Below are 56031 nucleotides of genomic sequence, written 5' to 3'. Positions count from 1 at the left end.
CGCCGAGGGAGACGCCCTGCGTTTGCTGCGCGCGAAAATCCAGATGGTCTTCCAGGATCCGGTTTCGTCGCTCTCACCTCGCATGACGGTGGAGAACATCTTGAGCGAGCCGCTGGAAATCCATCAGCGTGGCAATTCCGCGTCCCGGCTCGCCACGGTCAAGAGCCTGATGCAGGCAATCGGGCTCGATCCGCGCTTCATCAAGCGTTATCCCCACAGTTTCTCCGGCGGGCAGCGTCAGCGTATAGGCATCGCGCGCGCGTTGGCGCTGGGGCCTGAGCTCCTGATCTGCGACGAGCCGGTTTCGGCGCTCGATGTCTCTGTTCAGGCGCAAATCCTGAACCTTCTGAAGGACCTGCAGAAGGAACTGGGTCTGACCTACCTGTTCATCTCCCACAATCTGGCGGTGGTGGACTACATGGCGGACCGTATCGCGGTGATGTGCGGCGGGCGTATCGTCGAGCTTGCGCCGCGCGAAATCCTGCTCAGGAAACCGATCCACCCCTACACGCGCTCACTGCTCGCGGCCGTCCCTTTCCCCGATCTCGACCGGCCGATGGATTTCAAGACGCTGAAGCTCGGCGGCGCTTCCGACACCAGCGCATGGGGACCGCAATTCCGCGATGAGGGCGAAGAGGATATGTTGTCGCCGCTCGATCTTGGCGGCGGCCATCTCGTGCTGGCCCGACGTTCCGCCGATGTCAGCGAGTTGCGCCATTGATCAGCCGTCGCACCCTCCTTGGCCTCATGGCTTCGGCACTCGTGCCGGGCACGTCGCGCGCTGGTGATCTGGAGCCGGATTTTCTTCAGCCGCAGCTGGCGGCCAAGGCGCTGCCGGCACTCGCCGAACGCTTGCCCAAGAGCCCGCGCGCGGTGAATCTCGCTGCGATGGGCCGGCAGCCCGGCCAGTATGGCGGCACGCTGCGGACGATCATCGGCAGCCAGAAAGATATCCGGATGATGACGATCTACGGATATTCCCGGCTGGTCGGCTATGACGAAAAACTTAACCTGCAAGCCGACATTCTCGAAAGTTTCGACGTCGCGGACGATCGCGTCTTCACCTTCAAGATACGCGAAGGACACAAATGGTCCGACGGCAGCCTGCTTACGCCGGAGGATTTCCGCTATTGCTGGGAAGATGTCTGGCTGAACGATGAGCTTACGCAGGGCGGGCTCGCCCCGGCCCTGATGGCGGATGACAAACCGCCACGCTTCGAGATCGTCGATCCGTTGACGGTGCGCTACAGTTGGGATGCGCCCAATCCCGACTTCCTGCCCAAGCTCGCTGCCGCTGCGCCGCTATCGCTTGTTCTGCCGGCCGCCTATCTCAAGCAGTTCCACAAGAAATACCAGGATCCATTCCGGCTGGCCGGCCTGATGAAGGAGAACCGGGCCAAGAAATGGACGCTCCTGCATATCCGAATGTCGCGGCAGTATCGCCCGGAGAACCCTGATCTGCCGACGCTCGATCCCTGGCAGAACCGGACCAAACCGCCGGCCGAGCAGTTCATCTTCGAACGCAACCCGTTCTTCCATCGAATAGACGAGAATGGCCGGCAACTGCCCTATGTTGACCAGTTTGTCCTGAATGTCAGCTCGTCGGCGATCATTTCCGCCAAGACCGGTGCGGGCGAGAGCGACCTGCAAGGCATGGGAATTGATTTCAGCGACTACGCCTTCCTGAAAGACGCAGAGAAGCGCTACCCGGTGAAGATGCATCTGTGGAAACGCACACAGGGTTCGCGGCTGGCGCTGCTGCCCAATCTGAATTGTGCCGACCAGGTGTGGCGTGGCCTTCTTCGTGACGTGCGCGTGCGCCGCGCCCTTTCGCTCGCCGTGGACAGGCGCGAGATCAATTTGGCCGTGTTCTACGGATTGGCGCAGGAAAGTGCCGATACGGTGCTGCCGGAGAGCCCGCTCTACCGGCCGGAATTCGCGAAAGCCTGGGTCGCCCACGATCCCGACCAGGCCAATGCCCTGCTCGACGAGGCTGGTCTTCAGGCACGTGACGATGACGGCCTGCGGATGCTTCCCGACGGACGCTCTGCGCAGGTCATCGTGGAAACGGCCGGTGAAAGCACGCTGGAAACCGATGCGCTCGAACTAATCACCGATCACTGGCGCAAGATCGGCATCGCCTTGTTCATCCGGACTTCGCAGCGCGATATCTTCCGCAGCCGCGCGCTTGGCGGCCAGATCATGATGTCGATGTGGTCAGGCATCGACAATGGCGTGGCGACCGCCGACATGAACCCCTACCAGCTGGCCCCCACCATCGACGACCAGCTGCAATGGCCGCTCTGGGGGGCTCACTATCTGTCTCATGGCAAGATGGGTGAGGCGCCCGATCTGCCTGAAGTGGTCGAGTTGATGGCGTTGCTCAAGCGCTGGAACGCATCCACCGCAACCAAGGAGCGTGCCGAAATCTGGAATTCGATGCTGTCGATCTACACCGATCAGGTGTTTTCGATCGGCACCGTGAACGCAACGCATCAGCCGGTTCTGGTGTCCTCGCGGCTGCGTAATCTGCCTGACAAGGCACTCTACGGCTACGACCCGACCTCCTATTTCGGTGTCTACATGCCGGATACATTCTGGCTTGGAGGCTCCTGAGCGTGCTTCGATATCTTGTGTGGCGCATCGCCGTCATGGTTCCAACGCTGCTGGTCATATCGGCGCTGGTGTTCACCATCATCGAACTCCCGCCGGGTGACTATTTCGACAGCTATGTCGCCGAGCTTCGGGCCCAGGGCGAAGCGGTGGATTCCGATCGCATCGAGATGATGCGCAAGGAATATGGTTTCGACCAGCCGCCGGTCATTCGCTACTTCTACTGGGTCGGCGGGATGCTGCACGGCGATTTCGGCTATTCCTTCGAGTATGAGTTGCCGGTTCGCGACGTCGTTGGTGACCGAATGTGGCTGACCGTGCTGGTTTCCTTCGTCACGATCATGTTCACCTGGCTTATCGCCTTTCCGATCGGCATGTACTCCGCCACGCATCAATACAGCTGGGGCGACTATGGCCTGACTTTCATGGGCCTTCTCGGCCTTGCGATTCCGAATTTCATGCTGGCGCTGATCCTGATGTATTTCGCCAACATCTGGTTCGGCACGTCCATCGGCCATCTCATGGACCAGCAATATCTCGGCGAGGCGATGAGCTGGGCCAAGGCGAAGTCGATCCTCGCCCATCTCTGGATCCCGGTCCTGATCATCGGCACCGGGGGCACGGCAAGCATGATCCGGCGGCTGCGCGCCAATCTGCTCGATGAGCTGCACAAGCAATATGTCGTGACGGCGCGTGCCAAAGGCCTTCATCCGTTCAAGGCGCTGGTCAAATATCCGATGCGCATGGCGCTCAATTTCTTCATTTCCGATATCGGCTCCATCCTGCCGGCCATCATCTCCGGCGCCGAAATCACGGCGATCGTGCTGTCTTTGGAAACGACCGGGCCGATGCTGATCAAGGCGCTGCAAAGTCAGGATATGTATCTGGCAGGGTCGTTCCTGATGTTCCTCGCCTTCCTGACGGTTATCGGCGTGCTGATTTCAGACCTTGCGCTGGCGCTGCTTGATCCACGAATTCGTTTGCAGGGCGGCAGCACCAAATGAAGCAGGATTCGCCGCTGCCCGCTCCGGGTGCTCCACTGCAACACTACATTTCCAGCGCGCCCTTTGACCTGCAGTCGGTCGAGGCGATGACGCCGGAGCAGTCGAAGGTCTTTCAGGCGTCGCAGTTGCGGCTGATGTGGTGGAAATTCCGCAAGCACCGGCTTGCGCTTATATCCGGCATATTCCTGGCAGTGCTGTATTTCGGGATACTGATCTGCGAGTTCCTGGCGCCCTACAATCTGCACACGCGCAACATGGACTACATCTATTCGCCGCCGCAGCAGGTCCACCTGTTCCACAATGGCGAGTTTGTCGGGCCGTTCGTCTATGGCCGCCAGATGACGCTGGATATGGACACGCTCAAGCGGAACTACATCGAGAACCACGACGATGTTCAGCAACTCCATTTCTTCTGCAAGGGCGACAGTTACCAGTTCTGGGGCCTGATCGAAGGTGACAGGCATTTCGTCTGCCCTGCCGAAAACGGCCAGCTCTTTCTGGCCGGCACGGACAGGCTGGGGCGCGACGTGCTCTCGCGCATGATCTATGGCGCACGCATTTCACTGACAATCGGCCTCGTCGGCATCAGTTTCAGCTTCCTGCTCGGCATCGTCATCGGTGGACTGGCCGGCTATCATGGCGGTGTCTTCGACCTGATCGTTCAACGAATAATCGAAGTTCTGCAATCGATTCCCAGCATTCCGCTGTGGCTGGCCCTGGCGGCGATCATGCCGATAACCTGGAGTCCGATCCTGATCTATTTCGGCATCACCGTCATCCTCGGGCTGCTCGACTGGACCGGACTGGCGCGGGCCGTGCGCTCAAAGCTTCTGGCCTTGCGCGAGGAGGATTACGTCCTGGCCGCGCAGTTGATGGGCGCCGGGAGCAGCCGCATCATCCGCCGGCATCTCATTCCCGGCTTCATGTCGCACCTGATCGCGACGGCGACGCTCTCCATACCCGGCATGATCCTGGGCGAGACGGCGCTGAGCTTCCTCGGGCTCGGCCTGAGGGCGCCGATAACCAGCTGGGGCATCCTGCTCACCGAGGCGCGCAGCGTCAGCGTGATCGCGTTCTATCCATGGCTGCTTTTGCCGATGCTGCCCGTCATCCTCGTCATCATGGCGTTCAACTTCCTCGGCGACGGCTTGCGGGACGCCGCGGACCCCTACAAGTGAGATCGCTATTCCGCAGCGCGGCCTGCCGACGACTCCACCCGGCATGACGCTTGTCAGCGGCCGGTTGCATTATTGCAAGGTTCGTCGTTCGCCTCTATATGCGGCAAGCCTCGATCGGGGCCGCTGGTTCAGGACATACAATCGCATATGAGTCGCCTCGACAATTTCATCAGCAGGATGACCGCACAGCGCGACATTCTCAATCAAATCTGCCCCGAGGTGGCGAAGATGGAGGGGCTTGTACTCGAGCTCGGGCTCGGCAATGGCCGGACGTTCCACCATCTGCGCGAGCTTCTGCCCGGGCGCCGCATCGTGGTGTTCGACCGCGAAGTTGGCGCACACGCCAGCTCAATTCCCGAAGCTGAAAACCTCGTGCTCGGCGAAATACGCGAGACGGCCCGCAAGTTCATTGGCATCGACGCCGCTCTTGTTCATGCCGACATCGGCACCGGCTATGACGATCGCGATGCAGTGACTTCTACCTGGCTTCCCGATCTGATCGCGCGCATGCTTCGCGTCGGCGGCTTCGCGGTCAGTGGCACGCCGCTCGATCACCCGCTGCTGCTGCGCCTCCCGCCGCCGACTTCGGAGCCCGCCGATCGTTATTTCCTCTGCAGGCGGGTCTGAGGCGGAGACGGCCCAAATCTTCAGGGGCCCAAAGCGCGTCGCGTGAAAACAGATTCACACGACGCGCTTTAGGTCATTGTTTGATGCATGTCGTTATCGCAAAACCGAGGTCACTTTTGCGCGACATGCATTAAGCCTTCCCTTCAGGGGATCGTATAGACTGCGATCTCCCGCTCGATGCCGCGCAGCGAGACCTCATGAGGCACGGGCGTCAGCGCATTCCTGTGCAACAGATCGGCGGTGAGATTGTCGTCGACCACCGCACGCGTGGCGAAGATCGCCTGTGCGTCGGCAAGGTTCTGGACCCGCGAAGCAATGTTGACCGTCTGGCCAAAATAGTCCTGCCGCTCATTCATGGACACGGCGATGCAGGGGCCGGCGTGAACTCCGATCTTGAGCAGCAGATCCTCGCGGCCGCTTTTCTCATTGAGGTCACGCATGGCATCGCGCATCCTGAGGGCCGCGGCAATCGCTCGATCAGGCGTCGCGAAGGTCGCCATGACCGCATCGCCGATCGTCTTCACCACCGCGCCAGCCTCCGCCGCGACGATCTCGTGCAGAACCTGGAAATGCTCGCGTACGAGATCGAAGGCTGAAAGATCGCCCACCCGCTCGTAAAGCTCGGTCGATCCGCGCAGGTCGGTGAACAGGAAGGTCAGGCTGGTGATCTTCAGGCGCTGGTCGATATCGAGCGTATCGGTGCGATAGAGATCGCGGAATGTCTGGTTGGTGAGCAGGCGTTTGGCGGTCACGAAGGGCCGGCGCTTGCCGATGAAATCATGCAATGCCGGGCCGGCGATGAAGACCGCAGGCAGCACGCGGGTGTCGGTCCTGTTTTCCAGCGAAATGCGCAACGGGCCGGGTTGCATCTCCAGCGTCTGGCTCTGGACATGGTCGCGGTCGAAGACCAGAGAGAGGCTTCGGCGCTCTGTTGCCGGTTCGCCCTTTACGTCGATGAATTGCGCCGAATGGGTGACCGGCTCGAAGACGATGATGAATTGGGACGGAAGCTGTATGTGCAGAACCGCCTTTTCACCGGGCGCAAGCTCGATATCCTCCAGCGAGAACGCTTCCATCTGTTTCGCCAAATCCTCATCCGGCAGATCGGCGCCGGACGCCCAGTAGATCTGGCGGTAATATTCCACCAACGGCAGTTCGTGTGGATTGTGGGCGGCAATCCTGCGCACGCGGGGACTGACTGTGAATGTCACCTCCACCATCTCGTCGAGGGTCGGCGAATAGCCCTGGGAGCACAGCGCGCAGGTGTATTCGTCCTTCTGCATCGTTTTCAGCGTGGCGTTGGTGTCGAGCACGCCGCCACAGCCGGGGCACAGAACATTCCAGGAAATGTCGAAGATGCCCACCCGCGCCGCATGGAGAAAGGCACTGATGGCACGTTCCTCGTCGAGGCCATTCTTGCTGGCGAAGGCGAGCGCGTTGATGCGACAAAGTTCACGGTCCTTGCCCTCCGCGACGGTTCGCCGGATCGCGTCGATTGCCTGCGGATCGACATCGGTCGATTGCCGCAGAAGCGAGAACAGGTCCTGAGCTTCGGTCATCGTGCAGGCTCCGGAAAATGCCCCGCCCGAGGCGGGTTGACCGGACCGCTCCTTGGTCCGACTTCGCCACTTTACGCCGAAACGGGCCGTACGGCCATGCGAATGGACAAGCCTGGTGACAGGTCAATTTCCGTTCCACCGATTTTCACCGGCCGCAAGCGGCACTATGATGGATCATTGGGCATTCATTTTGGGGCGTTCTCCCATGCCAACATCCGATAACCCGCCATTTCCGGCGGCCCTGCGCCTGTTCTCCGCTGGGGTCATCATCGTCCTGGTCGTCGGCGCCGGCCTGTTTTTCGCGCCTGAGCTGGTCAAGCCGCGCTGGCCCTGGCCAGTCACCCCGTTCAGTGCCCGCTTCCTCGGCGGCTTCTACACCGCCGAAATGGCAGTGATGGCGGCGCTCTTGTTCTGGAATCGCTGGTCGCCCGGCAGGCTCGTGCTGGTCATGGCCTTCATCTTCACCGTCATCGTGTCGGCGGTTTCGTTGATCAATCTCGGCTATTTCAACTTCGGGCGCAAAGCGGCCTGGCTCTGGTTCCTGGTCTATCTTGCCTCGGCAGCGATATCGGGGCTGTTCCTGTGGCGGGCGAGGGAACGTCCGTCAGCGAAAGGCGTGACCCTGAGCCCCGCATGGCGCGGCTACATGGTGGCGGAAACGACGCTCCTTGGGCTCTATGGCATCGGCATGTTGCTGTTTCCTCTGATGGTCAGCAGCACCTGGCCGTGGCCGGTCGATCCCTTCCACGCCCAGGTCTACAGCGCCATCTTCCTCGCCGGCGCTGGCGGCGCATATCTCGTCTGGAAAGGCGCGCCGCGCGAGGAACTGCTGGTGCTCGGCCTAGCGCAGTTCCTGGTTGGCCTGCTTGCCATCCTAGGTCTCATCATCACCGACGCCGCGGTGCACAAGATCGGCTGGACGGCGGCCGGGACATTGTGCTGGCTCGCCCTTTTCGGCTGGATCGGCATCAGCGGCGCCTTCAAACTCTACGCCGCCTCGCGGTATTTCGGCGTGCAATCGGCATAGGTTGCAGAGATAACTGGATTTTCAGGCGAGGTCCGGTGCATCGTGCCGGCCGATTGCGTTAGAGCGTCTCACCGTTTCGAGAAAACGGCGAACTGCTCTATCTCTTTGTTCTGCCGCAATTCCGGGCGGAAAACCGCTCACACTTTTCCTGGAATTGCTCTAGCCAGGGACGCCATGACCAGCACGACCTCTTCCAAGAAAATCCAGCCGCAGCTCCGCGCCGTCCGGCCAAGCGATGCGGAGGCGCTTTGCGCCATCTTCAACATGCCGGGCTTCCGCTGGGGCACGCTCAGGATGCCTTTCGAGATGGTGGAGCAGGTGGAGCGGCGCATCGCCAAGTCCGGCCAGGAAACCACCTGGATCGTTGCCGAACTGGACGGCAAGGTCGTCGGACATGGCAGCCTGGTCGTGCAAAGTTCGCCGCGCCGTTCGCACATAGGCGAGATTAATATCGGCCTTGACGATGGCTTTGTCGGCAAAGGCATCGGCTCCGCCATCCTGGGCGCGCTGCTTGACGTGGCCGACAACTGGCGCGCCCTGAAGCGGGTCGAATTGAGCGTCTATGCCGACAACGAACCGGCCATCCGCCTCTACACCAGCCACGGCTTCGAGGTCGAAGGCCGGCATGTGAAGGCCGGTTTTACCGACGGGCAGTACCACGACCTCCTGACCATGGCCCGGCTGCGGTTCTGATGACCGCCGCCTTTGATCCAGCCCCCACGCCTCCGGCGGAAATTCTGGCCGTGCTGTCGCTGCTCTGCCCGGAAGTCGTGCGTGACATCGAACAGAACTGGAATGCACCGGTTTCCGAATACGCGCGCCATCTGTGGCGGCCGGTGGCAAGGCCTGCATCGGGGCCGGCGATCGCTGCCCGCTCAATCCTGCGCGACGTCCTGCATCAGCGCCTTGGTGTGATGATGCAGCCCGAAGAGGTCGGCAAGACCCTCGACGAATTCGAGCACAGACCGGTGATCCAGTCCGGCCTGCACTGCCTGCTTCTGATGGACCGGATCACCTTCGATGCTCTCCTGCTTGCCTGGCTCGGCGCGGTCGAAAACGGGCTGTCGGCCTTCATCGGCTTCATGGGGGCGACGATGACCATGGAGACCGTCGGCCGGGAGGGGCCGGGATGGCTCGATGTCGGCGACAACAAGGTCAATTTGTTTGGCATGGGGCGCCACAAACTGTGCCGCAAAAGCGTCTGCGCGGCCGGCCCTGTCACCCTAAACACGCGCGCGCTCGAAGCGGTAGGCGATGAAACAGATGCCAGAAGCTGGCTGGGCACACTGCTCGCCAGCCAGGACAAGGTGTTTGCAACCGCTGCGGATGCGCTGACAGAACTCAACGGGGATCTGGTCGCTAGTTGGGATCGTTCCGGCATGGCCCGGCCGGTTTTCATCGACGATCGGCTCGCCGCGTCTGCCGTGGCGCGGCATCTGGACCATGACGGCAGTCTTCTTTCCAGGCTGCTCCTTGAGTCTGCTAGTCGCCAGCGTCTCGACCATGCCTTGCAAGAGGCCGCATCGGGCCCATTTGGCCGATTCCTGCCCAATGCCACGGCCTATTTCTGGGGCATACGCGAGCAGCGCGTGCGCAAGCTCGTCCTCGAGAACGGGCAGTTGATCGAGCCTGACAGGCCGCACGGTCTTTCCATCCCGTTCGAGCGGCTGCATCTCAGGCAGGCGCTGCTGGATGGCGTGCTGTTGCCGGACTTGTTCCTGGCGTTCCTCATCCTTGCCATATTGCCGCGCGTGCGGGTTGTGGGCGGGCTGAGACAGATTGGCTATGTCGCGCTTTTCCACTCGATCCTGCTGGCTGCGCTGGATGAAAACGTGCCGGAAGAGCGCGATCTGGCTGCGGAGCTGCAGGTTCGGGAAAATGCCTGGGGCATGCGGGTCATCGATGATAAGATCTCGGTCCGCGACCAGCTTGCCGGCCTGCCGGAAGGGGCGCTGTTCCCGGAGCTGCTCCGGCAATACCGATTGCGGACATTTGCCGAGACGACCGAGGACCTGAAACTGGTTCGCGAAAACGCCCGATGGCGCAAGATCGGCCGGGCCTTCGGCGTCTGATCCGGCCGCTACCGGGGTCATTGCACGACACCGGCCTTGCGGAGCCCTTCGACCATGAGGTCGAAATCGGCAGGGTTCTTGTAAGGCAAGACTTTGCGACGGTATTCCAGCGAATAGTCGGGATTGACGCGAAGCACCTCCTGCCATGCTGCGCGAGCCTCCTCCAAACGGCCCAGATGGCCATAGCAGGCGGCGAGGAGCGCGCGCGAGACGTCGGTGATAGCGTTGCGAGCCAGCCGTTGCAGCAAGAGGTCAACGGCCTCGTCGAACCTTCCCAGTTGAAACAACGCCAAGGCCTGGAAGTGCAGAAGCACATCCGGAAAGTATGGGTTCAGGACCTTTGCCCTGGCGAAACTCCCGAGGGCCTCCTCGGGCCTGCCCGAATAGTAGAGCGCCTCGCCACGGCTGACATGCGCTTCGGCGAAGTTCGGATTAAGCACCAGCGCGCGCTCGACTTCCTCGATGGCCCCGTCGTGCCGTCGTGTGTACAACAGGACCGTCGCCAGCGCCCAGTGCGCCCAGGGATCGCTGTCATCCAGCGTTACCGCCCGCGTTGCGGCCTCTTCGGCCCGCGCCATCGATTCCGGCGGCGACGCACTCCACCTGTTGAGGTAATCGATGCCGTGCGTGAGGGCGAGAAAAGCGTAGGCGGAGGCAAAGCTCGGGTCCAGTTCGGTGGCACGTTGCAATAGTTCGCGGGATGCGAGGTTCGTGTCCTTCGTCAGCCGGTGCCACAGCTCGCGGCCGCGCAGGAAACAGTCATACGCCTCCGCGTTGCGTGGTTGCTCGGGCGCCAGCCGCTGACGGTCACCCTCCGTCAGATTGAGCGCCAGCGCGCCGACGATCTGCTGCGTCACGTCGTCCTGCACGGCGAATATGTCGGTCAGGTCGCGATCGAACCGCTCCGCCCAGAGATGGCCGCCCGAAATTGCATCGATGAGCTGCGCAGTGATGCGCACCCTGTTGCCCGACTTGCGGACGCTGCCCTCAAGCACATGCCGCACGCCGAGCTTCACGCCGACCTCCTGCACATTGACGTTCTGGCCCTTGAAGGTGAACGACGAATTGCGGGCGATGACGAAGAGCTGCGACAGTTTGGACAGCGCCGTAATGATGTCCTCGGAGATGCCGTCGGCGAAGTAGTCCTGTTCGGCGTCACCACTCATGTTGGCGAACGGCAGGACGGCGATCGACAGCTTCGGCGGCGCTGCCGCGGCCGGCCGGCCGCCTACGGTTTCGGGCGTCGCGGCCGCCTTGGTCCCGGCGCCGACCTGCAGCGAATAGACCCTGATCGGCTCGGCGATGTTCTTGAGCTGCGTGCTGCCGAGATCGCTGACCGAGAGGTCGAGCCTGGCCTTGACCTGGCGATAGGCATCCTCGGACAGGCAGATCGCGCCGGGTGACGCGACGCCCTCCAGGCGCGAGGCGATGTTGACGCCGTCGCCCATCAGGTCGCCGTCGCTTTCTTCGACCACATCCCCCAGATGGATGCCGATCCTGAACTCGATGCGGCGGTCCTGCGGCACGCCGGCATTGCGCTCGAGCATGCCGTTCTGAATCTCAACGGCGCAGCGCACGGCATCCACCACGCTGCGGAACTCAACCAGCGCCCCATCCCCGGTGCGCTTGATCACTCGCCCGTTGTGCACTGTGATGGTGGGATCGATCAGGTCGCTGCGCAGTGCCCGCAACCTCGCCAAAGTACGATCTTCGTCCGCGCTCGCGAGCCGGCTGTATCCGACCACATCTGCGGCCAGGATTGCGGCCAGCTTGCGGTTCTCATTCATGCGTCCGCCTCCTCATCTCCACGATAGCAGGAAGACGGGGGAGGAGGAAATTTTCGCAAATGACGGGCGCGCAGCCGCCCGTATCGGCAGCGCTTTGCCGCCGAGCCCATACGGTTGCCCCTTTGCACTACCGCTTGCCGGATGACGGCCATCGGTTCATCCTTGTGAATACCCTGGCCGTGACGAGCGTGGCGGGATCACGCGTCACGGCTCAGGGTCGAAGAGATGGAGCGCATGATGTCGTCCGAAAATCGCTTTACACTTTTCGGCATCATGCTCTGGTGAGGTGTCCATGGACTGCTCGGGCTGCGGTTTCGAGATTGAGGGCGGTTACGCCTTCTGTCCGAAGTGTGGCCGGCGCCAGCCCGTGTCATGCGCCAGTTGCGGCTATGTCTGCGCACCTGATTTCGAGTTCTGTCCGAAATGTGGGGCAAGCGTCGGCGCGACCGCAAAAGCCGCGGAGCGGCCTGCTCCGACACCAAGCCGGACCACTGCGCAGCCCTCTCGAACTCCGTCGCGGAACATCGAAAGCGATGAAGGGCCGCATCCCGTCTCCGACGCCGATCGACGGACGGTAACGGTCCTGTTCGCCGATCTCTGCGGCTTCACGACACTCAGCGAGCAGCTCGACCCTGAGGTCATGCAAGCGCTGCAGAACGAACTGTTCAAGGAATTGACGGCGGCCGTGCAGAACTTTGGTGGTTTCGTCGACAAATTCATCGGCGATGCCCTGCTTGCCTTGTTCGGTGCGCCGGTCGCGCATGAGGACGATCCGGAACGTGCGCTTCGCGCCGCTCTCGACATGATCGCCCGGACGGCGCGGCTCGGTGAACGCGCCCCCCACTCCGGCACGCCTCTGTTGCTGCACATCGGCATAAACACGGGTCCGGTGGTTACCGGCGGATTGGGGATCGGCACCGCCAAATCCTATTCAGTGACCGGCGACACAGTGAACACGGCGCAACGCCTGCAATCGCTGGCCGCGCCGGGTGAGGTGCTGGTAGGCGAGCTCACGCACAGGCTGACCCGGCATGCCTTCTCTTACGAGTCGCTGGGCGATGTCGTCTTCCGCGGCAAGGCCGGCAGTGTGCTCGTCCATCGACTGGATGCACCGCTTGCGGCGCCGCGTGCAGCGCGTGGGCTCGAGGTGCTCGGCCTCAGTGCGCCGATAGTAGGCCGTGATGCGGAGCTCAACAGGATGCTGGCGAGCCTTGACCAGGCGTGCGGCGGCTCGGCCCAGCTTGTCCGCCTCGTCGGAGAAGCCGGTATCGGGAAATCGCGACTGGTGAAGGAGTTCGTTGCCCGCGTGGGCGACGAGGATCGATTTCGCAATGTCGCCGTGCGGCAGGCCACGTGCTCACCGCTGGGCGAACAATCATTTGGCGCCCTGGGCGCAGTGGTGCGCAGCGCTGCCGGGATGATGCAAAACGACAGTGGTGACGAGATGCGGGGCAAGCTCGCAGCCTTGCTTGGCGATCTCGGCTTGCAGGGCGAGGAGGCGAAGCGGCTGATGCCTTTGCTCTACCATGTGCTTGGCCTTGGCGACCCCGATGCCACCTTGCAGCATGTCGAGCCCGAGCAGCTGCGGCGGCAAATCCTCTATGCGGTTCGCACCATCATCGAACGGCGGCTTGCGTTGTCGCCGCTGTTGATTGTCGTCGAAGACCTGCACTGGGCCGACGCCGTTTCGCTCGAAGCACTGCGTTTCGTGATGGACAGGCTGGAACGCACGCGGCTGATGTTGCTGGTCACGCATCGTCCGGCGCCCGACAACGACCAGCTCGATTCAAGTCGGGTCAGTCACACCGCGCTCAGGCTTTCGCCGCTCAACAGGGATGACGGACGCAGCCTGGTGGCGGCGCTTTTCGGCGAGAGCTGGGTAAACTCCGCAGGAGGCCTTCTCGACCAGATCCTCGAGCGCGCGGGCGGCAACCCGCTTTTTATCGAGGAGATCGTTCGCGGCCTTATCGATCGCGGCGTGTTGACGCGCGAAGGCCAGCAATGGCGGACCGCAGCAGGCGAAGTCGCAACCGGCATCCCCGCGACTATCCAGGCAATGTTGCTTGCCCGCGTCGACCGGCTGCCGCAAGAGGTGCGCCGGCTGGCCCAGGAAGCCGCGGTAATCGGACCGCGCTTCGATGCCACGCTTCTGAAAGCCGCGACAGCCGACCCCGGCCGGCTGGAAGCCGGCTGCGAGCTGCTTTGCGATGCGGAAATCATAGAGGAAGTTGCCGGATCAGGCTCTGTCTCGTCGCAAAGCTACCGCTTTACGCAAACATTGCTGCAGGATGTGATCTACCAGAACCTGCTCCTGCAACGTCGGACCGACATCCACGGCCGGGTCGGTGCTGCCCTGGAGCAACTGTGCGGCGACAAGCCGGAACGGTTCGAGGATCTGGCCGCGCTCGGCCATCATTTCGCACAGAGCGCCGAGCGGGAGAGGGGGGCGCATTATCTGCAGGCGGCGGGGGATCGCGCTCGCACGATCTACGCCAATGACGACGCCCTTCGTTTCTACGAGCGAGCACTGACCGCGATGGGCGCGAGCGGGCAAACACCGCTCAAACTGGCAATTGCAGAGCGCATTGCCGATTTGAGCGGGGCGGCAGGCCGCCGCGAGATCGCGCACCGCCACTACGAGGCGGTGTTGCAGGCCTACCAGGAGTCAGCCGATCGTGTCGCGTCGGCGCGCGTTTTGCGCAAGATCGGTCGGCTGCTCTGGGACGTGGGCAAGCGGGACAACGCGGAATCCCGCTATGCCGAAGCGGCAGCGCTCCTCGATGGAGCGGATGCCCCGATCGAGCAGGCGCATCTCTGGCAAGAACGTGGCCGACAGGCGTTCCGCAGCGGAGATCACGCGCTCGCGGCAAAATGGGCGGACGCGGCGCTGGATTGCGTACGCAGTCTGATAACGGAACATGTCTCCGATGATGCCACCCTCGTGACCGCCGAGGCACTTAATACCAAGGCAGTTGCGCTGGCTCGCCTTGGGCGAAACCGTGAAGCCGTTAGCCAGGTTGAACGTAGTATTGAACTGGCCGAAGCCGCCGGTCTGCTGGGTGCGGCCTGCCGCGGCTACACCAATCTCGGCGTGCTTTACACGACCATCGATCCGGCGAAGGCGATGGAGGTCTGTCGGCGCGGTCTGGAAGTGGCGCGCCATATTGGTGATCTGGGTTTTCAGGCGCGCCTTCTCGCCAATCTGGCGGTCGCTTGTTGTACTTTCACGGATCGCTGTCCAACGGAGGGCGTGCCTGCCGCCGAGAAGGCCATCGAGATCGACCGGGCGCTCGACCAGCGCGAGCACCTGCCGGTGCCGTTGATCGTGCTTGGGCAGATCCACCAGTGCAACGGCCATCCGGAACTGGCGGTCGGCTTGTTCCACCAAGCACTGGACGTAGCCCGCGAAACGGGCGAGCCCCAATTGCTGTTTCCGTGCTATGATGGTCTTGCAACGCTTAATCTCGACCTCGACAATCTGGCCGAGGCCGAACGCTATTTTTCCCTGGCGCAGGGCATATGCGCCCAGCACGGGCTCGACCCGGAAGCGCTTGTGGTGCTGCCTTTTCTCGACTAACCGGGCGGGAGGTTGGAAATGTCCGCGCGTAGTGACTTGTTACCGCTTCAACCAGGCGACGTTGCGCCGAACCTGATCCTCGATGCCATTACCCAGGAAGGCAAGATCGCGCTTGACGACTTTCGCGGGCAAAAACCAGTGCTGGTCGGCCTGTTTAGAGGTCTGCATTGTGCGTTTTGCCGGCGCCATATCGCCGCCCAGGCGCGGCTTGATCCGGAGCTGCGTGAAAAGGGCGTGCAGAGCCTGACGGTGGTCAACACGCCGATCGAACGGGCGCGTCTCTATTTCCGCTACCATCCGATGCCGAACCTGCTTGCAGCCTCCGACCCTGAACGCGCTTCACATCGTGCCTTTGGACTGCCCAATCTCGAATTCACCCAAGACGAGACGAACTGGCCGTACAAGGTCTCGATGGCATCGGTAATGGATATGCGGGTCGACATACCAGGCGAGTTGCCCGGTCCTATGAATCCTATGGCGGCCGGCGAAATCCTCGACAAGAAGGACCATTACGAAATGACCGACGCCGACCAGCAGATGATGGCAACGGGACACGGGCAATTGGTCGGTCAGTTCCTATTGGACCGGCAGGGGATCGTCCGCTGGAGCTTCACCGAGGTTCCAGGGGGTGGGCGATACATGTTTGGGGCGCCAAACCCGAAGGAGCTGATGTCAGCCGTGTCCCAGGTCGCCCAATAATGAGCTGACACGCTCAACGTTCATCGAGCACGGCCTCGACGGCGGCAACGAAGTCGTTGAGCGAGCGGTCCCCGCGTATCTCGATGCGCGGCAGGTCGATGGGATCGCCATCGAGGTCCGCCGGCCCGTGTTTGCGGCTGAAGCCTACTCGATAGCCGCACTCCCTGGCCAGCCGGCCAAGCCGCCGGTCGGTGACAGAGAAGGGTGCCGCGAATGCCGTGGTTGGCCGACCGGTCCAGCGTTCGATGAACAGACGAGAGCGCAGGAGCTCGGCGGCCAGGTCAGAAGTCGACAGACCATCGATCGCGCGATGCGTCGCCATATGGCTACCGAAGAACGCACCTTCGGCGGAGAGGCGTCGTACCGTCCCGGCGCCCATGAGCTGCGCCGGCGGGCCGATATCGGCGTCCCATTGGGCAGTTTCACCCACCAGGTCCGTCACCAGGAACACTTCCGCAGTCAGGTCGTTGGCGCGCAAGATCGGCCAGGCATGGTCGGCAAAGTTCTGGAAGCCGTCATCGAAGGTGATGACAACCGGGCGGCCTATGAAAGGCTGGCGATTGGCGATCGACACTTCCAGCTGCCCGGACCCGATCGCGTGAAAGCCGTTGGCGCGCAGCCATGCCATCTGGCTGGCGAATGCGGCGGGCGCGAGCCGAAAACGGGCGAGCGCGGCCGGAGCTTCATCGGCGACGCCGTGATACATGAGAACAGGGATGCGCTGGCGCCGCTCACTGCGCGCGACGTCGCGCCGCATGGCCCGCGCCCCGCCCCAGACGACATTTCGCGCGACCCCGATTTCGAGGGGCGCGCGGATCGGCACATGATCGACCGTCGGTTCGGTCGCCACATCGTCCGGTGAGAGGCGGCGGAAGCGGTCTATGCGATAGAGCTCGGTCTGGATCGATTGTTCCAGCACGAGGCCTTCGGTCACGGCCAGCGTCTCGGAGATCGCTTGTGCTCCGAATGTGTTCCAGTCGAAGCCCGTCTTTTCGACATTGTCACGCAGAACGAATGCGTGTGCGCTGATGAAACTGCCGCCGGGCGCCAACGCCTCGGCGAATTTCTTGGCGATGCGCCGCAACTCGGCGAGGTCATCGAGGTAGTAGAGCACTTCCGAACAGACGATCAGATCCATCCCACCCGGCAGCGTATCGGCGGCGAAATCGAGTACGCCGAACTCGACATTCGGCTGATCGCTGCAGCGCGCGCGGGCCCGCCCGACGGCTATGGCGGAGATGTCGGTTGCGGTCAAATGGCCCACGCGCGGCGCCAGCTGCCGCGTGAAATGGCCCTCCGCGCAGGCCAGCTCAAGCGCCCGGCCGATGGGACCGGCAGGCAAAATTTCGAGCTGCCGCTCGTATTTTTCCTGCTCATAGAGCGAACGGTAGTTCCAGGGGTCCTCGGTCGCGAAATGGCGATTCCAGAACGCCGTGCGATCCTTGTCGTGCTTATTCGCGACCCGTGCGCGGCGCGGCGCGGCAAGAGGCTCTGGCGGTTCGGCGCTCGAGCGAACCAGCTCCTGCGCTTGCGTGGCCATTTGCGCGAGTTTGCCAAAGTGGCTGTCCGGATGTGACCGGCCTCCCGCCATGGCCAACGATGCCTCGGCTGCAATCATGTTTGACGTGTCGGCCGCGACGCCCTTTCGCGGTACAGGCGATCCTCTCGCAAGCCGCCCGGCAGGCACGACATCCAGGATCAATTCGATCCAATGATCGCTTGTCACGGTCCCGAGTACGCCGAACTGCACGACAGCCTCTATCCGGCCATCCATCATCAGATGGGCATAAATCTGATCTATGCCTTCCGGCAGTTCGGTCGCGGTTGGATTTCGGGCGTCGACGCGAATTCCAAGTGTCCGCGCCAGCCTGCGCGGCGCGGCAAGATCGTCGACGTCGAGCAGCATTTGCTCAAGCTGATACTGGATGCGGCGAGCCGCGCCGGGATTGTCCCAGAGCTTGCCGAGTCCGACGATCAACTCGGTGATGGCGCCGCCAAAGCTGTCCCAGCGGGCAGCCAATTGCGCCGGCACCGACAGGCTTCCCGCCATAAGGCCATCGACGATTACCCTGGCGATCTCACGTGCCCACTTGCGTCCTGCCGGGAGCGCGCGCAGGGGCTGTGGGTCGATCGAGCGCGAGCCGGAGCCGCACTCCGACGCGGCGTTCCGCAACGCCAGCCAAGCGGGCGCTTCGGAAGCGGTGCCGCCGTTCGCCGAACTTGAAACCAAGGGATTATGCGCCACGCCGTCTTACCCGCGCCTGGTTACAAGGTAGAACGAGAGTCCCGCAACGCGCTTACATCGCCGGTTTGGAAAAAGCAAAAGGCGCCCCGCCTTGCGGCTCCCCACGGAAACCCGATGGATGATCAACTCATTAAACACGAACGCGCGGGCGAGCAAATGGCTACGACGAGCAAGAAGTGACTGACGAACCAGATACTTGAACGCATGGAGCCGCCAAAAACAGGGCGACTGGAGATTGGTGACGATTTTTGGATAGACCATCTTGGGTGGAGCCCCTTGAATATGCTGCCAACACTAGACTAAAAGCAGGGGCTGGTCCTCGGGCGAACTGGTGTCGAAGCTTAGATCGCGAGCATCGGGAGCAAGGAGCCGTGCGCGTCCGAACCGTGGTTTGTAGTGACAGAGCAGGGTGGATACGGCGCGAAACACGGGAATGCCGATTTCCGCGCGGGTCATTTCGGCAAACCACAAATCGATTCCTCTATGCGCCAAGGCGTCGAGCACGTCCGACAGGTCACGTTCAACCGCGGAATGAGGTAGACCTGGCGCGACGTGTTGGATCGGCGCCATATTCAACGGCCGAGTTTTCATTGAGGTTTTCTCTCGCCATCGTGACCAAGCGCCAGCTTTGTCGCCAAGCGCACGTGAAGCCCCGAGCGAAATCTCCATCTGAAGCATCTCGGTCAAGGCGGCTGTCGCAGCGGACTGCAGGCTTTTGCCCGCGGCAAAGCCTACCGAGACGTCTTTGCCGTCCGGTTCCGCAGAAGCAGCGGCAACCACTGGGACGTCGATGTCCGAGGTAATGTCGAAGAGCCGGGTTCGACGCTCGCGATCGCACAGCCAATCGACAAGCGGGTCGATGCCCGAGAGACAGGCCGGATCAATCATTCGCCGCTGCCTTCTTCCATACCACCACCGACCCGTCGCATCCCTCTCGACGAGCTCCAGGATAGCCGCCAGTTTCGCCGCGTCCGCATTAGGTCCTGCAGCGCACCCACTGCTATCGCCGATGGCGACCGCGCCCTCCTCGCCAGCCTCTTTCCATCCTATGAAAGCAAAGTCTGCTGGTATGAACGCGCCATCCCCCCCAAATGCATCTTCAACCCTCAGCCAGTTCAGCGCGGCCGATTCATCCCTGATCGGCGGTCGCCAATCGAAGCCGTTGTTTTCCTTGTTCCACACAGCGCGGGCGGCGATTTGATCGGAACTGAAGCCGTTCAGGCTTTCAGGAGCGATTGCCCCCGATCCGATCTCGTCGACCGTAGCGGTGATCAACGGCTCGTCACCCCACGAGCAGCAACTGAAGAGTTCGGCTGCCTCGCCAAGGCAACTCGCCCGGCAATCGTCGATGCTCAACCCCCGACCGCTTGCCAGTCTCCCTGCTTCTGGCAGTGCTGCACGCGGCATCATTGGCAATTGCAACAAGGCATTATTAGGAATCGCGATAGCGAAATGAGCCGGAACATCCGTCACAGGCAAGTTAATCACGTCGAACAACTCGCCGACCCTGGCGAGTTCGCTAAAGCCGTCCGTGAAAGCATTTGCCATCAGTTCGTTGTACCGTCGACTAAGCCCGCATTGGGGAGCAGAATAGCACATTCGACAGGGCATCGGCGGCGACCATGCAAGCGATATCGGGGCGAGCGACCCTTAAATCAATCCTGTTTGCTGACCTGGCTCAGTATAGCCGGCTAACCGCGGCCGACGAACTTGGTACACTGGATCTCGTTTCGCAGTGTTTCCAACTCTTCCAAACCCATTGCGAGGAATTCGGCGCCGAGTTCATCAAGACGACAGGGGACGGGGTCCTGATACTGTTCGACGGTGTATCGAACGCCATCGACTACGCCATTTTCATGCAGGGTAGCCTGGCTGACCTCCTAGACAGGGGAACGTTTTACAGTCGGTTCCGGATCGGATTGCATATTGGAGAGGTTCATCGCCGTGACGGCGATGTGTTCGGGCATGCGATAAACGTGGCTGCCCGGGTGCAGGCTATGGCCGAGCCAGGCGGTGTGTGTGTGACCCAAGACGTATATTGGGCGGCCCGCAACACCGGGCGGTGGCGTTTTAGGTTCGCCGGGCGGCCCGCTTTGAAGAACATGCCTGAGCCGCTGACACTCTACAACGTGGTTGCCTCCAACCTTGCCGATGTCCCGGACAACGGCCATCAGCGACTGATTTCGGTTATTGATGGGCTTGGTCTTTATCGGGAAGATGGTGAAGCAATCGCATTGCGTTCCCCGAAAGCGCAGGCACTGATCGGATACCTTGCACTGTCCAGCAATTATCAGGAGGTGCATGACCGGGTGGCTACCTTGATCTGGCCAGAACGAAGCCCGGTAGCCGCTCGGCGTGCGTTGGCGAACTGCCTGCAGATCGCCGAAAGATCAATTGCGGGTGGCTCGGCGGCAGGAATTCTCAGGCGCGGAAATATTATCGGGTTGAGTCCCTCGCGCATAACCGTCGATGTCGTTCGCATGTTGAAGGATCTCGGAGAGGGCAAGATCGACGACCTGCTCCTCAAACGATCGGATTGGTCCGAGGCGATCCTATTCGGCCTGGAAGACACCAGCGACCTATTCAGCGCGTGGCTGAGCGTCACGAGGCACAACTGGCGTGACCACGCCTTGGAGGCCTTGGAGGCCATGCTGGAACGCTTCGAGATATCCGAACCTGCAATGCGCAGGGCAGCAAATGCCCTCTTGGTGCTCGAACCGAGCCATGAGCGCGCTGCGCGCTGTCTCATCCGCCACCATGCGGAACTGCAGAATGTCGCCGCCGCAATGCGCGTCTACGAAAATCTGCGCGACATTCTGCGCCAACGGTATCAGTTGCTGCCTAGCATGGAAACGACGGCTTTGGCCGAGGCACTTAAGGGTCCGGAGCCGTTATTGTTGAACAGAAAGAAGCCACCGCGGCCGAGCGGACCCGCGCCAACGCTCGCGGTCGAAAAATTTGAGGCTCGAACAAAGAAAATCTCTCTTCTGGTCTGGGGATTCCGCTCCGAATTAATCGCTAATTTATCCAAATTTCGGGAGTTCACAGTCATCGAGTTGAAAGATACCGCAATCGAAAGTCCCGACACGGACTATCTGCTGACGGCTAAGTGCGTGGACAACCAGGACGACATGCAGTTGATCGTCTCGGTAAGCGATCCCGGCACGAACCAGGTCATTTGGAGCGATTCGTTTCGATTTTCGCTTGGAAACTGGCTCGTTTTGCAGAAGCAGTTAGTCGGAAAGGTTGCTTCCACTTTGGAGGTTTACCTTTCGCATGACAGGCTGTCGCGCCAGGTCAGGGGCCTCCCGCAAAATCTCAACATCTATGATGCCTGGTTGCGCGGCGAGGACTTACTGACTCGCTGGACACCAGATGCCGAAGACGAGGCCGAACGGCTGTTCGAAGGCGCGATCGTTGCTGATCCGAACTTCGCTCCTGCCTACGCCAGTTTGGCCAGCATCCACAATGCGCGACAATTCATCCGACCGGGAATTGCTGCCGATCCTTCCATAACGGAGAGGGCTGCAGAGCTGGCGCAACGCGCCGTGGCGCTCGATCCCCTGGATGCACGCAACCATTTGGTGGTCGCCTGGTCGACAGCCATGACCCGACACTTCGAACAGTCGGAAGTGCACTACGAACTGGCCGCCGAACTCAACCCCAACAGTCCCAAGACACTGGTGTCGGCTGCCTTGGGCATGGCGTTCATGGGTCGCGTCGATTCTGCGTCGCATCTGCTGGAGCGTGCAATGGATCTGACATCCATGTTTTTGGACTATCAGTGGTCGCACATCGCGGTAATCCGCTATTTTGCCGGCGATTTCGAAGGCGCAATCGCGGCGGCCGATCGGTCCAAGAACGCAATCGTCGACACTGCCGGTTGGAAAACTGCCGCCCTGCGCAAGTTAGGCAGGACGGATGAAGCTCGTGCGGCGCTGATGCAGTTGCACACGTCCATTGCTGCAGCCTGGGCAGGACCTGCACCTGCCACGCCGAAGGACATCCTGGACTGGTTTCTAGGCGCCTTCCCAATCAAGCGGGACGAGGATCGGCGCGACCTGGCACGGCTATGCCAGGTAGATGTGCACACGCACAAGCTCTCTTGATCCATCAGCCAGCACTACGCCGTCATCGATGCCGTTCCAATACCGCAGGCGTTAAGCCCGATGAGACAAAATGCGAAACTGCCGACTTGTGCCGAGCGCTTGATAAGTTCATACTAAAATACGGCCAGGGGAAATACTATGGCCCGCCCAGCGTTACAGCATCCACGATTTTCTGGTGACCGGCGAAACCCGGCTAGCGCATCTCGGCTTCAACCAGGAAGTTCGCGACGCCGTGGTTGGCCAGAATAGGGTGCATTTGCGGTTGGTTGAAAGTAGAGAAAAACTATGTTTCAGATGCCAACGCTACACCGTACTTTATTCCTAGCGCCACTATTGTTGTTGGCGACGGCAATCGCCGGCCGCGCCCAGGAGAACACCCTCGGCTCGACCGCGATACTGACGGATAATATCATCGAGTTGCGTGTATTCCTGACGCCGGAGCCCGGGGTGGTGCTGGGCGAGATCGCCACTGTCGGCCCGTCGACGCTTACAGAGTTCTCCGTGGCCATGGAGGACGGGACCGTAACGTTTCGCGACGATGGCGCCGCTCCGGATCGAGAAGGAGGCGACGGCGTATTCACCGCGCCGTTCAAGTTTGACGCTACCAGCGCGTTTGAAGCGCGGCGCGCCGACCTGGAGGCGACAATCGAGGTTCTGCGCGGTCATGGCCCAACAAGGCTGATACGGCGGGGTCCGCGCGACATTGTCTCAGCGACCGACGCGGTCAGCGACGCCGAGCGCATCATGCCCGCGACACTTGCCGGAGCGCGCGAGCAGGCAGCGCAAGCATTAGGTCTACTGGCCACGCGAGACCCGCTGATTGCTGTGCACGAGCTCAACATAGATCCCGCAAAGACCCCCTTCCTTCGCTTGCCGGGACCACGGTTCGACGCGCTGCAGGACCACCGGTTCAAGGTCGAATATCTTTTCGACTTCCCGGTCTTCGCGACGTTTCCACCCCTCTCACCGCCCATCGCCATCGACCACAACCGCTCGCTGATGATCACGGCAAAGGAGGTGGTCGAAGATGGGGTGCGTAGCTTCGATGCCTGCAGCGGCCTAGGTTCGCCCGGGGGCGCGTGGAGCTTTGGCCACTTGGTACGCGAGATGGCCTACGGCAGTGGCGTCACACCCGAGGAGTTTGCTCTTAGCTGGCTGTCAACTTGGGGGGCTCAACAGCAAGGCACCGGGTGGATCGTCCCCAAGCGCGACCTGCACCTGCAGAACGTGATCGACACCTGGCAGCGATTGTCGGGCGGGGCGCTCAACATCGACTACTTCCCAGCACGGCTTATGGCCATCGTCAATCGCCCCGATCTTGCTCATAGTGTCGGTGGCGCCGAAAGCGCCGGCGAGGGGCGTTTGGTGTTCGGTTTGGTCGACCAGGAGCCGACGACACCGCCCTCATGCACCCCGATCAGTTTTACCATTATCTTTGAGTACGGCATCGCTGCTGACTCGTGCACGGGGATCAAGGCGTGGCAGCAGCGCTGGAAGGATCTCGACAGCGCTGCCGACTACAATCAAGCGCTCGAGTCCATCACCCGCGCCTTCACAGATCACGGATCGAACCCGAGCCAGATCCCCAACATGAGTTCGCTTAATCAATTGAGGACCAACGAGACCATGTTCGGTCTCGGGTGGCAGTGGCGCGAGTTCCGCCTTGGGGAGACCGGCGTGTTGGGTCTCGTCACGGTGAAACAAACGCCGGACGATAAGTTTGAGGGGAGCACTACTCTGCAGAGCTATCTCGGCACCAACGAAGGCGACATTCTCAACGACCGCTTTGCTGTTCCGGAGCGCTTTCCGGGCGCCCTCGACCTGTTCTTGGGAGCCACGTCCAGTACCCAGTTGAGCGGCTTCTTCTGGTTTGCTCAAGGTCTCGGCGGTCCCGCCAACCCACACGAAACGCGCCGCAAGTTTTCGCTCGCCACCTGCAACGGATGCCACACCGGTGAGACTGGAACACAATTCACCCACATCGGCAGCGAAGGCAAACGCGAGATAAACGAGGTCGCGCAACTCTCGAAGTTCCTGGTAGGCGAGGACGTCACCGTCCCGGCAGGCGGCGGCGCGCATCACTATGAAGATCTGACCGAGCGCAAGATCGCCATGTCCGACCTGCTTACCCGTTCCTGCTTCGAGCAGCTGGCGTTTCAGCGGCTGCCCTTCGTCCACTGAGGGCATATCTGCCGCGCCACGGAGAATTACTTGCTGGTACTGTGTCTGTGATGATTGCTACAAACAAACGTTCATTCAGGGGAGAGAGCAAATGGCAAAGCTCAAGATATTTGACGGAAACGATCCGACCGCAGCGATCCCAAGCAAGGAAGGGTACAGAAACGTTACGATACATTTACTAGCTAATCTACCTACTTTTCTGAAAGCTAAAGAAAAGAATCGATCTGACTTGCTTCAGCAATACTCAAGTTATGGAGGAACAAATCATATTATCTATCAATTGTCGAGCGGCCCTGAAGTCAATCAGCCGATCGACAGCACCAATTGCAAAGTAAGTGTACGGAAGGATGAACGGAAAAGACCGTCGGTCAGCGTTGGCAAGCACAACATGGTTCTACCGGACCAGAATGTAGGCGACCCTCCGATAAACCCCGGCTACTTGGAGGAATACGTAAAGGCTGTCGTTTCGTTGTATGGCGGCGGTACGCCGCCTGAAATATTAAGGGCCTGCGAATTCCTGTTCGGGATCATGTTGCTCACACGCTGCCGCTGACTCCTATACCATTAAGAGTATCTGGTCCTACGGGTGGAGGAGGGCCGGGCCAATGTCGAGCGGTCGAGCGCTAGAAGGCGCTCGCGGGCAAATCGCGGCTTGCAGAGTTCGTCCTCGCTAGGTTGCGAGTTAATGCCGAGGCAGCTCCCCCTTGGCGCTCCCCGGCGCCAGACAGCAAAAAGGCCCGGTTTCCCGGGCCCTTTTTGCTTTTCAAATCTAAAGAAGATTTGGAGCGGGTGAAGCGATTCGAACGCTCGACCCCAACCTTGGCAAGGTTGTGCTCTACCCCTGAGCTACACCCGCTCACACGGCCCTTGGGGCCGCAAGCCGAGCCTATATGGCTGAAGAGCGCGGCGATTGCAACAGGGAAATGACGGGCTTTTTGGTCGCGCCAAATCGCTGGGCCGAACCTCTTTGGCCACACGGGTGGTTCATTGACTTCCCATGACGGCCTTGTCTCGGCGGCATCATTGGCCGTAAACGGCTTTGCCCCGCATCGAGACAAGGGAAGACCACCAATGCCGAAGACCGAAGCCGAACTTTTCGCCTTTCTTGCCGATCTCGGCATATCGGTGTCGACCGTGCGCCATCCGCCGCTCTATACGGTGGCCGATTCGCAGTCGCTGCGCGGCGAAATCCACGGCGGCCACACCAAAAACCTGTTCCTCAAGGACAAGAAGGACAATTTCTTCCTGGTCAGCGTCGGCGAGGATGCGGTCGTCGACCTAAAGCAGATCCACACGGTCATCGGTGCCGCCAGCCGGGTTTCGTTCGGCAGACCGGAGATGCTGATGGAGCTGCTTGGCGTCATTCCGGGCGCGGTCACCCTGTTCGGGCTGATCAACGACACGCAAAGACGGGTCAAGGTGGTGCTCGACCAGGAGCTGATGGCGCATGCGGTGGTCAATGCGCATCCGCTGACCAATGAGGCGACGACGTCGATCGCTTCGGCCGACCTCATCAGATTCGTCGAGGCAACCGGACATGATGCTGCTATCTTGAAAGTCTCGGCTTGATCGCCACATGGATGGCGAAAACCGACTTTTTGTTTCAACGCAATTCCGGGCGGAAAACCGTCTCACACTTTTCCTGGAATTGCTCTAGCAAGGACGTCGCGCCTGCTCCGCTGGCGAGGGGCGCGACCGGAAGGGCGACGATATGAGCGACAACAACAATCCGTTTGGCGGCCAATTCGGCGGCAATTCCGGCCAGTACACCACTTCGGTGCAGTATGGCGGCGCCGAGCCGGCCAAGGCCGCAGCCGGCACCGTTCCGGCCGGTGGCGACCTGATCAAGGACACCACGACGGCCACCTTCGCCGCTGACGTCATCCAGGAATCGCGCAAACAACCGGTTCTGGTCGATTTTTGGGCGCCGTGGTGCGGGCCCTGCAAGCAGCTCACGCCGCAGCTGGAAAAGGCGGTCAAGGCCGCCGGTGGCAAGGTCAAGCTGGTCAAGATGAACATTGACGACCACCCCTCGATCGCCGGCCAGCTCGGCATCCAGTCGATCCCGGCGGTCATCGCCTTCAAGGACGGCCAGCCGGTCGACGGTTTCATGGGCGCCATCCCCGAGAGCCAGATCGGCGACTTCATCACCAAGGTCGGCGGCAAGGGCGATGGCGCGCCGCCGGTCGCCGAAGCGCTGGCCGCGGCAGCCGAAGCGCATGCGGCGGGCGATACGCAGACCGCTGCCGACATCTATGACGCCATACTGGCGCAGGCGCCGGAGACGATCGAGGCGATCGCCGGGCTGGGCGAGCTTCTGTTCGAGGCCGGCGACAACGAGGGCGCCGAGGCGCTGCTGGCAACGGCGCCGGAGGCCAAGAAGGATGCGCCCGCGCTTGCCGCGCTGCGCGCCAAAATGACGCTGGCGGCGGAAGCGGCCGCACTCGGCAATCCGGCCGAGTTCGAACAGCGCCTAGCCGCCAATCCCGGCGACCACCAGGCGCGTTTCGATCTTGCCATGGTCCAGAATGCGCGAGGCGATCGCCATGCGGCGGCCGACAATCTGCTGGCCATCATCAAGGCGGACCGCACCTGGAACGAGGATGGTGCCAGGGCGCAGCTGTTGAAGCTGTTCGAGGCCTGGGGCATGACCGACGAGGCGACGCTGGCGGCGCGGCGCAAATTGTCGTCGCTGCTGTTTTCCTAGTGCATGATCCCGAAAAGTGGGAACCGGTTTTCGGAAAAGATCATGCACCAACAGATAGCCATTCGCCGGCGAAATTGTTCGTGGAGCGGCTCAGGGGCCTTGCGGCCTGCGGCGGCTGCGCCAGATTAAGGCGATGCTGACGATGCGGGGCTGCGGCAGGCCGCATGCCGACGAAGCGATCGGAGGACTTAAGTGCAGGTCGGAAACTCATATTACCGGGTCGGCAAGGATTTGCCGGCGACCATCCCGGTGTTTCCGCTTGGCGGCGCGCTGCTTCTGCCGGGCGGCCGCATGCCGCTCAATATTTTCGAGCCGCGCTACCTGCAGATGGTGGATGAAGCGATTGCCGGTCCGCGGCTGATCGGCATCATCCAGCCCAGCCTCGACGGCGCCCTGCGCGCCGATGGCGAGCCGGAACTGTGCAATGTCGGCTGCGCCGGGCGAATCATCTCGATGGCCGAAAGCGGCGACGGCCGTTATCTGATTTCGCTGCAGGGCATATGCCGGTTCCGCATCGCTCATGAACTGCCGGTGAAGACGCCGTTTCGGCAATGCAAGCTGGCACCGTTCCTCACCGATCTTAGGGAAGACCAGGCGGCAAACGATGTCGACCGGCCGGCGCTGCTCAAAGCGTTTCGCGCCTATCTGCAGGCCAACGATCTCGAAGCCGACTGGGAAAGCGTCAGCCGCGCCGAAAACGCCATGCTGGTCAACGCGCTGTCGATGATGGCGCCCTACGGGCCTGCCGAGAAACAGGCGCTGTTGGAAGCGCCGGATTTGAGGGCGCGGGCCGAGACGCTGATCGCCATTACCGAAATGGCGCTGGCGCGCGAGAATGAGGATTTTGGCTCCAGTCTTCAATAGGGGCTGGGCCGGGTTTGGCTGAAAGGGGATCTGATGGCTGCGGACGGGCGTGACGGCAAGACGGCCAATGTCGATCCAAAGCTGCTGGAGCTGCTGGCCTGCCCGCTGACCAAGGGGCCGCTGGCCTGGGACCCCGAGCGTGGCGAGCTGATCTCGCGGGTTGCCAAGCTCGCCTATCCCGTGCGCGATGGCATCCCGATCATGCTGCCCTCGGAGGCGCGGAGCATTTCGGCGGAGGATGTGCTTCCGCCGCCGCGGCTGAGTGGGCCGGCGCAGGCTGGACGCTGATCGGAGCAAAGCACCCCTCCCTTCGATGGGCGTCTCCGCACAGCCCTACTGGAAATTGCGGCCCTTGGGCATGACCCTCTCTGCTTTGTCCGAGAGTGCCGCAATGTCCGGACGGGCCGGCACAGCCGGCGTCATCTCTTCCAACAGCACAGTCAGCCACGGCGTCAAATCCTCGATCTTTTCGGCGACGATGTGGATGACATCCGATTCCGACTGCAGCTTGCCGGTGACCTTGACGAAGCGGGCGCCCATGACGATGGGGCGGAAGCGGGTAAACGTCCTTTCCCAGAAAATGACGTTGGCGACGGCCTTGTCGTCCTCCAGGGTTAGGAAGATCGCATTGCCCTTGCCGGGCCGCTGGCGCACCAGCACCAGACCAGCGACGGAAACCCGCCGGCCATCGCGAACCGAGCCAAGGTTGGCGTTGGGGATGACGCCGGCGCGGTCGAGCCGCTCGCGCAGGAAGGCGACCGGATGCGCCTTTAAGGACAGGCCGAGCGCGCGGTAATCGTGGATGACATGTTCGCCGAGGGGCATTGTCGGCAGTTTCGTCGCGGGCTCGAGCTCGCGCAGGCGGATTGCCGGCTGGTCGAACAGCGGCAGCCTTTCGGCCGCACTCTTGCCGTCCAGCGCGCGCACCGCCCACAAGGCTTCGCGACGATCAAGGCCGAGCGAGCGGAAGGCGTCGGCCTGGGCCAGCCTTTCGATGTCGTCGACATCGAGGCCCGAGCGCAGCCAGACATCCCGCACGGATTCGTAGCCCGAACCGCGTCGCGCCACAAAAGCCTCCATGCGCTCCTTGGAAAGCCCCTTGATCTGCCTGAAGCCGAGCCGAACGGCGTGCCTTGTCTCGATCACACCGCGCATCTGGGCATGGCGTGGGAGGATGCGGCGGGGATCGAAGTCGTCTTCCTCCAGCGTGCAGTCCCAGACGGAGAAATTGACGTCGGCGTCGCGGATGTCGACGCCATGGTCGCGCGCGTCGCGAACCAGCTGGGCCGGCTGGTAAAACCCCATAGGCTGTGAGTTCAGGATCGCAGTGCAGAACACGTCGGGATAAAAAGTCTTGAACCAGCAGGAGGCGTAGACGAGCAGCGCGAAGGAGGCGGCATGGCTTTCGGGAAAGCCGTATTCGCCGAAGCCTTCGATCTGCTTGAAGCATCGCTCGGCGAAGTCCTTGGTGTATCCCTTGCCGACCATGCCGTCGATCATGCGTTGGCGGTAATTGCCGATGGTGCCGGTACGCTTGAAGGTGGCCATGGCGCGGCGCAATTCGTCGGCTTCGCCCGGCTTGAAACCGCCGGCGACGATGGCGATCTTCATCGCCTGCTCCTGAAACAGCGGTACGCCCAGCGTCTTCTTGAGGATCGCCTCCAACTCCGGCTTTTGATACTCGGCCTTTTCCTTGCCTTGCCGGCGCCGCAGATAGGGATGAACCATGTCGCCCTGGATCGGGCCCGGCCGCACGATCGCCACCTCGATGACAAGGTCGTAGAAGTCCTTTGGCTTGAGCCTTGGCAGCATCGACATCTGGGCGCGCGATTCGATCTGGAAGACGCCGAGCGTATCGGCGCGGCAGATCATGTCGTAGACATGCCTGTCCTCAGGCGGGAGGCTGCCCAGCACATAGGGCCTGCCATACTCATCGCGCGCATCCGGATAATGCTCGGTGAGCAAGGTGAAGGCGCGTTTCAGGCAGGTCAGCATGCCGAGCGCCAGCACGTCGACCTTCAAAATCTTGACCGCGTCGAGATCGTCCTTGTCCCATTCGACCATCTTGCGGGCCTCCATCGCCGTCTTGACGATGGGCACGATCTCGTCGAGCCGGTCCCTGGTGATGACGAAGCCGCCGACATGCTGCGACAAATGCCGGGGAAAGCCCATGATCTCGTTGGCGTGGGCAAGTACATGCCGGGTCGAGGTTTCGCTGCGGTCGAGGCCGCCGGCATGCGCCTCCTTCTCGCCGAGCTCCGAGGTCGACCAGCCCCAGATCGAGCTGGAGAGCGCTGTGCGGACATCGTCCGACAGGCCCATGGCCTTGGCCACTTCGCGCAATGCCGAGCGGCCGCGATAGCTGATGACGGCGGCGGCCAGCGCGGTGCGCTTGGCGCTGTATTTCGAATAGATGTACTGGATCACCTCCTCGCGCCGCTCATGCTCGAAGTCGACGTCGATGTCGGGCGGCTCGTTGCGCTCCTCGGAAATGAACCGCTCGAACAGCGTGTCGATGCGCTCAGGGCCGACCTCGGTGATGCCGATGCAGAAGCAGACGATCGAATTGGCGGCCGAGCCTCTGCCCTGGCACAGAATGCCCTCGTTGCGGGCGAACTGGACGATGTCGTAAACGGTCAGGAAATAGCGCGCATAGTTCAGGCGCTCGATCAGAGCGAGCTCTTCATCGATGCGCTGCGAGACGGAAGCGGGGACGCCCGCCGGATAGCGCGTGGCGGCCCCCTCCCTGGCCAGACGCTCAAGCTCGGCCTGCGGCCCGAGGCCCGATTGCGTCGGCTCGTCGGGATAATTGTACTGGAGATCGCCAAGCGAGAAGGTCAGCTCTCCGGCGAAGCGCAGCGTCTCGGCCAGCGCCTGCGGATGACGGCGGAAGAGACGGGCCATTTCCAGCGGCGGCTTCAGATGGCGCTCGGCATTGGCCGTCAGCTCCAGCCCGACCTCGGCGACCGGCACATTGAGGCGGATGGCGGTGAGCACGTCCTGCAGCGAGCGTCGTTCGGTGCTGTGATAGAGCACATCGTTGGTCGCCATCAGCGGCACGCCGGCGGCGTCGGCCATGGCGGCCGCCTGCTCGATACGGAAGCGGTCATGGCCGCGATAATCCGGCGCCACGCCAAGCCGCAGATTTGCGCCGAAACGATCCTTCAGCTGACGGATCAATGCCAGGGGATCATCCGCATTCGCCGAGAGATCGGGCAGCACCGCAAGCGACAGCAGGTCGCCCCATTCGAGCAGGTCGCCGCGCTGGAGAAGGGTCGCGCCCTTCTCGTTTTCGTCGCGCAGATTGGCCTGCGTCAGCATGCGGCAGAGATGGCCCCAACCCTTGCGGTTCTGCGGATAGGCGAGAATATCCGGCGTACCGTCGCCGAACACCAGCCGGCAGCCGGGGTGGTAGGCGAGCTTCTCGACCTTGGCCTGCTGCCAGGCGCGCACGACGCCGGCCACGGTGTTGCGGTCGGCAAGCCCGATCGAGGAAAAGCCGAGGAATTTGGCGGCGACAACCAGCTCCTCCGGCTTGGAGGCGCCGCGCAGGAAGGAGAAATTCGACTGGATGCCGAACTCGGCATAGGGGATGACGGTCAGCGCGTTCATGCGAACACCCCGTGCATGAACCAGCGCGGCGAAGGCTGGCCGGCGCCGTAGAGCCCCTGGCGGTAGAGCCAGTAGCGTCGGCCGTCACTGTCCTCGATGCGGAAATAGTCGCGGGTCGGTGCGTCTTCCTCGTCCTTCTGCCACCATTCCGGCGCGATGCGCTCCGGCCCTTCGGCGCGGGCGACCCGGTAGAGCGCGCGGCGCCAGCGGAAATTCATCGGCGGGCCCTCCGGCATTTCGGTCGCCGGCACCTCGATCGGCTCGGGCGACCGGAACAGCCGGATCGGCCGCTCCGGCGGGAAGATGGTTGCGGGCGGCGCGTCTTTCCGGTCCGGCCCTTTCGGCGGCGTGGTCCGCTGCGGCGCCTCCGAGAAGGGGATGGTGGCGACGGCGCGCTCCGGCAAATGGCTTTCGACGGCGACCGCTTTCAGCACCGCAGCGTCGCCGAGCCGGGCGCGGATCCGGTCGGCAAACAGCGCGATGTCGGCGCCGTCGTCCTCGATCTCGCCGGTCAAATCGGCCTGCTGCATGTCGAAGGCGGCGGCCGCCAGCACCGAAAGCCGCACCAGGTCGAAACCGTAGCCGGCATCGATGTCCTGCTCGAGCGCTGTCAGCCGCTCGTGGAACAGGCGCTGGATCAGCTTCGGTTCGCGCAAGGGCCGTGACGTACCGACACTGAGCCGGCTGACAGCGCCGTCGACGCGAAACAAAAGCAGCGCCAGCATCCGGGCGCCCTCGCCGCGGCGCTCGAGGTCGATCTTCAGCGTCACCGCCAGCATTTCCACCAGCCGTTCGATCTCGGCGGTCAGCACGACCGGCTCGGCGAGGTGGCGTTCGACCGAAAGCGGCGCCACCGGCAGGCGCGGCGACACCGCCTCGTCGAGGCGGCCGAGCGCCTGGTCGAGACGCAGCAGCAAGGTCGCACCGAAGCGGCGGGCAAGCGGCGCGCGCGGTGCGGCCATGACGGCGCCCGCGGTGCGCAGGCCGACACTTTCCAGGCTGGCGCGGATATCAGGCTCGATGCGCAAAGCGGCCAGCGGCAAAGGGGCAAGCAGCGCTTCCTCTTCACCTGAGGGAACGATGCGGTCGCCGCAGAAGCGCGCCGCCGCCCAGGCCGCGCCCGGCGTTGCGGCCAGCCCGGCGCGGACGTCGAAACCCTGCTGGAAAAAGCGTGTGAGGATGTCGTCCAGCATGGCGCGTTCGCCGCCGAACAGATGCGTGCAGCCGGTGACGTCGAGATAAAGCCCGTCGGCGCCGTCGAGCGCCACCAGTGGCGTGTAGCGGTCGCACCAGTCGGCGAGGCCTTCGAGCAGCCGGCGGTCGGCCTCCGGGTCGGCCTCGACGATGTCGATCGAGGGATGCATGGCGCGCGCGTCGGCAATGCCCATGCCGCGCTTCAGGTGCAGCGCCTCAGCCCGCTCGTCGAGGGCCGAAATGCGCTGGGCGTTGCGGTCGCGATGGCTGATCACCAGTGGCAGATGATCCGATGGCCGGGAACGCCACGACCGTCCCAGGCGCTGGCGCAGGATCCGTTCCGCCCCGAGATGCGGGAACCACAGCGACAGAATTCTCTGGCCGTTCAGCCCGTCTTTCTTCGAAACTGTGTTCATCGGGGTTCCACTCCAGTGTGAATTGTCCGGGCAGGGCGGTGCGGCTCTTGCCGATGCTGACGGTGAAGGCGGGGCGGCCGATCGAGCCGGCGAGCGGCCCGGCGATGGTCCGGCGGCTTGCAGCCGCTGCGGACGACACGATGAGGCGCACCGCGGCGGCGGTCGGTTCGGCCTCGCCGGCCTGGCGCAACAGGAACACCGGCCGGCCGGCGCTTTGCGCACGCGCATGCAGCCGGCGCGTCGCGGTGAGGTCGAGACGCTGCGGGCTGCCGCGGATTTCGAGGATGATTGCGGCGAGCGCGGTCATCTTCGCGGCCTCCTCGGCCACCCACAGCGCATCGGTGAGTTTCGGCGCTTCGGAAAACAGCAATTGCTCCGGCGCGATGCCGAACATGCCCTGCAATCCCCTGGCATAGGGAAAGCCGGCCTCGCGAAAAATCTCCGACGTGCCGATCCACAGCACCGGCAGGTTCTGCCCCCTGAGGATCAGGCTGACCAGCGACAGCACAAAGCCGGCGACGGCCCCGGCATTGCGGGTCTCAAGGCCGTGGATTTCGGTCAGGGCGGCTTTCGGCAGGCCGCCGCTCAGCGCTGCATCGAGGCGCTCGACGCCGGTGGGCAGGAAGGCATCCGGCGAAGCCACGGCAAGGCCGCGCCGGATGATGGTGACATCGGCATTAGGTTCGGGCGCACCGTCGATAGCGCTGTCAGCGCGCGCACGAGGTCGCTCGCCAGCCGGCCCGGCCAGGCGCTCGGGCAGCGTTCCCTCGATCTTCGCGATCTGGCGGCGCAGGGCAAAAACAGTCTCCCGCGCCACGGCTGATGTCGCCATGACGGTCAGTTTCTCGCACAATTGTTCCTGTTATGTTCCTATAGATTCCAGAGGGTGCCGGAAGAGTCAAGCGGAGTCATGGGGAATTTATTCCTGTCTCCAAACCAGGAGGATAGGCGGCGGCCGTGCTCATTTGCCGATTCCCGAGGGAAAGCCTATATGCCGGGATCAAAGGACGAAGCATGGCCCGCATCTACAAGACCCGCACGTGGCACGACGAACTCTCGCCCTCGATCGAGGAGATGGAGTTTCTGGCACTGGAGGCCTATGCGCATCTGCCGAACGATTTTCGCAAGCTGACCGGCGAGATCGTCATCGTGATCGCCGAGTTCCCGACCGACGAGATCATGGACGATCTGTCGCTGGAGACGCCGTTCGACCTGCTCGGTCTGTTCGAGGGCCGTGGCATAGCCGAGCGCTGGAACCCGCAGACCGGCGAAGGCCCGAATCGCATCACGCTGTACCGCCGCGCCATCCTCGACTACTGGGCCGAGAACGAAGAAACGCTGGGCGACATCGTCACCCACGTGCTGATCCACGAGATCGGTCACCATTTCGGCCTGTCGGACGATGATATGGAGAAGATCGAAGAGGCGGTGGAGTAGGGCTGGGTGTGCTCCGCTCCGGTTCTCGCACTGGCCCTTTGCCACCGTCTTGTAAAATTATACAAGTTTTGATATAAGACTCACATGCCGACGAAGCGACTGGAGTTTCTTGGAGATTCTCTTGCTCAGCTTCGGGCCTTTCCGGAAGCGGCGCGCAAAGAAACGGGCGTTCAGTTGCATAAGGTCCAGCTCGGATTTGAGCCAAGCGACTGGAAGCCGATGACGACGATAGGTCCTGGTGTGCGGGAAATCCGCGTTCGAGACGAAGCCGGCGCGTTCCGGGTACTTTACGTGGCGAGCATGGGCGATGCCGTCTATGTGCTGCACGCCTTCCAGAAGAAGACGCAGCAGACGGCGAAACGAGACCTTGATCTCGCCGCCTCACGGCTCAGGCAGATCTAGCGGAGGTGACGATGGAACGTCAGAGTTTTGAAAATGTATGGGACGCGCTGGAAGACACTGCGGCTGAGTCCGCGAACATGACGATGCGCTCCAACTTGCTGATCGCGATTGAACAGCGGGTGCGGAGCTGGGACGTTACCCAGGCCGAGGCGGCCACCCGGCTTGGGATTACCCAGCCGCGCCTTAGCGACCTTCTGCGGGGCAGAATCACGAATTTCAGCCTGGACACCTTGATCAACCTGGCGGCACTGGCTGGGCTTACCGTGCGCCTTGATATCGCTGACGCGGCTTAGCAGCGTCTACCAGTCGCTCAGCTTCGTATCCGGCCCGTATTCCTGGCCGTCGACGTCCTTCACCACCGCCTGGCCACAGCGCATCGACTTGGTCTTCTTGTCGTAGGCGTAGGTCGGCGAGCCGAACAGGTGCCAGCCCTTGTTCAGCGCCGCCGTCACCTTGTGGCAGAAGCTGGAATCGTCCGGGGCGGACAGAAAGCGATAGAGTTTCATGGGTCAGGTCCTGTCGTGAATTCTGTACTTGTTGCTGTGTGATCTTCCGAAGCCGGCTTAGGCAATCATGCGCCGATGGCGGCGGCCTTCGCCAGCAATTTTTCGGCCTGTGCCAAATGCAGCCGCTCGACCATCCTGCCATCCAGCGCAATCACGCCCTTGCCGGCATTTTCCTGCAAGGCGAAGGCTTCCTTCACCGCACGCGCCTCGGCCAGGGCTTCGGGCGCGGGTGCGAAGGCGCGGTTGGCGGCGTCGATCTGGGCCGGGTGGATCAGCGTCTTGCCGTCGAACCCCATGGCGGCGGCCTCCATGCATTCGCGCGCGAACGCGTCGAGGTCGCGAAAATCATTGGATACGCCGTCGAGAATGTCGATGCCGCCGGCCCGCGCCGCCAGCACCATCTGCATCAGCCAAGGCACGAGGTAGCGCCGGTCGGGCGTCGCCAGAATGCCGGTCTCCTTGACCAAATCGTTCGTTCCGGCAACGAAACAATTGAGGCGCGAGGCCGGATCGCGGCCGAGTTCGGCGATGGCGCCGATGTTGAGCATGGCCTTAGGCGTCTCGATCATCGCCCAGAGTTTGACGCTGTCAGGGGCAAAATTGTCGTCGAGCACGTCGCCGACTTCGAGGATGTCGCGCGGCGTGGCGACCTTGGACAACAGGATGCCATCCGGCTCGAATCTTGCCGTGGCCAGCAGGTCGTCGTTGCCCCAATCGCTGGACAGCGCGTTGACCCGCACGATCATTTCGCAGCGCCGTTCCGGCCGGCTGGCGAAAATGCCGGCCAGTTTTTCCCGGGCCGCGACCTTGTCGGCGGGGGCGACGGCGTCTTCGAGATCGATGATCACGGCATCGCAGGCCAGCGTCGCGATTTTCGCCAGCGCCTTGTCGTTGGAGGCTGGGACGTAGAGCACCGAGCGGCGCGGGCGGTAGGGTTCGCTTGTCATGCCCGATCTATGGCGGCTGTCGGCGGGTGAGGCAAGGGTAGAGGCAATAGCATATGGCAGCGCCAGCCCCCTCTCCGGCCGCTACGCGGCCACCTCTCCCCCACTTTGTGGGGGCGAGGAAACGCCAGTCACCGAGGCGCGGCCAATCAAAACTTGGGTTCCTCGCCCCCACGGATGTGGGGGAGAGGTGGCTCGGCGAAGCCGAGACGGAGAGGGGGAGCGCCGGAAGCTTCCGTCAAAGCATCGCTTCTACCTGCACAAAAACTGCACGGTTCTGCGGAAAACCTCCTCCGCTCTGCCCCGCCGGCTCCCTGCCGACCAGCGACAAGGGCGGCATGCAAAAGCAAAACACCCTCCGTCTGCCCTACAGGCTGCGCAGCGAAAGCTGGTGGTTGGTCGACCCGCCCCGGCCAGAGGCAAGCCATCGCCCTGAGGCAAGCCTGCTCCCTTTTATCCGCAGGCATCCGCCGGTCGGTCGCGTCCAGCCCATCAGGAAGATCCGCGCATGACATCGTTCGTCAGCTTTTGCAGCCGCTTCGGCATCGCCGTCCTGCTCGTCGCGCTGGCGGATTTTTTCTTCTATGACCAGCCTGCCGGCATCACTGTTCTCTTGTTCGCCATCGTGACGGCCGGCGCGGTCGTCGCCGTGCATCCCGCTGCCCTCAATCCCCCCATGCCGTGGCTCAGGCCGACCGCCCTGTTCGTCGCGCTGCTGCCGCTGGCTGAAAATGTCAGCCCGCTGTCGGTCTCGATCGCGCTCGTTGCCATGGTGGTGTTTGCGCTGTCGCTGGCCGGGCGGCTGCGGCGCCGCATCGCCGGTGTTGCCCGCCAGATCGCCTTGTTTCTCCTGGCCGTGCCGCTGCGCTTCATCAGCGATTTCATCCGCTGGCGCAAAACGGCGCGGCGGTTCGGCCGGCGCCGGATCCGGGTTGCTTCCATCGCGGTCTGGGTCATGCCGCTGACGCTGGGCGCGGTCTTCCTGGCGCTGTTCGGCGCCGCCAATCCGGTCATCGATTACTGGCTGTCGCTGATCGACCTGATGAAACTCATCGATCTCATCCAACTGGCGCGGATCGTCTTCTGGCTAGTCGTGCTCGCCGGCGTGTGGGCTTTGCTGCGCCCGCGCGTGCCACGCTTCCTGCCTCATATCCGGCGGCCAGGCAATGGTCTTGCCGGCACCCAACCAGCGACCAAAGCGCAGCGGCATGTCGTCGAGGACATCGTCTTCGGCAAGGGCGCCATCCTGCGCGCGCTGCTCGTCTTCAACGCGCTGTTTGCGCTGCAGACCGGGCTCGACGCCGCCTATCTCTGGGGTGGGGTCGCCCTTCCCGACGGCATGAGCTACGCCGCCTATGCGCATCGTGGCGCCTATCCGCTGATCGCAACCGCGCTGCTTGCCGCCGGCTTCGTGCTGGCGGCGCTGCGGCCGGGCAGCGAAACCTCGGGCGATCCGCTGATCCGCCGGCTGGTCTATGCCTGGGTGGCGCAGGACATAGTGCTGGTCATCTCGTCGATCCTGCGGCTCGATCTCTATATCGGCGTCTATGCGCTGACTTACTGGCGGATCGCGGCTTTCGTCTGGATGGGGCTGGTGGCATCAGGTCTTGCGCTGATCATCGCCCGCATCGCGCTCGGAAAATCCAACGAATGGCTGCTCTCCGCCAATCTTCTGACGCTATCGGCAACGCTTTATGCCTGCTGCTTCATCAACTTCGCAGCTGTGATCGCAAACTTCAATGTCGACCACTCCCTGGAAATGTCCGGTTCCGGCACGCCGCTTGATGCCGAATACCTACGCTCGTTCGGCGCTGTCGCCATGCCGGCGCTGGACCGCTACTACATGCACAAATTCGGGAACCAAACCACCTATCTGGCCGACCAGGTGATGATCGACGACTATATCGCCGAGCAGAAGAAATGGCGCGCCTGGAGCTTTCGCGGCTGGCGGTTGGCACAGGTTCTCGACAAGAGAGGCCCGCTCGTGCTTCCTCCGGCACAGCAACCTTCGCAACCTTCCATGCCGGACCGCTAGACCCATGCCGCATCTCATCCTCGTCGCCGACGACGATCCGCATATCCGCGAGATCATCTGCTTTGCGCTGGAAAAGGCCGGGATGAAGACGCAGGCCGTGTCCGACGGCGCCGCCGCCCTGCAGGCGATCGAGCGTCGCGAGCCCGACCTCGTTGTGCTCGACATCGGCATGCCGGAGATGGACGGGCTGGAGGTCTGCCGGCGGCTCAGGCAACGGTCCGACGTGCCGGTACTGTTCCTGTCGGCGCGTGACGAGGAGATCGACCGCATCCTCGGACTCGAAATGGGCGGCGACGACTACGTGACCAAGCCGTTCAGCCCGCGCGAACTGGTGGCGCGCGTCAATGTCATCCTGCGCCGCGCCCGCGCCGTACCGGAACCGGCCGATGAACGAAGCTTCGCGCATGGCAAGCTCAGCCTGGTGCCGGCCAGTCACGGCGCCAGCTTCGACGGCAAGGCACTGGCGCTGACGGCGATCGAATTCTCGATCCTGAAGGGATTTCTGGCGCGTCCGGCGCATGTGCTGGGCCGCGACCTGGTGGTGGCCAGCGCCTATGCCGCCAACATCCATGTCGCCGACCGCACCGTCGACAGCCATATCCGCAACATCCGCGCCAAGCTCGCGGCGGCCGGCTGCCTCGACGCCATCGAAACCGTGCATGGTGTCGGTTTTCGGCTCGGCCGATGCGGCGCCTGAGCGACGCCAAATGGATCGGCACCAAATGGCGGCCAAGGCTGGCCACGGTGGTTCTTGCCATCCTCATCATGGTGCTGGCGCTGCCGCTGGTCGGGCTGTTCTTCTTCCGGCTTTATGAAAACCAGCTGATCCGCCAGACCGAGGGCGAGCTGATCGCTCAAGGCGCCGTCATCGCCGCCATCTATGCACAGGATGTCCGCGACGCCGGCATTTCCCCGGACAAGCTCGGCGCGCCGGTTGAAGCAGAGAGCGACGATGCCAGCCGCAGCGACGACTCACCCTACCAGCCGATCGAGCCTAGCCTCGACCTCGCCTCCGACTATCTGCTGCCGACCCGGCCCGCCGGCGTCGCTGCCGCCGCCGATCCGGTCTTTGCGGCGATCGGCGCGCGGCTGTCTGGAATTCTCGACGCAACGCAGAAAACCACGCTGGCCGGCTTCCGGCTGCTCGACCCCAAGGGCGTGGTCATTGCCGGGCGCGATGAGGTCGGCCTGTCGCTCGGCGGCGTCGAGGAGGTGCGCGAGGCCCTTGCCGGCCGCTATGCCAGCGCGCTCAGGCAAAGGATCCCCGACCAGCCGCCGCCGCCGCTCTACTCGGTCAGCCGCGGCACGAAGGTCCGCGTGTTTGTCGCCATGCCAATCGCAGTCGACGGTCATGTGGCCGGCGTGATCTATCTGTCGCGGACGCCGAACAACATCGTCAAACATCTCTATGGCGAGCGCGGCAAGGTCACACTTGCGGCCATCGCCATGCTCTTCGGCACGCTGCTGATCGCGCTGGTGTTCCTGCGCACGGTCAGCCGGCCGATCTATGCGCTGATGGAGCGGACAAGGCGTATTGCCGCCGGCGATCGCGACGCCATCCGGCCGCTCGACCATCACGGCACGCGCGAAATGGCGGAATTGTCCGCCGCCTTCCTCGACATGGCCGAAAAGCTGCAGGCGCGTTCCGACAGCATCCAGACCTTCGCCACCCACGTCTCGCATGAGCTCAAATCGCCGCTGACGGCGATCCAGGGTGCAGCCGAGCTGCTGCGCGATTCCGACGATGCGATGGACGCGGCCGAGCGCAAGCGGTTCTCCGGCAACATCGTCAACGATGCCGGGCGCCTCAATCTCTTGGTACGGCGCCTGCTCGATCTTGCGCGGGCCGAAAACCTGGCGCCGAGCGGCGAAAGCACCTCGCTCGATGGGGCGCTCGCGCTGCTGCCGGTGGACGGCCGGCTGGCGGTCAAAGTCGAGGCCGGCGGCGCCCTAGGCTTGCGCATCTCGGCCGAGAATGCGGCCATCGTGCTTGCCAATTTGATCGACAATTCGGCGAGGCACGGCGCGACGCAGGTCTTGCTGGCGGCGGCCGGCGCGGACGGCAAGGCAACCATTGCGGTCAGCGACGACGGCGCCGGCATTTCACCGAGCAACAGGGCTCGCATTTTCGAGCCATTCTTCACCACGCGGCGCGAATCCGGCGGCACCGGCATGGGCCTCGGCATCGTGCTGGCCCTCCTGAAAGCGCATGATGGCACGATCAGGCTGGTTGACTCCGGACGCGGCACGCGCTTCGAGATTTCCTTGCCGGCCGCGTAAAGGCCGCTGGATTGGAGAACAGAGTGCGCTACGACATCGTCATCATCGGCGGAGCCATCGTCGGCTCCTCGGTCGCCTACTATCTGCGCGAGGAGGGATTCACCGGCTCGATCGCGCTGATCGAGCGCGATCCGCAATTCGCCCATGCGGCGACGACGCTGTCCATGGCCTCGATCCGTCAGCAATTCTCGATTCCGGAAAACATCCGCCTGTCGCAATTCACACTGGGGCTATTTCGGCGACTGAAGGAGGAATTCGGCACCGATGCCGATATCGGTTTTCGCGAGGGCGGCTATCTGATCCTGGCCGGCGACGCCGGGCTGCCGATCCTGAAAGCCAACCACAAAGCACAGGTCGCCGAGGGCGCCGACATTCTGCTCGAGGACGCCGACCAGCTGGCGAAGCGCTTTTCCTGGCTGTCGACGGAAGGCATCAGCGCCGGCGCCTTCGGTCGCACCGGCGAGGGGTGGTTCGACGCGCATGCCATGCTGACGCTGTTCCGCAAGGCGCTGCGCGACAGACAAATCGATTTCATCGCCGCCGATGTCACCGGTATCGAGCGGCAGGGCAACCGCGTCACCGGCGTGAGCCTCGACAATGGCGAAAAGATCGAAGCCGGCATCGTCGTCAATGCCGCCGGCCCAAACGCCGGCAAGGTCGCCGCTCTTGCCGGGCTGGCGCTGCCGGTCGAACCGCGCAAGCGCAATGTCTTCGTCTTCGAGGCACGTGAGAAATATGCCGACATGCCGCTGCTGGTCGATCCCTCCGGCATCTATGTCCGGCCGGAAGGCTCGGTCTATCTCACCGGCGGCGCCGAGCCAGAAGAAGGCGACGGCCCCGCCGACCCCCGGGATTTTGATGTCGACTGGCCGCTGTTCGAAGAAGTGATCTGGCCGACACTGGCGACGCGCATCCCCGCCTTCGAGGCGATCAAGGCGACACGCGCCTGGGCCGGCCATTACGACTACAACACGCTCGACCAGAACGCCGTCATCGGCCCGCATCCCGAGGTATCGAATTTCTTCTTCGCCAACGGATTTTCAGGCCACGGCCTGCAACAGGCGCCGGCAGTCGGCAAGGCGCTGGCGGAGCTGCTGGTGCATGGCGGTTACCGGACGGTGGATTGCTCGGCGTTCGGGTACAGCCGCGTGGCCGAGGGGCGGGCGTTCCGGGAATTGAATGTGATTTGAGGCGGGCAGAATAGAGCCGTTCTGTCGAGTTCTCGCCCACCCTCCGACATCTCTTCGGTTTCTCCATGCTGCCTAAGCCGCTACCCGCCTGCCATCGCCGAAACGCCCCTGCAGCCAACCCAGCGCGCGCGCCCAGCCTTCCGCATGCTCGGCCGCCGCTTCGGCGAAACCGGCAAAGCCGCCGTGGCAGATGGTGAGGCGCGTGCCGGTGGCGATGGGCTCCAGCAAGTAGGCAACGGTCGTCTCATGCCGGCCGAGCGTCGGGTGGTCCCAATCATACGCCCGCGTCTGCACGATCCGGCGCGGCGCTTCGATCTCCAGGAATTCGCCGCCGGCAGGAAGGCGCCTGCCGTCGGCGGTCCGTACGATGACGCTCCAGCGGCCGCCAACGCGGAGGTCGGCTGTCCAGCCGGTCATCTGGTAGGTCTCTGCCGAACCCCACCAGCGCTCGACCTCGTCGGTGACAAGAGCCGCAAGCACTTGCTCCATACGGGCCAAGATCTCGGCTGACGCCATGATCGTCTCGCAATTCGCCATGGCCTGCGGCGAGGAGTGTTGGAATAGCATTTTCCGCTCCACGAAAGATTGTTCCGCTACCGAAACGACTTTCAAGCCGCTTTAGACGGCGGGCGCTCAAAACCCTTGCCGGTCTCGAGCAGGCTCTTCAGGCTGGCCAGCACCAGCGGCCAGCCCTTGGCGACGTTCGGGATCAGCCTGTGCGGGCCGTCGGCCTCATGGGTGACGGCAAGCTTCATCAACTCGCCGTCCTGCTCTATTGCGAAGGTGCAGCGCGTGTAGCCGTCTTGCTTCACCTCGGGCAGCCATTCATTGCGCCATTTGATCACCAGGCGCCTGGGCGGGTCGATCTCGAGGATCTCGCCGCTGTCGGCAATGCTGCCATCGGGGAAGATCAGCTTCCAGCTGGAGCCGACCTTCCACTCGCTCTCCTGATAGGAGCAGAGAAAAAACTGCCGGTTGAATTCCGCATCGGTCAGCGCCTCCCAGAGCTTCTCGGGCGTGGTGCGGATGTAGGTCACATAGACGAAGGCGTTGGTCATGGCTCTTCCCTTTCAAGACGTTCCTTCAAATCGCTGAGGGCGTTCAGTCGCCCTCGTTCGAACTTGCCGATCCAGCGTTCGGCGATCTCGTTGATCGGAACGGGGTTGAGGTAGTGCTCCTTCTCTCGGCCCCGGCGGACGGTGGAGACGAGGTTCGCCTCCTCCAGGATCGCCAGGTGCTTGGTCACCGCTTGGCGCGTCATCTCCATTTCTCCGCACAGCGCGTTCAGTGTCTGCCCGTTCCTGGCATGGAGGCTGTCCAGCAATTGCCGGCGTGTCGGGTCGGCCAGTGCGCGAAAGACTGCATCCATGCTCATGCACATTAATATGCAACCATTTGGTTGCCTGTCAAGCGGCCGCATTCAGTTGAGAGGATCACTGCTTCGTGAGATGGTGGCCGCGGTTCAGCCCTTGCGGCCGAACCAGAATGCGTCCGACATGCGTTTCATGCCGATGCGTTCATAGAAGCCGACGGCGTCGGGCATCGAGATCAGGCTGATGGCGACCGATGGCCCGAGCTGCCGGCGCGCCTCATCCATCAGGCCCTTGCCGATGCCAAGGCCTTGCGCCGATTGCGACACCGCCAGCTCGGAGATGTAGCACACCCAGGAAAAATCCGTGATGGCTCTGAGAACGCCGATCAGCGGCCTGTCTTCAAGATCCAGCCGCGCGGTCAGCACAAGATTTGCGCCCGACAGCATCGCCCGCAGCCGGTCGTCGTCATCGACGGGGCGCGTCTCGCCAAGCGTGGATTCGACCAGCACGCGGCGGAACTCGGCGACGTCGAGCTCCGGCTCGCTGGCATAGATTGTCTTCGATTGTGTGGTCATGAGAGCAAGGTGCACCAGCAGCGGCCGGTTTTGAAGCCGGTTTCGAAGATGGTGCCGCGCCGATCCTCCAGGCACGCACGAACAGTTGCCTTTTATTTGCCAGCGCCTTTGTGTAAACGGTGCGTCAGCAATCTCCCGCAACAAGAATACGGGCAAAAGCCATGGACAAATTCACCAAGCTCACCGGCGTCGCCGCCCCCATGCCGATCGTCAATGTCGACACCGACATGATCATCCCGAAGGATTATCTCAAGACGATCAAGCGCACCGGGCTCGGCAGCGGTCTGTTCGCCGAAATGCGCTACTTGGATGACGGTTCGGAAAACCCCGACTTCGTGCTCAACAAGCCGGCCTACCGCAAGGCGCAGATCCTGGTCGCCGGCGACAATTTCGGCTGCGGCTCGAGCCGTGAACACGCGCCATGGGCGCTGCTCGATTTCGGCATTCGCTGCGTCATCTCGACCTCGTTCGCCGACATTTTCTACAACAACTGCTTCAAGAACGGCATTTTGCCGATCACCGTCAGCCCGGAAGATCTGGACAAGCTGATGGACGACGCCTCGCGCGGTTCGAACGCGACGCTGTCGGTCGACCTCGAAGCCAAGGAAATCCGCGGTCCGGACGGCGGCGTGGTCACGTTCGACCTCGACGACTTCAAGCGCCACTGCCTCCTGAACGGCCTCGACGACATCGGCCTGACCATGGAAAAGGCCAGCGCCATCGACTCCTTCGAGAAGAAGAACGCCGCTGAGCGCCCCTGGGCCTGACAAGTACGATCTAAGACGATAGCCCGGCGTTCGCAGGCCGGGCTCGTGGCGGCTGAACGGAGGGACAGTCATGACACGTTCGCTTCTTGCCGGCGCCTGCGCGCTGGCGTGGATGCTGATGCCGGTGGCGGGCTTTGCGCAAACGCAGACGCCGGCCGCCACCGCCCAGAAGCCGGCGACAGACCAGCCGGCGGCCGATCAGGGGGCGACCGACCAGGGCGCGCAGGGCAGCGATGATGCGGCGGCCCCCGACGATGACAGCCAGGCGCCTATTCCGTTCGAAGGTGGGCAGCTGACCATCACCCAGCAGGAAGAGTATGGCGAGAAGGTGCTGGCCTATGACGGCAAGCAGCTGGCCAGCAATTACGACGTGTTTTTCGACAAGGTCGTCAAGATCGGTGGTGTCAACGTTGCCCTGGTCGATGTCGGCGATGGCGGCAACCAGTGCGGCCCGGCCACGGTCATCGTCTGGAAGCCGGAAGGCGGCGAGATCCAGAGCCTTACGGTCGAGCAGGACGAATGCGGCGCGCCGCCGGCGGCGGTCGCCGACAACGCCATCTATTTCGTGCCCTATCTGTTGCCGGGCGATACGAAGCAGGCGCTGCAATGGTCACCCACCGAAGGGCTGACGATCTCGGGCGATCTGACCTACGCGCCGGAGCCGGGTACCGACTGGAAGGACATCGACCCGTCCAAGTACCAGAACATCATCGACGCCTTCCACAATGAGGCCGTCTACAAGGCGGCGAAGGCGCTGCTTGGCGACAGCATGCCCGACATGGCGACCAGCCTGCTGGTCGGCGGCGGCACCGAAAAGACGGCGTCCGGCGCCTTCTACGCCACCGGGTGCGTACCGCACGCCTGCGGCAGCAATGACGGCTTCATGGCGGTCGACCCGGTCAAGCACACGCTCTATTTCGCCCGCCGCGGCGACGATGGCGAGCCGCAGGCCTGGCCTGACGTGAAGACCTGGCCGTCGGATGTGAAGGAAGCGATGGACAAGGTGCAGGGGAACTAGGGTTTCGCGACTGGCAGCGGAAGGACCGCTACGCCACGATCCTTCCCGCCCCCCTCTGCCCTGCCGGGCATCTCCCCCGCAAGGGGGGAGATCAGCCGTCACGACTGCCTTCGCCAATCAACCCGCAAAGAATAGCTGCGGCGCAGAAGCTGCCAATCTCCCTCCTTGCGGGGGAGATGGCCGGCAGGCCAGAGGGGGGTGCTGTCCCGCCGCCGTCCAAGATTTGCACCTGAGTTGGCCCATGGCCTACTCGGCCCTTTCCCTGCAAAGTGTCCGCAACCATCAGCGAGGCCTCCATGCGCAAACTCATCTCCACCGGTTCGCCCTTCGAAAAGACGGCCGGCTATTCGCGCGCGGTGGTGCAGGGCGATTGGTGTTTCGTCTCGGGAACGACCGGCTACGACTATGCGACCATGACCATGCCGGAGACGGTCGAGGCCCAGACGCGCAATTGTCTGGCCACCATCGCCAAGGCTCTGGCCGATGGCGGCTTCGAGATGGCAGATGTGGTACGGGCACATTACTACATCACCGACCAGGCTTTCGTGGACGTGGTCTTCCCGATCCTCGGTGAGACGTTCGGCGACATCCGCCCGGCGGCGACGATGATCGTCTGCCAGCTCAACAAGCCGGAAATGAAGATCGAGATCGAAGTCACGGCGCTGCGGCGCACCGCCTGAGGTCAAAGCCATGACGGTCCGGCGCATCGTAGCCAATATCGGGACACCGGACGCGGCAGCGGCGAAGCGCTTCTACCAGGATGTGCTTGGCCTCGACGTGCTGATGGATCAGGGCTGGATCGTCACCTACGGGTCTGACGAGCGGATGCAGGTGCAGGTCAGCTTCATGGCCCAGGGCGGCTCCGGCACGCCGGTGCCGGATCTGTCGATCGAAGTGGACGATGTCGATGCTATGCTCGACGCCATGAAGGCCGCCGGTTTCGCGATCGAATACGGTCCGGCCGACGAGCCCTGGGGCGTGAGGCGCTTCTATGTGCGCGACCCGTTCGGCAGATTGGTGAATATTCTCTCGCATCGGTGACCGCGCTTCCAGGCTTGCGCGCCGCCCGCTTGGCGTTTAGCAAGGCCGCGGTTTCTCCAAACAGTATCGGGACGGTTCTGATGGCTTCGAAAAATCTTCTCCTGCTCGCCGGCGACGGCATCGGCCCCGAGGCGATGGCCGAGGTGAAGAAGCTGATTGCGGCCATGAACGCCAAACTCGGCAGCGGCTTTGCCACCGATGAGGGCCTGGTCGGCGGCTGCGCCTACGATGCGCATGGCGCGGCGATTTCGGATGCCGACATGGAGAAGGCGATGGCGGCGGATGCCGTGCTGTTCGGCGCCGTCGGCGGCCCGAAATGGGACAAGGTGCCTTACGAGGTGCGCCCCGAGGCGGGTCTCTTGCGGCTGCGCAAGGACATGGAGCTGTTCGCCAATCTGCGCCCCGCCATCTGTTATCCGGCGCTCGCCGCATCCTCCTCGCTCAAGCAGGAAGTGGTCGAAGGCCTCGACATCCTCATCGTGCGTGAACTGACCGGCGGTGTCTATTTCGGCGAGCCGAAACAGATCATCGATCTCGGCAACGGCCAGAAGCGCGGCATCGACACCCAGGTCTACGACACGTTCGAGATCGAGCGCATTTCGGGCGTCGCCTTCGAGCTGGCACGCACCCGCAAGAACCACGTCACGTCGATGGAAAAGCGCAACGTCATGAAGTCGGGCGTGCTGTGGAACGAGGTTGTCACCCAGACCCACAAGGCCCGATATGCCGACGTCAAGCTCGACCACATGCTGGCCGATGCCGGCGGCATGCAGCTGGTGCGCTGGCCAAAGCAGTTCGACGTCATCGTCACCGACAATCTGTTCGGCGACATGCTGTCCGATATCGCCGCCATGCTGACGGGCTCGATCGGCATGCTGCCGTCGGCCTCGCTCGGCGCGCCCGATGTGAAGACCAAGAAGCGCAAGGCGCTCTATGAGCCGGTGCATGGCTCGGCGCCCGACATTGCGGGACAGGGTATCGCCAACCCGATCGCCATGATCGCCTCCTTTGCCATGTGCCTGCGCTATTCGTTCGGCATGGTCGATGAGGCCGACAAGCTCGAAGCCGCGATCGCCGCGGTGCTCGATGACGGCCTGCGCACCAAGGACATTTTCTCCGAGGGCATGACCGAGGTCGGCACGGTCGCGATGGGCGATGCCATCGTTGCCAAGTTCCTTGGCTGATCCGGCGGCGGTCGACGTCCGCTGGGCGACGACCGACGACGCCGAAGCGCTTGCCACTGTGCTTTGCGAGATGGCGGCGCACTATCGGCAGGCGTCGCTCGATCACGGCCGGGCTGCGGCCACGGCACGAAAATGGCTCGGCGACGAAAGCCCGGCCTATCCGCACTTTGCGCTCGCCTTCGCCGGCGGCAAGGTTGCGGGGCTGGCCTCGGTGGCGATCGCGCATCCCGGCATCGACCTCGAACGGCTGATGTTCCTGAAGGACCTGTTCGTGCGTGAGAATGCCCGCAACGCCGGCGCCGGCCGGGCACTGCTCGGCTTTCTCGCCGGCCATTGCCTCCGGGAAGGCATCGGCCGCGTCGATCTCACCACCGAGGACTGGAACGAGGGCGCGCTGCGCTTCTACGACCGGCTCGGCGCCGAACGGCATGGCCAGAAGGTGTTTCTCAGACTGTCGGGCGAAGCGCTGAAAAGAATTCGCTAAACCCTGACACCCTGCGGCACAGGGCCCCACTGGTTTTCGTGGCCCTGGGTCGGGATCAGCCCGAACACGATGATGGCCAGCGTGCCGAAGGTTGGCACGAGAATCAGCAGGACCAGCCAGCCGGTGAGGCCGATATCGTGCAGCCGGCGGACAATCAGTCCCAGCCAGGGCAGGAACGTCGCCAGCACAAACAGGCCCCAAACGCCGACGGTCACGATCGGCCCGTTGCCGTCATTGAAATTGCCGATCGTCTGGTCGGCGAGGGCGCCGACAAGGCCGACAAGGATGAAGCCGACGGTCCAGAACAGGCAGTAGGCCCAGAATTCCTTTCGGCGGGCGCGCTCGGCGAAGTTGATGTAGTTGCGCGTCACGCCGAGCCAGAAATAGCCCGGCATTCCGCTATCGTGAACCGCGCCGTCTTCGGCCAGGCGCCCGAAATGCTGCGGCTGCGGCGCGGCCGAAGCGGCGGGTTTGGGCGGCGCGGCGCTTGCAGCGGCAGCTGCGGTCGCCGGACCGGCGGCCTGGGCGCGGATCGAAAAAACATCGCGCGCCTGGCCGCTTGCCGGCAGGAACTCGACCACGGCGCCCTTGGCGATCACCACACCGCGGCGCAGATCCTCGCGTGCAAAGGTGTAACGGTTGCCGTCCGCCCCGGTGATGAAACCGAAGCCCTGGGCCTCGTCATAATGAAGAACTTCGCCCTGCATCCGCCTCACCCCCGTGTTGGCACAGACTGTTCAAAGTTGGAGAGGATCGCAAGGGGTGGGCGCGAGCACCCGCTGTCGAGTTCCTTCACACCCCCCTCTGTCCTGCCGGACATCTCCCCCGTAAGGGGGGAGATTAGATGTTGCGAAGGCCTTCGCTAATCTCCAACGTTGAAGAGCAGCGCCGAGGCCGAAGCCCGATCTCCCTCCTTGCGGGGGAGATGGCCGGCAGGCCAGAGGGGGGTGCTGTCCCTCCAGCGTTTCCAAAAAATCCTACTCCGGCCGTTTCTTCTGCTTCTTGTTCTTCGGCGGCCCAGCCTTGTCGAATTTTGGCCTGCCGGCCCACGGCTTGGCATCGCCGGCGGGGCGCTTCTCGAATTTCGGCTTGTGCGCGCTTTGGGGCGCCTCGAACGGCCGCTTGCCGCGATGTGGCTTCTTGTCCGGCTTCGGCGGCTGGTAGCCGGCGCGCGACAAATCGGGTGTGCCGTCCAGGCGTTTCACCGCAATGTTGCCCTGCAATTTCTTGTCGGGGCCAATGGCGGCGAGGAAACGGTCGGCCCAGTCGGCCGCGATCTGCACGTAGGTTTCCTCCGGCTGCATCTTGATGGAGCCGATCTCGCGCTTGGAGATATTGCCGGTGCGGCACAGCATCGGGATCAGCCAGCGCGGCTCGGCATTCTGCCGCCGCCCCACCGACAGCGAGAACCAGACGCTGGCGCCGAAATCGTCGCGGCGGCTTGGCGCCTCGTCGCGGGACGCAGACTTTTCGCCCTTTTCACGCGACGGCGTGAACGCGGCGACCTCCATCAAGTCTTCGGGGGCCGAGCGGCTGGCGCGACATTGACGCACGAAGGCAGCCGCCACCTGTTCGGCGCCGTGTTTGGCCAGAAGCGCATCGATGAAGCCGCGCTCGTCATCGCCCACCGGCTCTTCGAAGGCCGGATCGGCCAGGATGCGCTCGTCGTCGCGCCGGATGACGTCGTCGGCCGAAGGCGGGCTCGCCCATGTCGCCGTCAGCTTGGCACTTTGAAGCAGCCGTTCGGTGCGCCGGCGGGCGCTGTTCGGCACGATCAGCGCGCTGACGCCCTTGCGCCCGGCGCGGCCGGTTCGCCCACTGCGGTGCAGCAGCGTTTCGGGATTGGTCGGCAGATCGGCATGGATCACCAGTTCGAGATTCGGCAGGTCGATGCCGCGCGCGGCGACGTCCGTTGCGATGCAGACCTTGGCGCGGCCGTCGCGCATCGCCTGCAGCGCATGGCTGCGCTCGTTCTGGCTGAGTTCGCCTGACAGCGCCACGACCGAAAAATTGCGGTTGTTGAAGCGTGCCGTGAGATGGTTGACGGCGGCGCGGGTGTTGCAGAATACCAGCGCGTTCTTCGCCTCGTAGAAGCGCAGCACATTGATGATGGCGTTCTCGCGGTCGGGGAAGGCAACGTTCAGCGCCCGGTATTCGATGTCGAGATGCTGCTTTTCCTCGCCGCCGGCCGAAATGCGCACGGCATCGCGCTGATAGCCCTGCGCCAGCGTTGCGATCGAGCGCGGCACGGTGGCCGAAAACATCAGCGTGCGGCGCTGGGCGGGTGCGGCGTCGAGGATGAATTCGAGGTCCTCGCGAAAGCCGAGATCGAGCATCTCGTCGGCTTCGTCGAGCACCACGGCCCTCAGCGCCGACATGTCGAGCGAGTTGCGGGTGATGTGGTCGCGCAGGCGGCCGGGCGTGCCGACGACGATATGCGCGCCACGCTCCAGCACGCGTCGCTCGGAGCGCATATCCATGCCGCCGACACAGGAGGCGACCGTCGCGCCGGTCGGCGCGTAGAGCCATTGCAGCTCGCGCATCACCTGCAAGGCGAGTTCGCGCGTCGGCGCCACGGCCAATGCCAAAGGTATGCCAGCCTGGCCAAAGCGCTCGGCGCCTTCCAGCAGCGTGGGCGCCAGAGCGAGGCCGAAGGCGACGGTCTTGCCGGAGCCGGTCTGCGCCGACACCAGCGCATCGGCGTCGCCAAGTTCCAGCACGGCCTTCTGCACCGGCGTCAGCTCGACATAGCCACGTTTTTCCAGCGCCTCTGCCAGCGCAGGAACGATACCTTCGAAATTGGACATGTTACTCTTTCGGAATTCGAGGCCTGGGCTCATCGTGGAGCACATGCCGGGGCTGACGCCACGCCAGCCAGACAGTATTTTGGCGTTCGTACTTCTTGCGGCCCCTATTGTACAGAGCAAGCGGCGCCTCGCCGCAATTGACTCCTGATGCAAACCGCGTAAAAGCCGGCATCGAACGGGATCATTTTCGATGCGCGGCCTCTTGATGGCTTTTCTTGCATTCGACTTCCCCGGCCACGATCTGGCCGGGCGCGTCGGCGCGTCCCCTCGTTCCAGCAAAAATATGGCCAAAACCACCACCAAAACGGTGTGATTCCCTTGGCCTAACCACCCTCTCCCGGGTCCGGCCCGGGGGACGAAACCCGCATTGGCCGGCGGGTTTTCTCCAAAAACCAAGCGGAGAGGGACAGGAGATTTTTATGAGTTTCAAGGTTGCGGTAGTCGGCGCCACGGGCAATGTGGGCCGCGAAATGCTCAACATACTGGAAGAGCGCGGCTTTCCGGTAAGCGAAGTGGTGGCATTGGCCTCGCGGCGCAGCCAGGGCACCGAAGTGTCGTTCGGCGACAAGACGCTGAAGGTCAAGTCGCTCGACCAGTATGATTTTTCCGACACCGACATCTGCATCATGTCGGCCGGCGGCAATGTCTCCAAGGAGTGGTCGCCGAAGATCGGCAAGCAGGGCTGCGTGGTCATCGATAATTCGTCGGCCTTCCGCTACGACCAGGACGTGCCGCTGATCGTGCCGGAAGTGAACCCGGACGCGATCTCGCTGTTTACGCGCAAGAACATCATCGCCAACCCGAACTGCTCGACGGCGCAGCTGGTGGTGGCGCTGAAGCCGCTGCACGATGTCGCTACCATCAAGCGCGTCGTCGTCGCCACCTACCAGTCGGTGTCCGGCGCCGGCAAGGAAGGCATGGACGAGCTGTTCACACAGACCCGCGCGGTCTTCGTCGCCGACCAGGTCGACGTCAAGAAGTTCACCAAGCGCATCGCCTTCAACGTCATTCCGCATATCGACGTCTTCCTCGATGACGGCTTCACCAAGGAAGAGTGGAAGATGGTCGCCGAGACCAAGAAGATGCTCGACCCCAGGATCAAGCTGACGGCGACCTGCGTGCGCGTGCCGGTGTTCATCGGCCATTCGGAAGCCGTCAACATCGAGTTCGAAAAGCCGATCACCGCCGACGAGGCGCGCGATATCCTGCGCGAAGCACCCGGTTGCCAGGTCTTGGACAAGCGCGAGGATGGCGGTTACATCACGCCGCTCGAATCGGCCGGCGAAGACGCTACCTTCATTTCGCGCATCCGCGAGGATTCGACCATCGACAACGGCCTGTCGATGTGGATCGTGTCGGACAATCTGCGCAAGGGCGCGGCGCTCAATGCGGTGCAGATCGCCGAGCTGCTGGTCGAGCGCGGCCTGATCCAGCCGAAGAAGAAGGCGGCCTGACGGCTTTTTTGTTTTCGCTCACGGGCCGCACCACCGCTTGCGCGGCTGGCCCTCCGCGGGGGCGCCGGACGACCGGCGGCCCGCAGTCGCGGGCTCGGCCGTTGGCCGGGGCACTTCTTCCTTCTCCCCGTTCAACGGGGAGAAGGTGCCCGAAGGGCGGATGAGGGGCAGCGCTGGCCTCGGTGCCCCGAGCCTGACAGCTCAGCCGGCACTGTCCCTGGCCAATTGGCGCAGCAGTTCAAGCGCTTCCTCGGCCCGGTCGGCGGGCACAAACAGATGATCGTGATAAAAAGCCGAGACCGGATTGACGCCCATGCCGGCCGTGGCCAGCCGCGTCGTGATGGCGGCGAGGAAGCCGACGGCTTCCAGCGACGAATGGATGTTCAGCGTGATCATGCGGCAGCGGAACGAAGCAGTCAGGCCGGCTGCCCTGGCCGCCTCCTCGGCTACAATCAGCGTCGTGCCCTCGCGCTCGTGAAAGACCATCACCGGATCGAGGCCTTCCGGCCTGGTGGCGCCGGGTGCCAGCGTGGCGAAGACGCGCACGCCCGGCACAAGCTCCGGCGTCATCGTCGCCAGCAGTTTTTTCAGATCTGTCTCGCCGGTCATTCCTGTCCTCGCTGAGGTTAAGCGGGCGGCTCGCAGCTCTTCAATATACGCGACTGCCGATAGAAGGCACGGGCACGACATGGCGATGTCGCTGGCGGCTGAGCTTGACGGGCCGTTGCCTCGCACAATCGAGGGGGACCAGCCCCGGTCTTCGAAAGGCTCTGCCCATGATCGTTCGCCCGCGCCCGACATTCTTGCAGTTGTTCTTCGTCATGCGCGGCTCGGTGGTGCCACGCATCCTGCCGCAAATCCTCGGCTTCGCGCTTTATTCTGCAATCATCTTGGCGGTGGCGCGCCATTTCGATCTCGATCTCGGCGTCTTCAACATCACGCCTTTCGGGCTGGTCGGCGTGACCCTGTCGATCTACCTGTCGTTTCGCAACAACGCCGCCTACGACCGCTGGTGGGAGGCGCGCAAGCTGTGGGGCGCGCTGGTCTTCGAAATCCGCAACCTGGCGCGCGTTACCACCGGCCTGGTTGCTGAACCGGCCGAACAGCGCGCTTTGTTGATGGAGGCGCTCGCTTCTGCCACTTCCTGCGCGGGCAGTTGCGCAAGACCGACAGCATCAAGGACGCCCGCGGCTTCATCGATGCCGAAGCCGATACGGCAGGCCAGTCCGCCAATCCGGCGGATGAGATGGTCCGGCGCATGGGCCGCCGCGCCAATGCCCAGCGCCGTGCGGGCGAGGTCGATCCGATCGGCTTTCGCATCCTCGATGAAAGATTGGCGTCTATCACCGCCATCCAGGCCGGCTGCGAGCGAATCGCCGGCACGCCTTTACCCTTTGCCTATACGCTTTTGGTGCATCGCACCGCTTATATCGTTTGCCTGCTGCTGCCGATCGGACTGGTCTCGACCACGGGCTGGGCGACGCCGCTGTTCACGGCGCTGATCGCCTACACCTTCTTCGGCCTCGACGCGCTTTCGGAAGAGCTCGAGGATCCGTTCGGCACCGAAGCCAACGATCTGGCGCTCGATAGTCTCTGCCGTGTCTGCGAAATCTCGGTGTTCGAGGCGCTGGGCGAAACGCCGCCGAAAATGCTGCCGGCGGAGAAGTTCTATTTTTCGTAGGAACCGCGACGCAGATCGCGCCAAGCCGAAAAGAATCCCGACCCTGTAGGATCGTAGCCTTGCCGGGCGTCCTTGGTTCAACCCCTGGCGAGAACGCCAGGCTTGAAACTAACCTGAAGGGAACACCTATGACCATGGCTCAAACCACGCCCTCCGCGGGCGCCTTGTGGACCGGCCGCGTGCTCAGCGGTCTCATCATCCTGTTCATGATCTTCGACGCTGTCATCAAGCTGCCGCCGCTCGATGTCGTGACCCAGACCATGGTGCCGCTCGGCTGGCCGGCCGACGTCAACGTCGCGCGCATGCTCGGCATTATCGGGCTTGTGTCGACCGCGCTCTACGCGCTGCCCCGCACCTCGGTGCTCGGCGCCATCCTGCTCACCGGCTATCTCGGCGGCGCCATCGCCACCCATATGCGCGTCGGCAGCCCGTTGTTCTCGCACACGCTGTTCGGCGTCTATCTCGGCATCATCCTGTGGGGCGGCCTGTATCTGCGCGACCCAAGAGTGCGCGCTTTGATCCCGTTCAGCCGCTAAACTCGAAGGATAACAACATGTTCAGCACCATCCTCATCCTCCTGGTCGTCATCATCGCCGCCGTCCTCGTCTATGCCGCGACACTGCCGAATGATTTCGTCACCTCTCGCACGGCCAGCATCAAGGCTCCGCCGGAAGCGATCTTTCCGCTTATCAACGATTTCAAGCGCTGGCCCCAATGGTCGCCCTACGAAAAGCTCGACCCGCAGATGAAGCGCACGCTGTCCGGCACTGATGCCGGCAAGGGCGCGGCCTATGCCTGGGAAGGCAATGCCAAGGCCGGCAAGGGGCGCATGGAGATCGTCAATTCCGTGCCGTCGTCGCTGGTGTCGCTCAAGCTCGACTTCGAGAAGCCGTTCCGTGCCAACAACAGCGTCGACTTCACCCTGAAGCCAGCCAGTGACACCACCATTGTTACCTGGGCGATGCGCGGCAGCCGGCCCTTCATTGCCAAGCTGATGGGCCTGTTCATGAATTTCGACACGCTGATCGGCAAGGATTTCGAGGCGGGCCTCAACAATCTGAAGAAGGCAACCGAGCGGTAAAAACGTCTGGAATTTCAATAGGCTCTGCGCCGATCGATACGAACTTGACCGACCCAGACACCGTGATCTCCCACGGCTTCGGGATCAAATTAGCCGTCTGAGAGTTAAAACCATGGCGGCGAGGACGGCGATCCGCGTGAGAGAGGAACGACGATGAAAAAAGCGATTATCATTCTGGTGCTGGCGACCGCGCTCGGCGCGTGCTCGCAAACCGAAAAGGGTGCCGCAGTCGGCGGCCTCGGCGGCGCGGCGGTTGGCGCGGCGGTGGCAAATGATCCGGTTAAGGGTGCCGTCGTCGGCGGCGCCGTTGGCGCCGTCGCTGGCGCCCTGATCGGCCATGCCAGCGAGAGCGGCCAGTGCC

Annotated in this window: 52 protein-coding genes, 1 tRNA gene and 1 pseudogene (2 of these 54 running past the window's edge); 37 read left to right on the top strand and 17 right to left on the bottom strand. The window is 63.0% G+C overall.

The annotated features are described in order from the left end of the window. The 5 genes from ACWGTO_RS15370 to ACWGTO_RS15350 all read left to right on the top strand — a co-directional run. Positions 1-721 carry the end of an ABC transporter ATP-binding protein gene (locus ACWGTO_RS15370; RefSeq protein WP_454575669.1) on the top strand. The gene continues 1175 nt to the left of window position 1, outside the view, so 721 of the gene's 1896 nt are visible here — the last part of the coding sequence; the start codon falls outside the window, past its left edge; the stop codon is at positions 719-721. Further along, the gene (locus tag ACWGTO_RS15365) at positions 718-2616 is read left to right on the top strand and encodes an ABC transporter substrate-binding protein (RefSeq protein ID WP_454575668.1); all 1899 of its coding nucleotides are present in this window, start codon (positions 718-720) and stop codon (positions 2614-2616) included. The genes ACWGTO_RS15370 and ACWGTO_RS15365 overlap by 4 nt, the downstream gene beginning before the upstream one ends. Before the next feature lie 2 nt (positions 2617-2618). After that, positions 2619-3617 carry an ABC transporter permease gene (locus ACWGTO_RS15360; protein ID WP_454575667.1) on the top strand — a complete coding sequence of 333 codons (999 nt, stop codon included), beginning with the start codon at positions 2619-2621 and terminating at the stop codon, positions 3615-3617. Next, positions 3614-4795, top strand: coding sequence for an ABC transporter permease (locus ACWGTO_RS15355; protein WP_454575666.1), 1182 nt, complete (start codon positions 3614-3616; stop codon positions 4793-4795). The genes ACWGTO_RS15360 and ACWGTO_RS15355 overlap by 4 nt, the downstream gene beginning before the upstream one ends. Before the next feature lie 147 nt (positions 4796-4942). Then, the gene (locus ACWGTO_RS15350; RefSeq protein WP_454575665.1) at positions 4943-5422 is read left to right on the top strand and encodes a class I SAM-dependent methyltransferase; all 480 of its coding nucleotides are present in this window, start codon (positions 4943-4945) and stop codon (positions 5420-5422) included. 143 nt (positions 5423-5565) lie between these two features. Here ACWGTO_RS15350 and ACWGTO_RS15345 read toward each other — a convergent pair whose 3' ends face one another. Further along, positions 5566-6981, bottom strand: coding sequence for a DUF5939 domain-containing protein (locus tag ACWGTO_RS15345; RefSeq protein ID WP_454575664.1), 1416 nt, complete (start codon positions 6979-6981; stop codon positions 5566-5568). Between the two features lie 205 nt (positions 6982-7186). Between ACWGTO_RS15345 and ACWGTO_RS15340 the strand changes: the two genes are divergently transcribed. The 3 genes from ACWGTO_RS15340 (at position 7187) to ACWGTO_RS15330 (ending at position 10080) form a co-directional block, all read left to right on the top strand. Next, entirely contained in the window at positions 7187-8008 is an 822-nt protein-coding gene (locus ACWGTO_RS15340; RefSeq protein ID WP_454575663.1) for a hypothetical protein, read from the top strand. 174 nt (positions 8009-8182) lie between these two features. Next, positions 8183-8701, top strand: coding sequence for a GNAT family N-acetyltransferase (locus tag ACWGTO_RS15335; protein ID WP_454575662.1), 519 nt, complete (start codon positions 8183-8185; stop codon positions 8699-8701). Continuing rightward, entirely contained in the window at positions 8701-10080 is a 1380-nt protein-coding gene (locus tag ACWGTO_RS15330) for a hypothetical protein (protein ID WP_454575661.1), read from the top strand. The genes ACWGTO_RS15335 and ACWGTO_RS15330 overlap by 1 nt, the downstream gene beginning before the upstream one ends. 17 nt (positions 10081-10097) lie before the next feature. On the opposite strand, the gene ACWGTO_RS15325 is transcribed toward ACWGTO_RS15330, so the two are convergent. Further along, positions 10098-11867, bottom strand: coding sequence for an adenylate/guanylate cyclase domain-containing protein (locus ACWGTO_RS15325; protein WP_454575660.1), 1770 nt, complete (start codon positions 11865-11867; stop codon positions 10098-10100). A 292-nt stretch (positions 11868-12159) separates the two neighbouring features. On the opposite strand from ACWGTO_RS15325, the gene ACWGTO_RS15320 reads away from it, so the two are divergent. Together ACWGTO_RS15320 and ACWGTO_RS15315 are read left to right on the top strand one after the other, a co-directional pair. Beyond that, the gene (locus tag ACWGTO_RS15320; protein WP_454575659.1) at positions 12160-15444 is read left to right on the top strand and encodes an adenylate/guanylate cyclase domain-containing protein; all 3285 of its coding nucleotides are present in this window, start codon (positions 12160-12162) and stop codon (positions 15442-15444) included. Positions 15445-15462: 18 nt separating this feature from the next. After that, the gene (locus tag ACWGTO_RS15315) at positions 15463-16143 is read left to right on the top strand and encodes a redoxin domain-containing protein (protein ID WP_454575786.1); all 681 of its coding nucleotides are present in this window, start codon (positions 15463-15465) and stop codon (positions 16141-16143) included. A 13-nt stretch (positions 16144-16156) separates the two neighbouring features. Here the strand turns inward: ACWGTO_RS15315 and ACWGTO_RS15310 are convergent, their stop codons facing one another. Then, entirely contained in the window at positions 16157-17761 is a 1605-nt protein-coding gene (locus ACWGTO_RS15310; protein ID WP_454575658.1) for an SAM-dependent methyltransferase, read from the bottom strand. Positions 17762-17854: 93 nt separating this feature from the next. Between ACWGTO_RS15310 and ACWGTO_RS15305 the strand changes: the two genes are divergently transcribed. After that, positions 17855-18367 (top strand): hypothetical protein, encoded by a 513-nt coding sequence (locus tag ACWGTO_RS15305; protein ID WP_454575657.1) that lies wholly within the window; start codon positions 17855-17857, stop codon positions 18365-18367. 315 nt (positions 18368-18682) lie between these two features. Here ACWGTO_RS15305 and ACWGTO_RS15300 read toward each other — a convergent pair whose 3' ends face one another. Further along, on the bottom strand, positions 18683-19936 hold the full coding sequence (locus ACWGTO_RS15300) for a YcaO-like family protein (protein ID WP_454575656.1): 1254 nt from the start codon (positions 19934-19936) through the stop codon (positions 18683-18685). A gap of 74 nt (positions 19937-20010) precedes the next feature. Here ACWGTO_RS15300 and ACWGTO_RS15295 point away from each other — a divergent pair, with 74 nt between their 5' ends. From ACWGTO_RS15295 to ACWGTO_RS15285, 3 genes are all read left to right on the top strand, one after another. After that, positions 20011-22497, top strand: a complete 2487-nt coding sequence (locus tag ACWGTO_RS15295; protein ID WP_454575655.1) for an adenylate/guanylate cyclase domain-containing protein — start codon at positions 20011-20013, stop codon at positions 22495-22497. 339 nt (positions 22498-22836) lie between these two features. Next, positions 22837-24678 carry a choice-of-anchor X domain-containing protein gene (locus ACWGTO_RS15290; RefSeq protein ID WP_454575654.1) on the top strand — a complete coding sequence of 614 codons (1842 nt, stop codon included), beginning with the start codon at positions 22837-22839 and terminating at the stop codon, positions 24676-24678. Between the two features lie 91 nt (positions 24679-24769). Further along, positions 24770-25231 carry a hypothetical protein gene (locus ACWGTO_RS15285; protein ID WP_454575653.1) on the top strand — a complete coding sequence of 154 codons (462 nt, stop codon included), beginning with the start codon at positions 24770-24772 and terminating at the stop codon, positions 25229-25231. A 228-nt stretch (positions 25232-25459) separates the two neighbouring features. Here ACWGTO_RS15285 and ACWGTO_RS15280 read toward each other — a convergent pair. Further along, a tRNA-Gly gene (locus ACWGTO_RS15280) sits at positions 25460-25534 on the bottom strand. 215 nt (positions 25535-25749) lie between these two features. Between ACWGTO_RS15280 and ACWGTO_RS15275 the strand changes: the two genes are divergently transcribed. The 4 genes from ACWGTO_RS15275 (at position 25750) to ACWGTO_RS15260 (ending at position 28537) form a co-directional block, all read left to right on the top strand. Then, positions 25750-26247 carry a prolyl-tRNA synthetase associated domain-containing protein gene (locus tag ACWGTO_RS15275; RefSeq protein ID WP_454575652.1) on the top strand — a complete coding sequence of 166 codons (498 nt, stop codon included), beginning with the start codon at positions 25750-25752 and terminating at the stop codon, positions 26245-26247. A gap of 142 nt (positions 26248-26389) precedes the next feature. Further along, a complete protein-coding gene (gene trxA / locus ACWGTO_RS15270; protein ID WP_454575651.1) occupies positions 26390-27385 on the top strand; it encodes a thioredoxin in 996 nt (331 codons plus the stop codon). Positions 27386-27577: 192 nt separating this feature from the next. Beyond that, positions 27578-28249: an LON peptidase substrate-binding domain-containing protein gene (locus ACWGTO_RS15265; RefSeq protein WP_454575650.1), complete on the top strand. Its 672-nt coding sequence runs from the start codon at positions 27578-27580 to the stop codon at positions 28247-28249. 33 nt (positions 28250-28282) lie between these two features. Further along, positions 28283-28537, top strand: a complete 255-nt coding sequence (locus ACWGTO_RS15260; protein ID WP_454575649.1) for a Trm112 family protein — start codon at positions 28283-28285, stop codon at positions 28535-28537. Positions 28538-28582: 45 nt separating this feature from the next. On the opposite strand, the gene ACWGTO_RS15255 is transcribed toward ACWGTO_RS15260, so the two are convergent. The 3 genes from ACWGTO_RS15255 to ACWGTO_RS15245 are packed head-to-tail and all read right to left on the bottom strand — an operon-like array spanning position 28583 to position 34303. Next, positions 28583-31861, bottom strand: coding sequence for an error-prone DNA polymerase (locus ACWGTO_RS15255; RefSeq protein ID WP_454575648.1), 3279 nt, complete (start codon positions 31859-31861; stop codon positions 28583-28585). After that, complete coding sequence (locus tag ACWGTO_RS15250) at positions 31858-33330, bottom strand: DUF6504 family protein (protein ID WP_454575647.1); 1473 nt, start codon at positions 33328-33330, stop codon at positions 31858-31860. Before ACWGTO_RS15250 ends, ACWGTO_RS15255 begins: the two co-directional genes overlap by 4 nt. After that, positions 33272-34303 carry an ImuA family protein gene (locus ACWGTO_RS15245; RefSeq protein ID WP_454575646.1) on the bottom strand — a complete coding sequence of 344 codons (1032 nt, stop codon included), beginning with the start codon at positions 34301-34303 and terminating at the stop codon, positions 33272-33274. The genes ACWGTO_RS15250 and ACWGTO_RS15245 overlap by 59 nt, the downstream gene beginning before the upstream one ends. 182 nt (positions 34304-34485) lie before the next feature. Here ACWGTO_RS15245 and ACWGTO_RS15240 point away from each other — a divergent pair, with 182 nt between their 5' ends. The 3 genes from ACWGTO_RS15240 to ACWGTO_RS15230 all read left to right on the top strand — a co-directional run bounded on the left by ACWGTO_RS15240 (position 34486) and on the right by ACWGTO_RS15230 (position 35603). Continuing rightward, positions 34486-34908, top strand: coding sequence for a metallopeptidase family protein (locus ACWGTO_RS15240; protein WP_454575645.1), 423 nt, complete (start codon positions 34486-34488; stop codon positions 34906-34908). A gap of 84 nt (positions 34909-34992) precedes the next feature. Then, positions 34993-35310 carry a type II toxin-antitoxin system RelE/ParE family toxin gene (locus ACWGTO_RS15235; protein WP_454575644.1) on the top strand — a complete coding sequence of 106 codons (318 nt, stop codon included), beginning with the start codon at positions 34993-34995 and terminating at the stop codon, positions 35308-35310. Positions 35311-35321: 11 nt separating this feature from the next. Beyond that, the gene (locus ACWGTO_RS15230; RefSeq protein WP_454575643.1) at positions 35322-35603 is read left to right on the top strand and encodes a helix-turn-helix domain-containing protein; all 282 of its coding nucleotides are present in this window, start codon (positions 35322-35324) and stop codon (positions 35601-35603) included. A gap of 6 nt (positions 35604-35609) precedes the next feature. On the opposite strand, the gene ACWGTO_RS15225 is transcribed toward ACWGTO_RS15230, so the two are convergent. Both ACWGTO_RS15225 and ACWGTO_RS15220 read right to left on the bottom strand, forming a co-directional pair. After that, the gene (locus ACWGTO_RS15225; protein WP_454575642.1) at positions 35610-35816 is read right to left on the bottom strand and encodes a DUF1737 domain-containing protein; all 207 of its coding nucleotides are present in this window, start codon (positions 35814-35816) and stop codon (positions 35610-35612) included. A gap of 65 nt (positions 35817-35881) precedes the next feature. Continuing rightward, positions 35882-36763, bottom strand: coding sequence for an HpcH/HpaI aldolase/citrate lyase family protein (locus ACWGTO_RS15220; protein WP_454575641.1), 882 nt, complete (start codon positions 36761-36763; stop codon positions 35882-35884). A gap of 505 nt (positions 36764-37268) precedes the next feature. Between ACWGTO_RS15220 and ACWGTO_RS15215 the strand changes: the two genes are divergently transcribed. The 4 genes from ACWGTO_RS15215 to ACWGTO_RS15200 are packed head-to-tail and all read left to right on the top strand — an operon-like array spanning position 37269 to position 42265. Then, positions 37269-38795: a DUF4153 domain-containing protein gene (locus tag ACWGTO_RS15215; RefSeq protein WP_454575640.1), complete on the top strand. Its 1527-nt coding sequence runs from the start codon at positions 37269-37271 to the stop codon at positions 38793-38795. A 4-nt stretch (positions 38796-38799) separates the two neighbouring features. Continuing rightward, entirely contained in the window at positions 38800-39492 is a 693-nt protein-coding gene (locus ACWGTO_RS15210; RefSeq protein WP_454575639.1) for a response regulator, read from the top strand. After that, positions 39480-41075 carry a sensor histidine kinase gene (locus ACWGTO_RS15205; RefSeq protein ID WP_454575638.1) on the top strand — a complete coding sequence of 532 codons (1596 nt, stop codon included), beginning with the start codon at positions 39480-39482 and terminating at the stop codon, positions 41073-41075. The genes ACWGTO_RS15210 and ACWGTO_RS15205 overlap by 13 nt, the downstream gene beginning before the upstream one ends. 23 nt (positions 41076-41098) lie before the next feature. Next, a complete protein-coding gene (locus ACWGTO_RS15200; protein WP_454575637.1) occupies positions 41099-42265 on the top strand; it encodes an NAD(P)/FAD-dependent oxidoreductase in 1167 nt (388 codons plus the stop codon). Positions 42266-42337: 72 nt separating this feature from the next. Here ACWGTO_RS15200 and ACWGTO_RS15195 read toward each other — a convergent pair whose 3' ends face one another. The 4 genes from ACWGTO_RS15195 to ACWGTO_RS15180 form a co-directional block, all read right to left on the bottom strand. Then, positions 42338-42832: an SRPBCC family protein gene (locus ACWGTO_RS15195; RefSeq protein ID WP_454575636.1), complete on the bottom strand. Its 495-nt coding sequence runs from the start codon at positions 42830-42832 to the stop codon at positions 42338-42340. 41 nt (positions 42833-42873) lie between these two features. Further along, positions 42874-43323 carry an SRPBCC family protein gene (locus ACWGTO_RS15190; RefSeq protein ID WP_454575635.1) on the bottom strand — a complete coding sequence of 150 codons (450 nt, stop codon included), beginning with the start codon at positions 43321-43323 and terminating at the stop codon, positions 42874-42876. Beyond that, positions 43320-43634, bottom strand: coding sequence for an ArsR/SmtB family transcription factor (locus ACWGTO_RS15185; RefSeq protein ID WP_454575785.1), 315 nt, complete (start codon positions 43632-43634; stop codon positions 43320-43322). The genes ACWGTO_RS15190 and ACWGTO_RS15185 overlap by 4 nt, the downstream gene beginning before the upstream one ends. A gap of 93 nt (positions 43635-43727) precedes the next feature. Beyond that, on the bottom strand, positions 43728-44153 hold the full coding sequence (locus ACWGTO_RS15180) for a GNAT family N-acetyltransferase (protein ID WP_454575634.1): 426 nt from the start codon (positions 44151-44153) through the stop codon (positions 43728-43730). Between the two features lie 161 nt (positions 44154-44314). Here ACWGTO_RS15180 and leuD point away from each other — a divergent pair, with 161 nt between their 5' ends. The 6 genes from leuD (at position 44315) to ACWGTO_RS15150 (ending at position 48647) form a co-directional block, all read left to right on the top strand. Next, complete coding sequence (gene leuD, locus ACWGTO_RS15175) at positions 44315-44920, top strand: 3-isopropylmalate dehydratase small subunit (protein WP_454575633.1); 606 nt, start codon at positions 44315-44317, stop codon at positions 44918-44920. Between the two features lie 70 nt (positions 44921-44990). Then, a complete protein-coding gene (locus tag ACWGTO_RS15170; RefSeq protein ID WP_454575632.1) occupies positions 44991-45938 on the top strand; it encodes a hypothetical protein in 948 nt (315 codons plus the stop codon). A gap of 296 nt (positions 45939-46234) precedes the next feature. After that, positions 46235-46618 carry a RidA family protein gene (locus tag ACWGTO_RS15165; protein WP_454575631.1) on the top strand — a complete coding sequence of 128 codons (384 nt, stop codon included), beginning with the start codon at positions 46235-46237 and terminating at the stop codon, positions 46616-46618. Positions 46619-46628: 10 nt separating this feature from the next. Further along, entirely contained in the window at positions 46629-46979 is a 351-nt protein-coding gene (locus ACWGTO_RS15160; RefSeq protein ID WP_454575630.1) for a VOC family protein, read from the top strand. Between the two features lie 80 nt (positions 46980-47059). After that, on the top strand, positions 47060-48163 hold the full coding sequence (gene leuB, locus ACWGTO_RS15155; RefSeq protein ID WP_454575629.1) for a 3-isopropylmalate dehydrogenase: 1104 nt from the start codon (positions 47060-47062) through the stop codon (positions 48161-48163). Beyond that, complete coding sequence (locus ACWGTO_RS15150) at positions 48156-48647, top strand: N-acetyltransferase family protein (protein WP_454575628.1); 492 nt, start codon at positions 48156-48158, stop codon at positions 48645-48647. The genes leuB and ACWGTO_RS15150 overlap by 8 nt, the downstream gene beginning before the upstream one ends. Here the strand turns inward: ACWGTO_RS15150 and ACWGTO_RS15145 are convergent. Beyond that, positions 48644-49354, bottom strand: a complete 711-nt coding sequence (locus tag ACWGTO_RS15145) for a DUF805 domain-containing protein (RefSeq protein WP_454575627.1) — start codon at positions 49352-49354, stop codon at positions 48644-48646. The genes ACWGTO_RS15150 and ACWGTO_RS15145 overlap by 4 nt on opposite strands. Positions 49355-49624: 270 nt before the next feature. Further along, a complete protein-coding gene (locus tag ACWGTO_RS15140; protein ID WP_454575626.1) occupies positions 49625-51454 on the bottom strand; it encodes a DEAD/DEAH box helicase in 1830 nt (609 codons plus the stop codon). Between the two features lie 190 nt (positions 51455-51644). Between ACWGTO_RS15140 and ACWGTO_RS15135 the strand changes: the two genes are divergently transcribed. Together ACWGTO_RS15135 and ACWGTO_RS15130 are read left to right on the top strand one after the other, a co-directional pair. Continuing rightward, positions 51645-51767 (top strand): hypothetical protein, encoded by a 123-nt coding sequence (locus tag ACWGTO_RS15135; protein ID WP_454575625.1) that lies wholly within the window; start codon positions 51645-51647, stop codon positions 51765-51767. A gap of 106 nt (positions 51768-51873) precedes the next feature. After that, positions 51874-52908 carry an aspartate-semialdehyde dehydrogenase gene (locus ACWGTO_RS15130; protein ID WP_454575624.1) on the top strand — a complete coding sequence of 345 codons (1035 nt, stop codon included), beginning with the start codon at positions 51874-51876 and terminating at the stop codon, positions 52906-52908. Between the two features lie 201 nt (positions 52909-53109). On the opposite strand, the gene ACWGTO_RS15125 is transcribed toward ACWGTO_RS15130, so the two are convergent. Next, a complete protein-coding gene (locus ACWGTO_RS15125) occupies positions 53110-53517 on the bottom strand; it encodes an ACT domain-containing protein (protein WP_454575623.1) in 408 nt (135 codons plus the stop codon). 167 nt (positions 53518-53684) lie between these two features. On the opposite strand from ACWGTO_RS15125, the pseudogene ACWGTO_RS15120 reads away from it, so the two are divergent. From ACWGTO_RS15120 to ACWGTO_RS15105, 4 genes and pseudogenes are all read left to right on the top strand, one after another. Beyond that, positions 53685-54589 (top strand): annotated as a pseudogene (locus tag ACWGTO_RS15120) (bestrophin family protein). A gap of 128 nt (positions 54590-54717) precedes the next feature. Beyond that, complete coding sequence (locus ACWGTO_RS15115; protein WP_454575622.1) at positions 54718-55125, top strand: DoxX family protein; 408 nt, start codon at positions 54718-54720, stop codon at positions 55123-55125. A gap of 17 nt (positions 55126-55142) precedes the next feature. After that, positions 55143-55670, top strand: a complete 528-nt coding sequence (locus ACWGTO_RS15110; RefSeq protein ID WP_454575621.1) for an SRPBCC family protein — start codon at positions 55143-55145, stop codon at positions 55668-55670. Between the two features lie 153 nt (positions 55671-55823). After that, on the top strand, positions 55824-56031 hold the 5' portion of the coding sequence (locus tag ACWGTO_RS15105; protein WP_454575620.1) for a YMGG-like glycine zipper-containing protein. The gene runs 56 nt beyond the window's last position; 208 of the gene's 264 nt are visible here — the first part of the coding sequence; it begins with the start codon at positions 55824-55826; the stop codon falls past the right edge of the window.

This window comes from Mesorhizobium sp. PL10 (genome assembly GCF_053714315.1).
Note: the sequence above shows the minus strand (reverse complement) of the source record. Positions and strands in the feature narration are given on the sequence as shown.

Excerpts from the sequence above, each read along its gene's own strand:
- ACWGTO_RS15335 (WP_454575662.1), top strand. The coding sequence starts at position 8,183 with ATGACCAGCACGACCTCTTCCAAGAAAATCCAGCCGCAGCTCCGCGCC.
- ACWGTO_RS15255 (WP_454575648.1), bottom strand. The coding sequence starts at position 31,861 with ATGAACGCGCTGACCGTCATCCCCTATGCCGAGTTCGGCATCCAGTCG.
- ACWGTO_RS15315 (WP_454575786.1), top strand. The coding sequence starts at position 15,463 with ATGTCCGCGCGTAGTGACTTGTTACCGCTTCAACCAGGCGACGTTGCG.
- ACWGTO_RS15230 (WP_454575643.1), top strand. The coding sequence starts at position 35,322 with ATGGAACGTCAGAGTTTTGAAAATGTATGGGACGCGCTGGAAGACACT.
- ACWGTO_RS15205 (WP_454575638.1), top strand. The coding sequence starts at position 39,480 with ATGCGGCGCCTGAGCGACGCCAAATGGATCGGCACCAAATGGCGGCCA.
- ACWGTO_RS15320 (WP_454575659.1), top strand. The coding sequence starts at position 12,160 with ATGGACTGCTCGGGCTGCGGTTTCGAGATTGAGGGCGGTTACGCCTTC.
- ACWGTO_RS15350 (WP_454575665.1), top strand. The coding sequence starts at position 4,943 with ATGAGTCGCCTCGACAATTTCATCAGCAGGATGACCGCACAGCGCGAC.
- ACWGTO_RS15140 (WP_454575626.1), bottom strand. The coding sequence starts at position 51,454 with ATGTCCAATTTCGAAGGTATCGTTCCTGCGCTGGCAGAGGCGCTGGAA.
- ACWGTO_RS15225 (WP_454575642.1), bottom strand. The coding sequence starts at position 35,816 with ATGAAACTCTATCGCTTTCTGTCCGCCCCGGACGATTCCAGCTTCTGC.
- ACWGTO_RS15170 (WP_454575632.1), top strand. The coding sequence starts at position 44,991 with ATGACACGTTCGCTTCTTGCCGGCGCCTGCGCGCTGGCGTGGATGCTG.
- ACWGTO_RS15285 (WP_454575653.1), top strand. The coding sequence starts at position 24,770 with ATGGCAAAGCTCAAGATATTTGACGGAAACGATCCGACCGCAGCGATC.
- ACWGTO_RS15305 (WP_454575657.1), top strand. The coding sequence starts at position 17,855 with ATGATCGCTTGTCACGGTCCCGAGTACGCCGAACTGCACGACAGCCTC.
- ACWGTO_RS15240 (WP_454575645.1), top strand. The coding sequence starts at position 34,486 with ATGGCCCGCATCTACAAGACCCGCACGTGGCACGACGAACTCTCGCCC.
- leuD (WP_454575633.1), top strand. The coding sequence starts at position 44,315 with ATGGACAAATTCACCAAGCTCACCGGCGTCGCCGCCCCCATGCCGATC.
- ACWGTO_RS15195 (WP_454575636.1), bottom strand. The coding sequence starts at position 42,832 with ATGCTATTCCAACACTCCTCGCCGCAGGCCATGGCGAATTGCGAGACG.
- ACWGTO_RS15235 (WP_454575644.1), top strand. The coding sequence starts at position 34,993 with ATGCCGACGAAGCGACTGGAGTTTCTTGGAGATTCTCTTGCTCAGCTT.
- ACWGTO_RS15160 (WP_454575630.1), top strand. The coding sequence starts at position 46,629 with ATGACGGTCCGGCGCATCGTAGCCAATATCGGGACACCGGACGCGGCA.
- ACWGTO_RS15330 (WP_454575661.1), top strand. The coding sequence starts at position 8,701 with ATGACCGCCGCCTTTGATCCAGCCCCCACGCCTCCGGCGGAAATTCTG.
- ACWGTO_RS15325 (WP_454575660.1), bottom strand. The coding sequence starts at position 11,867 with ATGAATGAGAACCGCAAGCTGGCCGCAATCCTGGCCGCAGATGTGGTC.
- ACWGTO_RS15180 (WP_454575634.1), bottom strand. The coding sequence starts at position 44,153 with ATGACCACACAATCGAAGACAATCTATGCCAGCGAGCCGGAGCTCGAC.
- ACWGTO_RS15340 (WP_454575663.1), top strand. The coding sequence starts at position 7,187 with ATGCCAACATCCGATAACCCGCCATTTCCGGCGGCCCTGCGCCTGTTC.
- ACWGTO_RS15220 (WP_454575641.1), bottom strand. The coding sequence starts at position 36,763 with ATGACAAGCGAACCCTACCGCCCGCGCCGCTCGGTGCTCTACGTCCCA.
- ACWGTO_RS15185 (WP_454575785.1), bottom strand. The coding sequence starts at position 43,634 with ATGGATGCAGTCTTTCGCGCACTGGCCGACCCGACACGCCGGCAATTG.
- ACWGTO_RS15215 (WP_454575640.1), top strand. The coding sequence starts at position 37,269 with ATGACATCGTTCGTCAGCTTTTGCAGCCGCTTCGGCATCGCCGTCCTG.
- ACWGTO_RS15110 (WP_454575621.1), top strand. The coding sequence starts at position 55,143 with ATGTTCAGCACCATCCTCATCCTCCTGGTCGTCATCATCGCCGCCGTC.
- ACWGTO_RS15135 (WP_454575625.1), top strand. The coding sequence starts at position 51,645 with ATGCGCGGCCTCTTGATGGCTTTTCTTGCATTCGACTTCCCCGGCCAC.
- ACWGTO_RS15310 (WP_454575658.1), bottom strand. The coding sequence starts at position 17,761 with ATGATTGCAGCCGAGGCATCGTTGGCCATGGCGGGAGGCCGGTCACAT.
- ACWGTO_RS15130 (WP_454575624.1), top strand. The coding sequence starts at position 51,874 with ATGAGTTTCAAGGTTGCGGTAGTCGGCGCCACGGGCAATGTGGGCCGC.
- ACWGTO_RS15355 (WP_454575666.1), top strand. The coding sequence starts at position 3,614 with ATGAAGCAGGATTCGCCGCTGCCCGCTCCGGGTGCTCCACTGCAACAC.
- leuB (WP_454575629.1), top strand. The coding sequence starts at position 47,060 with ATGGCTTCGAAAAATCTTCTCCTGCTCGCCGGCGACGGCATCGGCCCC.
- ACWGTO_RS15300 (WP_454575656.1), bottom strand. The coding sequence starts at position 19,936 with ATGGCAAATGCTTTCACGGACGGCTTTAGCGAACTCGCCAGGGTCGGC.
- ACWGTO_RS15190 (WP_454575635.1), bottom strand. The coding sequence starts at position 43,323 with ATGACCAACGCCTTCGTCTATGTGACCTACATCCGCACCACGCCCGAG.
- ACWGTO_RS15115 (WP_454575622.1), top strand. The coding sequence starts at position 54,718 with ATGACCATGGCTCAAACCACGCCCTCCGCGGGCGCCTTGTGGACCGGC.
- ACWGTO_RS15210 (WP_454575639.1), top strand. The coding sequence starts at position 38,800 with ATGCCGCATCTCATCCTCGTCGCCGACGACGATCCGCATATCCGCGAG.
- ACWGTO_RS15260 (WP_454575649.1), top strand. The coding sequence starts at position 28,283 with ATGGCTGCGGACGGGCGTGACGGCAAGACGGCCAATGTCGATCCAAAG.
- ACWGTO_RS15165 (WP_454575631.1), top strand. The coding sequence starts at position 46,235 with ATGCGCAAACTCATCTCCACCGGTTCGCCCTTCGAAAAGACGGCCGGC.
- ACWGTO_RS15245 (WP_454575646.1), bottom strand. The coding sequence starts at position 34,303 with ATGGCGACATCAGCCGTGGCGCGGGAGACTGTTTTTGCCCTGCGCCGC.
- ACWGTO_RS15345 (WP_454575664.1), bottom strand. The coding sequence starts at position 6,981 with ATGACCGAAGCTCAGGACCTGTTCTCGCTTCTGCGGCAATCGACCGAT.
- trxA (WP_454575651.1), top strand. The coding sequence starts at position 26,390 with ATGAGCGACAACAACAATCCGTTTGGCGGCCAATTCGGCGGCAATTCC.
- ACWGTO_RS15145 (WP_454575627.1), bottom strand. The coding sequence starts at position 49,354 with ATGCAGGGCGAAGTTCTTCATTATGACGAGGCCCAGGGCTTCGGTTTC.
- ACWGTO_RS15295 (WP_454575655.1), top strand. The coding sequence starts at position 20,011 with ATGCAAGCGATATCGGGGCGAGCGACCCTTAAATCAATCCTGTTTGCT.
- ACWGTO_RS15275 (WP_454575652.1), top strand. The coding sequence starts at position 25,750 with ATGCCGAAGACCGAAGCCGAACTTTTCGCCTTTCTTGCCGATCTCGGC.
- ACWGTO_RS15125 (WP_454575623.1), bottom strand. The coding sequence starts at position 53,517 with ATGACCGGCGAGACAGATCTGAAAAAACTGCTGGCGACGATGACGCCG.